A 57,671-nucleotide genomic window follows, 5' to 3' on the forward strand; every position below is an offset into this window, starting at 1 on the left:
CAATAAAATTTGTATTAATAAAAAAGCTGCTATCTTGATAGTTATCTGGACTAAGGTGCTAAATCTTAAAATTATGCACCTAAAAAGAAATTGTTTATTTCATCTAAAAACAGAAAATATAAAAAGGTTAAAACCCATAATGAGAAGAATAAAATTGAAAGGAATATGTAAAATTGGAATGGTTCGTTTTCTGTTCGTTCTTTTCTTTTCGATTCGTTATTAGGCTGAAGCCATTCAGGAGCTGGTTGATTTCTAACAGTTGAGCTGGTTTTGGACTGTATGTTACTTAAACTATTTAGATATTGGGGTTTAGTATTTTCGTTTATATAATTTATAAATTCACGTTTGTTTTCATTGTGAAATAGTTTTATTTCTTCAATTTTTTTATCGGAATGTATGTAACTTATTGCTTCTTTTATTTTCTTCGAAAATTCCGAATATTTATTTTCTACAATAGCAACTTGTTTTTTTGACTCTTCTATTTTTCTGCCATTTTCCTGATGTAGTCTTATGTTTTGTTCAATACTCTCTTTGAGTACCCTGATATTCATTTTTTTGTTTTCTTCAAGTTCAGAAAATTCTTTTTCAAAATCATGAAGTATAATTTGTCGCTGCTTCTTTTTTTCCTCTTTTACAATTTGTATTTCATCATCAAATCCTTTTTCATCTATTGTTTTGTAAAGGCTTTTAGCGATGGTAAAATTGGCAATTTCTTGATGATCAGTAAAAAAGATAGTGTCAAAATTATTCAATAATTCTAATGATTTTTTCAGGTTTTGCTGCAATGAATTTTCATCAATATGAGAATAAACAACCAGATTTGAATTTGATAACCTGAAATTAGAAGGTTCGTCAATGCTTTTAAGATGAAAGCTGAGTTTATCAAAATCTATAGGCATATCAACGGTAAAATCATCAGAATGATTCACCATTATGGTTTTATCAACGATATTTTTGTGGACTAATATTTCATGAAATTCATTGAGTTTGGTAATTGTTAAATTATCTTCTGCAATTTCATTGGTAAACAAGATACTTGCTCCAACAAAGGTTCCTCCTCGGTCAGAATTTTTTTCTTTTGCAAAAGAGTATTTGGAGTACGCAATGGCGTTTAATCCGTTTACTGATTCTTTACGAATAGAGTAAAGAATGCTGTTTTCAAATAGTTTTATTGCATTGGTATTGAGGTCGAAGGTTTTAATTGATTTTGCAACATTTTGGTTTCCTAAATAAAAAGTCTGTCTAAAACCATAAGGGTTTCCAAATGTGCCAAAAGCCAGCAGGTATATATTTTGTGTCATTAGTTTAAAAGCTAAATTTTAATCGTTCCCAGAAAGTTCCTTCATAATCTAACGGATAGCCTACTATGCTTTCGTAAAGCCAGTTCGACAAAACTTCGGCAGGAGCTAAATTTAAAAGTGTGATTCTTTCTCCGTTACCATTATTTTCAATACTGCCAATTGTAAAATAGGTTTTATTCAATTCATAAGAATTTATTCGGGTATTGGTTCTTGGCAGCCTTTCGTTGATAAAGTTCTCCAGTTCATCTTCGTTTGAAACATCTGTTCTGCCTGATTTATCCCATTTAGAAACAACTAAAATCACGTTTATTGATTTCAGGTTTTTCCCTTTTCTTTCAAGTTCATCCAGAAATTCGTTAATTAAAGTATCTTCCAGATGTGCATTGTCATAACTGGTAACAATTATAAAAGTTAACGGAATATTCGCATTCAGATATGCTTCGATACTGCTGTGATAAGTACCGCCTCTGCTGATATCTTTATGATTTTCGCCCGAAGTTTCCAGAAAAGTCAGGTTTATAGGCGGAACTTTTTTAGACTTATTGTTAGGTTCAAAGATTAAATCCAGTCTCGTAACCTGATCTCGAGTAGTTCTATTGGGTAGAATGCCTTGTCGTATGTTTTCAAAAAAATCAGCCAGTAAAACCTGAGCTTCTTTTGTATTGGGAGTACCCAGTTTTGGACGTAAAACGCCGGCTTGCGAACTTAAATAATATAAAATCGAAGAAAGAATAACCGACTTGCCCGATTCTCCTACACCAAAAAAGAAAATAAAATTACTTTCCTTATTTTTAATTTGATTGGTACTGGCATTTGCCAAAGGAACAAAATCTGGTCTTGCATTATTTTGAGCATCATACGAAATAGGTTTTAATGTTTCATTGCTCAGGGTTAAAGGCTTTAAAGTGTTGTTATCTTCAGTCATCTTTTTAGTTTTTAGCAATTAATACTTTCCCGTTTCTTTTACTGCCACTGAATATGCTGGAGCTATTACTGCTGTTTCCGCTGCCGGGAGTGGCTAGTAATACAATGATCACAATAACAAAGTCTAATAGGATACAACCCATTAATACAACAAACTGGTACATTCCAAAATTTTTGACGGCATGTTCAAAGGCAAAACCAATTTTTCCTACATCCTGTGTTTTGGAGATTTCAGGAGTAAATTTAAATTTATCGTCACCTAAAACGGAATGGGCACGATTTCCAAGTTTATTGTATTCCGATAAAGAATCATCGATTAATCCCTGAGATAGGTCATCTTTTTCTTTTTTAGAAAGCAGTAATAAGTCCTGAATCTTTTTGTTCCATTTTAATACCGCATTGTTTATATCTGTTTTTAAAGCTTTTTCTTCTGGCGAAAGGTCAGAAATCATATTGTCAATCTGCAATCCCATTCTTTCTGCCAGATCATCATAATCATTAGCAACCGGAGTCAGGAAATCAACTTTTTGCCCGGTTAATTTTTCGATATCACGTATTAAAGACTGGGCTCTTGTGCCTATTCCTTTATTTCCGGGATCTTTGATCTGCTCCATCATCTGCTTCTTTTTAATTTCGATATCCTGAGCCGTTTCTTTGTTGTATTTGTAACTTAGTTTGGACTGAACATCAGCTTCCAGATTATTAAAACGTTCGTTTATATCCCTTAATTCGGTAGTATAAATGTCGGTTTTCATAAATCTGGTGTATAAGGCATTAAAGTTGGCTATGAAGCAAAAGGAGGCAATAAAAAGATAGATTCCCACCAAATTTGAAGTGGAACGGCCTTCTACTTTTGCAGTTCTGATCATCCAGATTAAAAACAATAATAAGAAAGATAAAACTAAGGCGATTATAAAAGAAGCCGGCCCAAAAATCTGATCTAATCCCAGCCAGGTCTGATAAAAACTTACACTAATTAATAAAATAGCCAGTATAGCCAAAAAAATGTCGGTTACTTGAATTGATTTTCTGCTCATTGTTGGTAAAATTTAAGATTATGTATCTGTTTTTGTTTTTGGTTTCAAAAAATACCTGACCCTTTTCGAACAAATCAGGATATAAATTTGTTATTCAAAACTAAGGGCTTTACGATCAGTGGTTTTACGGAAATCCGTAAAGGAGAAAAATAATTACGGATTTCCGTTTTTTGAGAAAGGAAAGGAAATCTCTCATAAAAAAATGCGTAAAAGCTAATAGTACTTTTACGCATTTTTTTATTAAACCTTATGTGAGGCCAATTTGAGATTGGTAGTGATTAGGTTAAATAAAAAAATCCAGTTTTAACCATTTTGTCACTTTTATTCCTCAGATTTTTAGAGTGAAATTAAGTGAAATTCTTGTAATGATTTCTAATTAAATTTATATTTTTGGTCAAAATGACCATGATATTATAAGCAATATATAATTAACCAATTTTTATAAATATACCAACCAAATAACCACCTAAAAGACCTAACTAACCTTATGAGCAATTCTACCCAGGAAACCACTTTACCAAAAATTTATAGAACTACCGCATTAACTGCCTTTATATACACTGCCTTTATAATTGTCTTTGCCATTTACAAACAATTTTTTTATGTCGACGGAACATGGTTTCATGGTTTTTTAGCAAATGGTTTTGCGATTTTAAGCACTGTGACTTGGTTTGGAATACTACTGGTTTTTAAACTTTTTTTAAATAGAATACTTAAGTACAGCAAGGCCGATTCATTGATTATTGCTTCTTTAGTTTTCTTAGCAATACCAATTTATTCTTTAGGTTCAGTTCTGTACAGTTTTATACAAACATATCTGACATTTGGCGGGGAAGATACTTTTGATTCATTATCTTCTTTTGCTTCGACCTCTATTTCGAGTGCAATATTGCTGATCCTTTCTAACATTGGAATGATTGTGGTTACTGTTTTATTAGGAAACCGTATCAGAACAATTGATGTTATTCAGAAGAAATTTTTCACCATTTTAGGTTTTTCGTTTATAGCACTTGGAGTAGGTTCTGCGCTGCAGGCCGTATCTGTCATCGACAGTGATTTCATTGTGTTTTTACCAAAAGCAGTTACGGCTGCGGTTTTAGGTTATATTTTGAAAGAGACTTCTCAAATGAACTATTCTGAATTATCTTCGACGTTAAAGCCTGAAACAAATGAAAATGTAAATCTTTCTAAAGTCAAAGTTTCCTCACAAAAAGAATCTGAAAAATCGGAGAAAATCAATGTTTTCAAGAAAAAAGAACAAATCAATCCTGGGCCGGAAATAATTCCTAATATTGATATCAACGAGCTGGAAAATAAAGAAATAATACTTTCTTATTTTGATAATCTGTCTACAGATGAATTAAACAGACTTGAGGTTGTTGTGGCTAAAAATTTTACTCAGAATTTGACTGACGACCAGAAAAAGAATCTCGTTATACAACATATCGCAGAGAAAAAACTGTACGACCACAATCGCTATGCACCAAAATAGAATGGTGCATTTGTAAAAGTATGAGAATGAAATAATTGCTAATTATTAATCATTGGGTTCAAATTTTCATCTTTGTTGCGTAAATCTATGCCGCCTTCGTAAACTGATTTAAGATTGGTTAAGTAAAACTGCCAGCCGTGTGAACAGCCAAGCCTAATATATTGTTTAGAAGAATCATCTGTAGGGATATTGTGCTGACGAAGTTCAACCACGGTATAACCGTTTGTTTCGCTTAGTTTTATATCTACCAGACACGTTCCTTCAAAAGTAAATTGTAATTGGTCTTTTCCGTTGGCAGCAATAATTTTTCCTTTCATGGAGTCTTTATACAAATACCAAAGCCAATCGTAAGTTGTGCCCTCCACGGCATTTTTGTCTTTGCTAATTGGTTCCTGATTTGTATCGAAAAAAGATACTTTTTCGAGAAACCATTTTTCTAATTCATCTGCTTTTGTCCAGGCATTATAAATGTCGCTGAGTTTAGCTTTAATTGCTATTTTTTTTGTGAAGGATGTCCAGTCGAAGTTTTCCATGGTTTAATTTTTATTTGATTGTACAATAGGAGCGAGACATTTGTGTAATTTATAGTTTAATTTCCACCAAAACATATTCCAATTATGTTTTAATCCACCTAGTTCCCAATTAACATCAAATTTGTTTTTATCACTTTTAAGATAAGGCGGCTGAGTTATTTTACAATGTAGCATTGGTGGGTTATTAATTACTTTTTTTAAATAATCAGCATCAAGTTGACTTTTAAGAAAATATCTAATGTCAATGATAGTTTGATGTTTTTCAGATTTATAAACATATAGATTTATGTCATAAGTTAAATGATAAATTTCTTTAACGGCTGCCATCGCTTCGTTAAAGCTTTTAAGTATTTTATTTTTGTTAAGTTTATTTTTATTAAGGCGTTGAATAAAAAAGTTTTCTCCTTTTACTTCTGAAATATCTGAAAGAATAAACATTAAATTTTTTGAAATATCATTCCAACAATAATGATTTACCAAATCGAGTAATTGTGTCGTTAGATTTTTTATTTCTTCTTCAATTTTATTTTCCATATTTTAATATACATATTTATATTTAATTTCAGAAAATACATTTCCAGTTACAGCGTCAATTTGTATGGCTGAGCAATTATTACATTTTTTAGAAACATCCCAATAAAATAACTTTCTTTTTCCTCTTTGATAGCCTAAGCTGGTTTTTGAGTAAGTATAGGTATTAAAGAATATCTCTAGATTATCTCCCGAAATACCATATCGTTTCGCAATTTCTAACGCCTGACTTTCTGTAATCTTAATTTCGTTTTTATCTTTTTCTTTGCATGAAGTGAAAGAGAAACAAATTCCGAATAGAAGAACTATTATTGCAGTTAGAAATTTTTTATTCATTTCTTTTTAGTTTTCATGAATTAGTGAGAAAGACTCCAATAGAATTAAATTTGATCAGCTTATTTATTTTTAGGTGATTTAATTTATTACCAAATATAAGGTTTTCTTGGATTTGCATCCATTTCATTTAAAGAGTGAAGACAAAAACTTATCCTTTCATAAAAATGCCGCCAAATAGTGTCTAAATTTTATGAGGCAGTTCATCCTTATGCGGATCAATTTTTTGTATCAAAAATAATAAATAATAATAAGATAATTACTTCAAAAAATATTCATTAAAGGATTAAAATAATTATATTCGTTCTTCAAAAATTAACCATAACCAATTATAAATGAATATGAAACAAGCAAATACTATAGACGAAGTAATTCAGTTTTTGGATGAAATAATAGAAAAATCAAAGATTGACCAAAGCAATATAGGTTTGTTTGCTATCCTGTATCGTGAAGTTACTGTAAGAGTTAAACAAGGTATTCAGGCTGGTTCTTTTCAAAATGGGGAACGAATGGAAAAACTGGATGTCATTTTTGCCAATCGGTATTTAAAAGCTTATTATCAATATCAGGCCAAAGAAAAACCATCCGAATGCTGGGGATTTGCTTTTGAACAAGCTGAAGATTTTTGGCCAATAGTTTTGCAGCATTTACTACTCGGAATTAATGCGCACGTAAACCTTGATTTAGGAATTGCCTCGGCTCAAATTAGTACCGTTGAAGACATCGCAGATTTAAAACATGATTTTGACCAAATAAACGCTATTCTTAGCAGTCTGGTAGCAGGTGTCGAAAAATGTTTAATTAAAATTTGGCCAACGCTAACATGGATATTAAAATACACAGGCAAAATAGATAATTTCTTTATTGATTTCAGTATGGAAGAGGCAAGAAACGGAGCATGGAAATTTGCCAACGAATTTGTAGCGGTTCCAGAAAACGAAAGAGAAGCGTGTACAAAGTTAAGAGACGAAAGGATAACAGAAATTGCCAGATTGGTTTCAAATCCCGGATATTTTGTGAGTGCCGTTTTTAAATTCATTCGCTTATTTGAAAGAGGAACTGTCGCTCAAAAAATAATCGATATGCAGATAATGGAAGAAAAAAATATGGAATGTGTTGTGGCGTAGATAATATTCCTCATCAGGAGTTTTACTTTTCTAATTCAATTTTTAGTTTTTCGATTATTTCCTTTTCAAATTCTCTTTTCATCATGATGTTGCCATATAAGCCTAAATCCTGATTGATTAACTGCCATTGTGTTTCTCTGTTTTTATATACAGCCACAAAACCAACATGTGTATTGTTGTCAAAAGCAGGTCTTGTCCATGCCTCTATTCTTTTACCATCCAGATTAAAATAAATGTCATGCCAATAGTCTGTGGTATCTTTATCTTTTAAGTCAGCATTTTCAAGATGCATTTTTTCCAGTGCATCAAGGATTTCCTTTTCAGGATATTTAAGATAATAGGTTTCTGCATAAGGATATCTTCCTGCTGCATAGAAGTGAAAGGTAGAAAAAAAAGAAATTATCTTATAGGAAAAAAATAAAACTATTGTGATGATTATTACTAGTTTAAATTTAGATTTGGTCATTTTAGAATTTAGTTTGGATTTGTATGGTGTTCAAAAGCTTAATAAAAACCAGCTGAATGCGATGCGCAAATGTCTCTGACTTTGAGCTAATTTCTAACGTGTCATTTAAAAATGGATTCGCCATAAAGTCTCTGACTTTTTTCCAAATATAAATTAAAAAGATGTCACAATTTCTTTAAAGAATTATTGTATTCAACTTTTTTTATTCTCTCAAAAAAGTCAGAGACTTTTGACGCGTTTACAATTTATAAGAAGCAAAAAAAATACGCAAAGTCAGAGACATTTGCGTAGCATTTCATTAGTACTCTTCGGAGAGCGGGATGATTTGCATAAATTAAGTTTGAAATAATATGCGATAGCGTATTATCATATTGCGATAGCGCGGATTTGCAATCCGTGCCCACAAAGATTGGTTTATACTTTTGTAATAAAAACAAAAGCTACATGATTTTGTAGCTTTTAATTTTAATGATTTTTATTGTGTCTTATTGTCGCGGGCACGGATTTCAAATCCGCGCTATCGGGTATTTGTATAATGTCTTAAAAGTATAGAATAGATGGCAAATCTCGTTACTCCAAATGTTTCAGGCTTTGCACCATTTTTACTATAATTTGTTTGAAAACGAAAACTTCAAAGTCTCTGACTTTATATTAAATTACTAACTTTATACAATCGAATTAGTTTTTAGAAAACTTTTTATAAAATCTGTGATGTCGTATGCTCTTTTTGATAATTTGACATTTTTAGTTAAATTATCAAATCTTTCCCAATGATTAACACCATTGGAATTGTTTATTGAAAAGACTTTAATATGATAATGATTTGCATTTAGAAAAGCCATTGTGCTTCCATGATGTTGACCACCGACTTGCTCTGCTAATATTAACATTTCCGGTAAGTGTTGCCATTCTTCAAATCTTTTGCTTAAAGGAATATCAGTTTCTGAAGGAGAGGCTGGTATACAGTAAAAAACTATTCTCAAACTTTTAAAAATTGGATTCAAAAATATTTGTTGCCATCCAGCCTTCATTTGCTTTAAGTTTTTAAAGCCAAATAGTTTAATCAATTCTTTAATTGTGGAAGTTTTCCCTGAATTTTGCGTTCCTTCAATAATAATTGCTAATCTCATTCTTTATATTTCTTAATTTAGGTAGATTTAAAGTTCAATTCTATTCAGAAAGAGGTTTATCTAAATTGTTAATTAATTTCATTAATTGTTTAATATATTTTTCCTTAGAAGAAACAATATTTTTATTTTGATCATTCCCTTTTCTAAAATGTGCATTTAAACCTTTTTCAATAATTTGAATTTGTGCATTTAAAGTCTTTGCTTGGTCAGAATAACTCAATTCTTCAAATGTTTTCTCATCCTTTCCGTGAGTTCCTTTTTTCATAATTTTTTTTGAGTTTATTTGCTTTTTCTTTTTTGTATTCTTTTCAAACATTTTAGAGTCTCCCTACTTTGTATAGCTTTTATGAGGAACACTTTGGAAAGCAGTGAACATAATCGACGTTGTGATCTGTTTTAAAAATTAAAAAACGTTATTATTACCCATTGTCCATAATAATTTATCTGTGATTCTATTTTTACAAATGATATCTAGTTTATCTAAATTACTAAAATCATTATGTATTAATGTTATTAATGGTTTGATATGATCTAAACATTTTTCAAAAATATGTTCGTTATCTTCTTGAAATTGAATAAGGTTTTTGCTGTAAACTGAGTAATTGTTTTCCTTTTGATTTAGCGTCTTTCTTGCTAATCTATCCATTGGGATAATTTCCCACGGATTGTTTAGAAATAAAATTTTTGAGGCCATTGATGTCGTTACCTTTCCACGAGTTAAATTACTTTGTGCCAATCTTTCAGCAAATAAATCTACATCATTTGAATTTTTTGAATTAATCCATACCAATGTTTCTTCAAGCAATTTATCCACACTTCCACTTTTGAAATTTCTAACAACCCTAAATTCAATTAAAAAAGAATAAAAACTTCCAATATCTTTTTTTATGTATTCCGAAGCAACATTTGGATTTAATTTAAAATATTGAAACCTTTTAATATAATTCAAATCAGTTTTGTAATACGCTAGGAAATTTCCAATTGATTGAATTTGTGTAGAAGTCATAATTTATAATTGAACTTTTCAATATGAATAAATATCATATTCTCATTATTGGATTGAAAATATAGCTACTGTAATTTTTTTATTATATGTAAACCTATTTTAGGGTAAATAGAGTAATAATTAACCATTAGGGAAATTATCATTTGTTTTATTGTTGTTTGCTCCATTTTTATTGGCAATTGCAAAACCAGATACTGCAGATAGAATTGGAAGACCAGCTTCAGGAGTTATAGTTTTTGTCAAAAGTAAAATAGCAATTATACCGATAATGAATATGCATATTGCCATTTGACCATAACTATTCCAAAAATTATTTCGCTTTTCAAGTAAGTCTCCTAAATAGTTTGACAATGTATTTAAAAGTCTATTCCAATCATTTCTATTATTGGCTAAACTATAATCAAGACTTTTTAATAATTCACGAAGGTATAGATCTTCAATGCTATATCGTTTATATAATAGTTTACCGAAAAACCAGATTCCAAGGAATATCAAAAGAGTTAAAAATGAAACCAAAATAATACTTCCTGGGATAATGTACTGTTCTTCCATAATTACATTTGTTTAAAGTTTGTACTATATAATTTCCTCTTTTGATGTGTTCAATGATATGAAGATATTAAAAACTAAATATATTTTAAAAACAAATATCGCATAAAATTTAATTTTATCATCAAGTAAAAACACCTGATTTAATCTCCTTTTTTATATTCTTGAATATCTTTAGAATTATCATCAAAGGTTTGAATTATATTAATTTTGTTATTTTTTTCAACAAAAGTTATTTTCTCATCATATTTTGAATCCCTCCATCTTCCATCAAAGTTTGCCCAAAGAATTTTGTTTCCGTCAAATTTTATCTTGTAATCAAATTTCTGATGATCAGATTTTCTGATGTAAGACACAAAATATAATTCGTCCATTTTTCTCACTTTAATTATTTTTGATGGTTGTCCCATAATAGAAGCCATTGTATATCGAGCTATATCTTCATAAGAGAAATTCTTTAAAGTTATTTCTTCCTTTTCTATGATTTCTGGAACTTTAGTCTCTATTGTTAAATTAGTTTCATTTTGCTCTTTGCGATTACAGCTAAAAATTAAAATAAAAAGTGGGAAGTATAAGAGTAATTTCATAAGATGTAATTTTTAATTTTATATAAAATATTTTTTGATAAAAGTAATCTCTTTAAATTCAATGATTTTACGGAAACCCGTAAACAGCTCCTAAAAAACATTATAATTCCATTAAAATTTCTCTCGAAACCACCCTCAAAATTCCCAAAAAATCAACACTAGAATTTTCCACAAAAATTTTGTAATTTTGCAGTCCAATAAAAGGAATTAGAAAATGTTAGATAGACTTCAATATGTAAAGCAGCGTTTTGATGAGATTTCGGATTTGATTATTCAGCCGGATGTTATTGCTGATCAAAAACGTTATGTGCAGCTTAACCAGGAATATAAAAGCATAAAAGCACTGGTTGAAAAGAGAGAAGAATACATTCTTGTTTTAGCAAATATTGACGAAGCAAACGAAATTATTGCTGACGGAAGCGATGCTGATATGACCGAAATGGCCAAAATGCAGCTTGACGAAGCAAAAGAACGCTTGCCGCAGCTAGAGGAGGAAATCAAATTTATGTTGATTCCTAAAGATCCTGAAGATGCTAAAAATGTTATGGTTGAGATTCGCGCCGGAACGGGTGGGGACGAAGCTAGTATTTTTGCAGGGGATTTATTTAGAATGTATACTAAATATTGTGAAGGCATGGGCTGGAGAACTTCGGTTGTAGATATGAACGAAGGAACTTCCGGAGGTTTCAAAGAGGTTATTTTTGAGGTTTCGGGAGAGGATGTTTACGGTACTTTGAAGTTTGAAGCAGGTGTTCACCGTGTACAGCGTGTTCCGCAGACAGAAACGCAAGGTCGTGTGCATACATCGGCAGCAACTGTTATGGTTTTACCGGAAGCAGAAGAGTTTGATGTTCAAATCGATATGAACGATGTTCGTGTAGATTTCTTCTGTTCGTCTGGACCTGGAGGACAATCTGTAAATACAACGAAATCGGCTGTACGTTTAACGCACATTCCAACCGGATTAGTAGCGCAATGTCAGGATCAGAAATCGCAGCATAAAAATAAAGATAAAGCGTTAACGGTTTTACGTTCTCGTTTATATGAAATGGAATTGGCTAAGAAAGAAGCTGAAGATGCTACAAAACGTACTTCTCAGGTTAGTTCTGGTGACCGTTCGGCTAAGATTCGTACCTACAACTATGCGCAAGGCCGTGTAACTGATCACAGAGTTGGTTTAACACTTTACGATTTAGGAAACATCATGAATGGTGATATCCAAAAAATTGTTGCCGAGTTACAATTGGTTAACAATATGGAGAAATTGAAGGAAGCTTCAGAAGTTTACTAATCTAAGTTGCTAAGATTCTAAGATGCTGAGGTTCTAAGTTTTTATTTAGATTGTTGGCTAAGATTCTAAGTTTTTTTAGATTTTAAATTAAAATATATAAAAAAGCCGAACTTATGTTCGGCTTTTTTTATTATCAAAAAAACTTAGCATCTTAGAATCTCAGAACCTTAGCCCCTTTCAAAAAAAAGTATCTTTTTTACGAATCTAGCTTTTTTAATTATAAAGGTTTTCTGAGAAACTTAGAACCTTAGTATCTTAGAGCCTTAGAAACTTCCAAAAAATTTTGTATTATCATTTTTTATTTCATATTTGCGTTACTAATCAACCAATTATAACCAATTTATGAAGAGAACTTTACTATTATTATGCTTCTTTGGAAGCTTTTTTTATGCCCGGAGTCAATCTTATTTCGGATTTCGGGACGACAATTACGCCGGAATTCAGGGAGTTTTATTTAATCCGTCGGTCATTGTAGATTCTAAATACAGAGCCGATGTTACAATTGCTTCGGCAAGTGCAACGGCACAAAATGATTTGTATGGCGTTAATTTTGCCGAAATATTTGACGGCGGTTACGATCTGGATACAGATGCAAAGAAGAAATTTAAATCGAATAACAGAGGGAATTTTAATGCCGATATTCTGGGCCCTTCGTTTATGCTGAATATTAATCCGCAACATAGTATTGGCGTTTTTACACGCGTACGAAGCATCACGAATCTGGTTGATGTAAACGGACAGCTTGTTGATGAGGTGAATAAAGATATCGATGCATCAAACAGCTTTTTAATATCGGGAGGAAATCCTAATGGTGTCAATAATTCGTGGGCAGAGATTGGAGCCAGTTACGGAACAATATTATTAGATCATGATGTACATTTTCTTAAAGCAGGGATTACAATAAAATATTTAATGGCGGGAGTAAACGGTTATATCAACGGAAATAACTTGAGCGTTGCCTTTAATAAAAATGACGCAGATCCGGCTTTGAGTTCCTATACTTCAACAGGAACGCTAAAAACGGCCGCAAGTTACGATTATGAAAACGAAAAAGATCCGGAATTTGATATGACTTCGGCAGGCGTGGGTCTTGATTTGGGTTTTACTTATGAATACCGTACCAATTGCCATACTTGTATAGGAAACAGATACAAGCTTAAAGCCGCAATAGCGGTAACGGATATTGGTAAACTGAATTATAAAAATCTTACCGAAAACACGTATGACCTAACCGGAAATGTTACTCAGGATGACATTGACAATGCAGACGATGTTTTTAAGTTTTTTGATACTTATTATACCAAAATCTCATCGAGAAAAGGAGTCAAGGCAAATTTACCAACAGCATTACACACGAATTTTGACTGGAATATTGACAATAAGTTTTATTTGAATTTAAGCAGTGATTTTAGTTTAGTTGATGCCAAAAAGATCAACGGAACTGCGATTGCTAATTCGGTTACATTTACGCCTCGATATGAAACGAGACAATTCAGTTTTTATGTACCCGTAACATATATGCAATACAGTGGAACACAGATAGGAACTGGTTTTAGGGCCGGCCCGTTATTTATTGGTTCAGGATCTTTGATTTCGAATTTGTTTTCAAACAATTCTAAAGCTGCTAATGTATATGTTGGTTTAAAACTTCCAATTTATCAAAATTACAATTAAAGGTTCTGAGGTTCTGAGATGCTAAGGTTTTTAAAAAGAAAAAGAGATTGTCTCACTTAAGTGAAACAATCTCTTTTTTGGTTGAGGAGGTTTTAAGTATTTAACTTAGAAAAATCTTAGTATCTTAGAACCTTAGCTCCTCAGAACCTTAAAAAATATAATAAAGTATTAACTGTTTAACCGTTTGTTATAGCAGAAACGTATAAACGAGTTAGATACCAAAAAATACTCGTGTGTATTCAAAACATTTATATAGATTAGAGTACATGTATACACCATTTTTTAATACTATGTGGCTTAACTTTTCCATAATGCTTAAAATTTAAGTTTAACAAATTACTCTCTTGATGGTTCATATTGTGATGATTCTTCTTCCGAAGTTTCATGTGAAGATTCGCTCGGTTTCGAAACCAGATTGGTTATAATAAGCTGAACGATTGAGCCTAAAATTCCTTTAAACATCGAATCGCCTTTGCCGACAATAAATCTTTTAGCCAGATATCCAATTCCGATGCTGATGGCAGATTGTGCCAGATGGCTTTTAAAACCAACCGTTTCGTTGATTTCCTCGACCGTGTTTCGAATGAGATTAATAGGTTTTAAATTCTCTTTAATATCCTCGATATGGTCTTTTATGGCGCACCATTCAGTATCCTGACGTTCTTCTAATAATTTAATTCTCTGATTTAATTCATCAATAGTGTAAATAGGCTCCATAATAGTCTTTTTTAGTTATTAATAGTTTTAAATCAGTTTATTTCTCTTTTAAAATACTCGAAATAATCGAGTTACCAATTGGGGTTTTGATCAGCTTGTGATGCGATTTGTGCAGTACAATGGCCACTATTAAATAGAAAAGTGCCATGATAAAAAATCCAAAATAATATTCCCCGAGTTCTTTCCCAATCCATAAACTTAAACCAACATTAAGGAACAAGGTAAAAAATGCAACAACAACACCGACTGCTATCTTAGATGCTAATGATGAAACACCATCGGCGACTGAATTTATTGTTTTGAGTTTTAATAGTTCTAAACTCGTTTTTGTATAATTTTCAGCTTTTTCATATAGATTAAAATCCTGGTTTGTTGTTGCATTTGGTTCCATGATGTTGGTATTTATGGTTTGAAAAAATCACTTTATATTAGTAGTTTGATTTTACAGTTTTAGCTTCATCTTTAACTGTATTGAAATCATCTTTTACCTGGTTGAATTTTGCTTTTCCTTCCTCGATGATGTCTTTACCGTTTGAAGTGATTGTGCTTACAATACCATCAAATTTTGTTTTGATATTATCTCCGTAATCTTTCGATTTATCTTTGATTTTTTTTCTAGTATTTGAACCTTTGTCCGGTGCGAATAATACTCCTAATAATGCTCCTGCGGCTGCAGCTCCTACGATTCCTAAAATTGTGCTAGATGCTTTCATAATATTTGATTTTTAATAGATTAATATATTTATTTAATGTTGATTAATTTTTAAACCTCCCGGCCTTTGATAAGTCTCAGTAAAATGGCAATAATGGCAATTACTAATAAAATATGGATGATACTTCCGAAACTGTATACAAAGAACCCAAGAGCCCACAGAATAACAAGTATTACTGCTACGGTATATAATAAATTTGACATGGCTGCTTATTTAATGAGTTAGTAATTAAATTGTTTTTTAATTTAACTTATACGAAAGGTATAAGGTCAAATTGCTGTTTTTTGCATCTGGAAACGTATAAGTCGTTCCGTCAATAGCAGTTCTTTCTTTTCCAACTGTTGTAAGACCATAGTTATAACGTAATCCGATGCTTATTGGACTAAAATCTACTCCAACACCTGCAGCAATACCCGCATCAAATTTGTTTAAATCGTCTGTGTCTACATCTTCATCAAAATCAAAATCTCCGCTTCCTGTAACTTTAGAACTTACCAGATATGATGCATATCCACCGGCATGTACATTAAAGTTTTTAGTAATGTTAACTCTTACTAAAAGAGGAACTTCGATATAGTTTAATTTGAATTTGGCATTTCCTGATGCAAAAGCATTGTCGTATTCAAATTCAGAACCCTTTGTTGTGAATAAAATCTCTGGTTGAATTGCTACAAAATCTGAAATTGGTAATGTGGCATAAACACCGGCATTAAAACCGTATAGAACATTTTCATCATTAGGTTCGTTTTCACCATCAGATATTAAATTCGACATGTTGAATCCTCCTTTTACACCAAACTCGGTGTTTACATTATTGTCTTGAGCGTGCAGCATTCCAAATGAAGCTGAAATAAAAAGGGTTAAGGCGCATAAAAAATTGGTTTGCATTTTCATAATAAAATAATTTAGTTAGTAATACGGGCTTTTAATAATTTCTTTTTTTTAATTTTTCTCTTTAATAATTCTCTCGGTTTCCCTTAAGAGGTCAAATTGTTCAGGCAAATACTTCAATACTAATTTTAAAATTATTTTATCGTTAGTTTCATTCGAAACGGTTTCTAATAACTTAATCTGCTGTTCCAGGCATTCTTTCATAGAATTTAAATAAACTCTGTTGAAATCTGAAGGATTTGCGGTAATCAATTCATAAGTATCTCCTCTGTGTGTTGCATTAATTTCAGATATAATAATCAGCTTTTTGTTTGCCAATTCTGTTATTTCGTGCAACAGTTGATTTTGATGTCTTTCGATTTGTTTACCTAAAATCACTATTGAATTTTCTGAACTTTTTTGTTGTGCAATTTGACTTTTCGAAATAATTGTTTTTCCAACGTTGGCCGTTTCGATAAAAAAAAAAGCTACTGTTTCTTCTTCCTCATTTTTCGCAAAAGTTTCATTTTTTTTTAGTGTGTTTTCTATCGAATTATTTTTTTTGCATGACGAAACACAAATTATAATTAATAAAAAAAGTACTTTAAAAAATGTCACTTTCAGTACGGGTATTGTTTTCATTATTACTTCTTAAAGTATTACATTACAAAGATGCTAATGAATACAACGTTTTGCTTTACAGCATAAAAAAGAAACGTTATATAATTCCCATAAAGAATTTATATAACGTTTAATATGTTAGTGTTTTAGGGAGTTAACGAAATTTAATCAGGGAGAAATAAGGTAAAAACAGATCCTTTATTTGGTTCACTATGAGCCATAATATATCCTTTATGGTTGTCTGCGATTTTCTTACAAATTGCTAAACCAATTCCGGTTCCGGGATAATCTGTTTTGGAATGCAAACGCTGAAACAAAATAAAGATCGTTTCTTTAAATTGAGGATCAAATCCCATTCCGTTGTCAGTAAAAGTTATTTTATGGAATTTTTTAATATTTTGATCTAGTTCCAGATAATCTTCAGAATTGACCTTTGTGCTCTCTATTGTTATTGAGGGTATAACATTTGGTCTGCTGTATTTTAAAGAATTTCCAATTAAGTTGATAAAAAGCTGTTCAATTTGATACGGAATAACGGCAAGTTTTGGAAGTTTATTAGCCACTATTACAGCACTTTTTTCTTCAATAACTTCTGTTAGTTCAGATTCGGCGTTTTGAAGCAATTCCTCTAAGTTCGTTTTTATAAATTCTTTCTTGGTGGTATTTGTTTTCGAAAATAAAAGTAAGTCATCAATTAATACACGCATTCTTTTTGCCGAAACCTCAATCTTAGCAATATAATCTCTTGCACTTTGTGACATACCCGCTTTATCAGCGTCAGAAACCCGCGAAATAAAAGTCTGTATTTTTCGCAGCGGCTCTTGTAAGTCGTGACTTGCCACATGATTGAAAGAAGCAAGTTCCTTATTGCTTTTTTCAAGTTCTTTATTACGTTCCTGCAATTCAATATTTAGCAAATGTTCATCGGTAATATCAAAATTGATTCCAAGTAAAATTTTACTTCCCTGCTGATCGGTCAATAATTTTCCGGTCGACTTAAAATATCTGATTTCGTGACTAGGAAGTAATACTTTATAATAGACAAACGGAAGCTGTCTGTTTTTTAAAATTCCTTCAATAGAATTCGAAACATTTTCTTTATCATCAGGATGTACAAAGTCTAAAAAAGTTTCTTTTACAGGTGTAAATGAGCCGGGTTCATAACCCAGTAAACGATATTGATTGTCTGAATAATCGATTTTATTCGCATCTAAATCCCATTGCCAGGTACTAAATTTTCCAATGGTTTCAGATTCTGAAATTAATCCGTTTGAAATTAAAAGTCTTTTATTGAAAACTTTTAAGCGCTGGAAATCTTTACTGATTTGTCTGAAAGCTAAAAGGATAAAAAATAGTGCTGTTAAAAATAATGAAATAGAGAAAAGCGGACTTAGCGAAATTTCATCGTCATAAATTTTAAGTCTGTTTTTTAAATACGTTTTCTCGATGTCGTTCATTTCGTCAACTTTAAAACGAATGTTTTCCATCAGGATTCGTCCTCCAAACATATGATTGTCGAGTCTTCGTTTATCATATGTTTTAGGATCGCTGTATTTTAGACAATTTTCAAAAGAAACAAAACGCTGAATAATCAGCTTAAATAATCTTCGAAGATTTTCCTGCTGAACGGGATTATCAGCAGTTAATTTTTTTAATGTAATAAATGAAGTGTTTACCTTATCGCGAGAATAAATATAAGGAGTTAAAAAACGGGCATTTCGGGTAATAATATAACCTCTCTGACCGGTTTCGGCATCCTTAATTGCCGACATTAACCTTTCTAACTGAATGTTTATTTCATAAGTATGCATAACCACCTTACTCGATTCGTTCAAGTCCTGATTATGCTTATAAGCAATAGAAGAAAGAAATAACAGAATGAAAACTGCGATTACAAAAATAACTCTCAAAGAGTTTGAAGAATTAAAATTTGGTATCCATTTCATTGGTATACTTTTATTTTAGTCGCAGCAAGAAATTATCACGATTTAACCCAGAGGTATGATAGTGCCAGTTTACGGTCACGACTTCATTAATTATTTTTTTCAGCGTATTGAAATCGCTTGGTTTTTTAATATAAATATTGGCACCCTGAATAAAAGTGTCTTCTATATCTTCTTCAGAAGACGAAGTAGAATAGATCGCAATAATTATATTTTTAAGATGCTCTGTTTTTTTAATTTCAATCAAACACTCTTTACCTGTTTTTTTTGGCATATTTAAATCCAGAAACAAAATATCCGGCAGTTTGTTATCCTGATCCATTAAATGCTCCATTAACTGCATTCCGTCATGAACAAATTCCACGTTTGTTTGTATTTTGATTTCTTCAAATGCATCCTTAAAAAAAAGACGATCATCCTCGTCATCATCTGCCAGTAAAATATTTAATGCGTTTTTTTGCATTTTAGTATGGTATTTGGTTTTTTATTTTAAATTTTCTCTTCTTTTCTTTATTATTCTTTGAAATGCCGAAGGAGTAATTCCTGTCGTATTTTTAAACTGCGTACTTAAATGCGCAACGCTTGAGTAATTTAACAAAAAAGCAATTTCTGTCAAACTCATTTCATTAATAATAATTAATTGTTTTGCTCTTTCTATTTTTTGTAAAATGATGAAGTTTTCGATAGACGAATAAGTAACTTCCGAAAAAACATTGGATAAATAACCATAGCTATGGTTGAGTTTTTCTGCTAAAAAAACAGAACTTTTATAATTGTTACTGTCTTCCATAAAGACCAGCTCAATTATCGCATCTTTGATTTTTTGTACTAAAACACTTTTCTGATTTTCTACAACTTCAAAACCATGCGGAATTAAATTATTTTTTAAAGTTTCGAGTGCATCAGCATCAAGATTGTCATCAATCTCAATCTCGCCAAATCCTAAACTGGTAAAATTTATATTTTGTTGTTCCAGGTTTTGTTTTAGATAAAGTGAACAGATGGTATTTATGTCGAACTTTATAAATAGCTTCATTTTTATAAAAAATTTGGTTAAAGATAAATAAATTATTTGGGGTTACAGCGTTTAATGTTTTTTTAAAATCTATAAACAGTAATAATAATCAATAAAAGTTTCAAAAAAATACCGCCTAATACATTTAATTACTAGACGGTATTTCCTGATTGAGTCAGAAGGTTTACAAATCTGACAGAATTTGATGAAATTCTTCTTTAGTTTTACCTAATTTTTGCTGAAGTTTTCCATACAATTCGTCTTCTTTTCCTTCAGCATAAATTAAATCATCATCTGTCAACTCAGCATATTTTTGCTTCAGTTTTCCTTTTAACTCATTCCAATTTCCTTTTATTTCTGTAGTATTCATGATCGCGTTTGTTTTGTTATTATTACAATGTAAAGTTGCAGTTTCTCTATGAAATTTGTGTTACAAGAATTTCGATGATCGTTGCATAATTCACATTTTGCCTTTATTTAGGCCTGATAACGACGTAAAACCCATGCCATTTTTTCGTGTTCCTGTAGCAGTCCTGTAACAAAATCAGCAGATCCGGCATCGTTTGTTTCGTTTTCAAAAACCGGAATGTAATCTCTAAATTCTGTAACCAACTGCTCATGATTTTCTAAAAGTTCCTCAAGCATGTGTTTTTGCGAAGCATATTCTTTTGGAGATTCTTTAAGTGTAGAATTTTCGATAAACTCCTTCATTGTACCAATCGTTTTTTCGCCAAGCTGACTGATTCTTTCTGCAACTTCGTCTATTTGTGCTTCTAAAATGCGGTATTGTTCTTCAAACAATTTATGCAGTTCCATAAAACTATTTCCTGAAATATTCCAGTGAAATTTTCTGGTTTTAACATAAAGTGTCATTTCGTTAGATAGAATCGTGGCTAATATAGTTGAACTCTTTTTTAAGTTTGCTGCCGATATTCCGATATGTGGAGTCATAATTGTTGTTTTTTGGATTCAATTCAAAAATAAAGAGGAAGAGCTTGGCGCATCTTACATAATTAGCCAAAGATGTTACATGAATTCAATGTTTTCATAACATATTAATGATTTCAAAATTGTAGTTTTGCCGCCAACTAAAACTAAAACCCCTGAATAATGAAAAAACAGTTACTCATTTTATTTATTTTAATTACTTCCGTATCAGCCAAAGCACAATCTTATATTGGTTATTTTCAAGATAATTACGCAGGTGTACAAAGCGTTCTTTTTAATCCGGCTTCTATAGCCGATTCCCGTTTTAAAACAGATATTAATATATTTTCTGTTAGCGGATCTGTACAAAATGATTTGTACGGAGTTAAAATTTTTGATACTTATAAAGATGGTTATGATTTTGACAGCCAGTCTAAAATGACTCCAAAAAATGCTAATAATGCATTAGCAAATTTTGATATCATGGGACCGTCTTTCATGTTTAATATTGCTCCAAAACATACTATTGCCGTATTCACAAGAGCAAGATCAATTACGAATGCCAACAAAATCAACGGATATCTGGTAGATCAGGTAAAAGATGGTTTAGATGAGGCAAGCGATTTTAATTTTAATTTAGGAAGCCCAAACGGATCTTCTAATGCCTGGGGCGAATTAGGAATCTCTTATGCAGCAGTTTTATACCAAAACAATCAGCATTTCTTAAAAGGAGGTTTAACTGCTAAATATTTACAAGGTGGTGCAAATGCATATGTTCAGGGAAAAAATGTTAGTGTAACTTATGTTGAGAACACAACAAATCCGCACTTAGGGCTATTACAATCAAGTGGAGAAATTACAGTAGGAGGAAGCCAGGATTGGGAAAATAATGAAGATTATGATTTTGACTCTGCTTCACGCGGATTTGGTTTTGATTTTGGATTGGTTTACGAATGGAGACCAGATTACGATCAATACGATTTAAGAAACGCAAAACCTGCGGATAATAACTTCAGAGATTTAAATAAATACAAATTACGTTTCGGTTTATCTGTTACAGATATTGGGGCTATTAACTACAAAAATTCTAAACTGGATACCTATAATGTAAATGGTGTTGTAACACAGCAAATGATTGATGATGCAGACAATTTATATGATTTCTTAAACGATCATTATACTAAAATTTCAACTTCAAAAGGGGTAAAAACAAATCTGCCAACAGCTATTCACGCCGACGCAGACTGGAATATGTATAATAAATTCTATTTGAATCTTAATGGAGACATCAGTATGGTTTCTAACAATAAACTAAATTCATACGGAATTGCTGACAGAGTAACGTTAACGCCTCGCTATGAAAGCAGATGGTTTAGTTTTTATGTACCGGTAACGTATATGGAATATAGCGGTATGCAGGTTGGTACAGGTTTGCGTACAGGAGTTTTCTTTATAGGTTCTGGTTCTATTTTGAGCAATTTAGTATCTAAAGAATCAAAAGGAGCAGATTTTTATGTTGGGATGAAAATTCCGGTTTACGAAAAGCAGTTTAAAGATACCGATGGAGACGGAATTATTGATAAAGAAGATGCCTGCAAAAAAGTAGCCGGCCCTAAAGAAAATAATGGATGCCCTTGGCCAGATACAGATGGTGACAAAGTTTTTGATAAAGACGATGCCTGTCCGGATGTAAAAGGTCCAAAAGAAAATAAAGGATGTCCATGGAAAGATTCTGACGGAGATACTTTATTAGATAATGTAGATGCCTGCCCGGCAGCTGCAGGTCCGGTTGAAAATAAAGGATGCCCTTGGCCAGACACAGATGGAGATGGGGTTTTAGATAAAGACGATGCCTGCCCAGCAGTTGCCGGATTACCAGTAAACAAAGGATGTCCGGATCTTGATGCTGATAAAGACGGTGTTTTAGACAAAGAAGACGATTGTCCTCTTGTAGCCGGGCCAGCAGATAATAAAGGTTGTCCTAAAGTAACTAAAGAAACATTAGCGCAATTAAAAGTTGAAGCAAAATCTATTTTCTTCAATACAGGAAAAGCAACTTTAGACGGTGCTAAAATGGGAGAAACTTCAGGAAGACTTGACGCAATCAAAGAAATTTTAAAGAACTATCCAAATGCTAAATTTGCAATTAACGGACACACAGATAATGTAGGGAATCCAAAAGCAAATCAGAAATTATCTGAAGCAAGAGCAAAAGCCGTAATGGATCTTTTAATTGAAAAAGGAGTAAATCCTGCCAATTTAACTTCTAAAGGTTATGGAGCCTCAAAACCGGTAAAAACAAATAAAACCGCAGCAGGAAGAGCCGAAAACAGAAGAACAGAAATTGTTTACTTAGGTAATTTATAATTGCTGTTGAATATAAAACCAAAAAGCCATTCTTAATTGAGTGGCTTTTTTTATTTTTGCATACTTTCTAAAAAGAATAAAATCTTTGAAAAAGAACTAAAAAAACAATATGACTACACAACAACTACACGAACAAATTCTTCAAAAAAAATCATTTTTATGCGTAGGCTTAGATCCTGATTTGAATAAAATTCCACCGCATTTATTAGAAACAGAAGATCCAATTTTTGAATTTAATAAAGCCATAATCGACGCAACTCATGATTTAACCGTTGGATACAAACCTAATACCGCTTTCTTTGAAGCATACGGAATAAAAGGATGGATGTCTCTGCAAAAAACAATCAATTATATCAACGAAAATTATCCTGATATTTTTACCATTGCCGATGCAAAACGCGGCGATATTGGAAATACATCAAGTATGTATGCTAAAGCTTTTTTTGAAGATTTAAATTTTGACAGTGTAACCGTTGCACCTTATATGGGAAAAGATTCTGTAGAACCTTTCCTGGCTTTCGAAAATAAACATACAATCATGTTAGCTTTAACCTCTAACGAAGGTGCTTTCGATTTTCAGACTTTAAACACAAACGGAACAGAATTATACAAACAAGTTTTAGAAACCTCTAAAACATGGAAAAACAGCCATAACTTAATGTATGTGGTTGGCGCTACAAAAGCAGAATATTTTGCGGATATCAGAAAAATTGTTCCAGACAGCTTTTTATTAGTTCCCGGAATTGGCGCTCAAGGAGGAAGCTTATCTGAAGTATGCAAATACGGAATGAACGATAAAATTGGTTTATTAGTAAACTCGGCAAGAGCTATAATCTATGCTTCAAAAGGAACAGACTTTGCAGAAAAGGCAAGAGAAGAGGCTTTGAAAGTGCAGCAGGAAATGGAAGAGATTATTAATTCTAAGTTTTAAATAACTTTATAAATAAATTAACCGCAAAGTTCGCTAAGGTTTTAGCAAGGTTCGCAAAGAAATAAACTTTGTGCTCTTAGCGTAAATCTTTGCGAACTTTGCGGTTAAAAAGACAATCTAAATAAATGAAACAGTTAACTGATCAAATAGGAACCGTTCATTCTTTTGAGACAGCTCCAAAAAGAATTATTTCTTTGGTCCCTTCTCAAACAGAATTGCTTTATGATTTAGGTTTAGAAGATAAAATTATCGGAATTACGAAGTTTTGTGTGCATCCGTTTCATTTTAAATCAACCAAAAAGATTGTAGGCGGAACGAAGAAAATCCATTTTGAAAAAATAAAATTATTGCAGCCCGATATTATCATTTGTAATAAAGAAGAAAACACAGAAGAAATCGTAAAACAATTACAGGAAATCTGCCCGGTTTGGGTTACGAATATCGTTTCTATAGAAGATAATTTCCAGATGATTTCAGATTTCGGACAATTATTCAACTGTAGAACCGAATCTCAAAAGTGGAATGATAAATTGACTTTCGCCTTGAGCGATTTCAAAAAATATATTCAGGATATTGAAGTAAAAAAAGCGGCTTATTTTATTTGGAAGAATCCGTACATGGTCGCCGGGAAAGATACTTATATAAATGAGTTATTAAAACTGAATCATTTTACAAACATTTATGAAGATAAAGGGCGTTATCCTGAAATCGAACTAAAAAAAATGCGTTTAGAAGGTGATCCGGATCTTGTTTTTCTTTCCTCAGAACCCTATCCTTTTAAAGAAGAAGATGCCTTTGAAATAGGAAGGTTTACTCATCATGCCAAAACCATTTTCGTCGACGGTGAAATGTTCTCATGGCACGGCAGCCGATTATTAAAGGCTTTCTCTTATTTTAAATTACTGCACGAAAGATTGAAGAATTAAAAAAAGAAATCTCAATAATTTAAAACTCCAAATTCCAATTTTCCAGTTTCGTGAAAAAATTGGAATTTGGAATTTTTTTATTGGAATTTAACCAAAAAATAATGCCGGCATCTCAAACACGCCGGCATCATTTAACTAACCAAAACCAAAATAATAAATAACCAGTTTATTACATTACAAATGTCCGACATATATCAATCTTAAGCTGTTAAGGTCTTGTTATTACTTTGTTGGATATAAGTTAATGTCAAAGTTTTAGTTTTGGATAAAAAAACTTGTGCTGGGGTTAAATTATGCTCAAAATAAAGCAACCTGAAACTAAAACTTATATAAAAAAAGAATGCCGGCATCTCGAAGACGCCGGCATCATTTAACTAACCAAAACCAAAATAATAAATAACCAGTTTATTACATTACAAATGTCCGACATATATCAATCTTAAGCTGTTAAGGTTTTGTTATTACTTTGTTGACCATAAGTTAAGATTTGTCAAAACCCGTTTTTGAGCTTTCTGCAGCGTTAAATAATTTTTGATTATTAAAATATAATAACAATCAATTTTGTTTATGAATATCGTAGAGATTAGTTTGTATATTTGATAAAACATTAAAAATCAGCGATATGGAATCAAACAAAAAATTAACAACTGCTACAGGAACTCCAGTTCCAGACAACCAAAATATTCAAACAGCAGGCCCGCGAGGCCCGGTTTTATTACAAGATTTTTGGTTTTTAGAAAAAATGGCACATTTTGATCGAGAGGTAATCCCGGAACGTCGTATGCATGCAAAAGGATCTGGCGCTTACGGAACTTTTACGGTAACTCACGATATTACAAAATACACAAGAGCCGATTTGTTTTCGGAAATTGGTAAAAAAACAGAAATGTTTGCTCGTTTTTCTACTGTTGCAGGAGAAAGAGGTGCTGCTGATGCCGAAAGAGATATTCGTGGTTTTGCTTTGAAATTTTATACGAATGAAGGAAACTGGGATTTGGTTGGAAACAATACTCCGGTATTCTTTTTTAGAGATCCAATGAAATTTCCTGATCTAAACCATGCCGTAAAACGTGACCCAAAAACGAACCTAAGAAGTGCTGATAACAATTGGGATTTTTGGACATTATTGCCAGAAGCTTTACATCAGGTTACAATTGTAATGAGTGATAGAGGAATTCCTAGATCATACAGACAAATGCACGGATTTGGAAGCCATACTTTTAGTTTCATCAATCATCAAAACGAAAGACATTATGTGAAATTTCATTTTGTAACACAGCAAGGAATTGATAACCTTTCTGATGAAGAAGCAGCTCAATTAGTTGGAGGAGACAGAGAAAGCCACCAAAGAGATTTATTTGATGCCATCGAAGAAGGAAACTTCCCAAAATGGAAATTGTTCGTTCAAATCATGACCGAAGAACAAGCTGAAAATTATCGTTTTCATCCTTTTGATTTGACTAAAGTTTGGTTGAAAAAAGATTTTCCATTGATTCCAGTTGGAGAATTCGAATTAAACAAAAACCCTGAAAATTATTTTGCAGAAGTAGAGCAGGCTGCATTTAATCCGGCGCATGTTGTTCCTGGAATTAGTTTCTCACCAGATAAAATGCTGCAAGCTCGTTTATTCTCTTACGGAGATGCGCATAGATACCGTTTAGGAGTAAATAATTTCCAAATTCCGGTAAATTCAGCAAGATGCCCATACAATACTTTCCATAGAGACGGAGCAATGCGTGTTGACGGGAATAACGGATCTAAAAAACATTATGAGCCAAATAGTTTTGGTGAGATGCAAGAACAGCCAGAATTTAAAGAACCACCATTGAAACTTCATGGGGATGCTTGGGCGCATAATTTTAGAGATGACGATAACGATTATTTCACGCAGCCAGGATTATTATTCAACTTATTAACTCCGGAGAAAAAACAATTGTTGTTTAAAAATACTGCAGGGCAAGTAGGAGGTGCTCAAAAGTTTATCCAGATTCGTCACATCAGAAACTGTTACAAAGCCGATCCTGCATACGGAGAAGGTGTTGCAAACGCATTAGGTCTAACAATGAACGAAGTGAATACTTTTGATGATCCTAGACTGGCGATTGTGGTTCGCTAAGTTACATAGGTTCAAAGGAACAAAGGTTCTGAATCTTAATTAGAATTTAAAATTAAACCCGATAGGATTTTTAAATCCTGTCGGGTTTGTTTTTTAATATGAAAAAATATAAAAAATAAACCAGCGGAAACCTGTTTCATTCGTTAAGTCCGTGGGCAAAACCTATGCACAAAACATTTGTGAAACTGGACTGAAGTCCGGCCCTACAATATAATTTGTTCCTTCGGAACTATAAAAGAGCCTTTGGCTCGATCTATATTGTAGGGCCGGACTTCAGTCCGGTTTAATAATTATGTGTAAATGTAAAAAAGTAAACCTTTGTTCCTTTGAACCTCTGAGCCTTTGAACCTAAGAGAAAACAACAGTCTTATTGCTGTAAACCATTGTTTTACGTTCGGCATGCAATTTTATAGCTCTTGCTAAAACAATACGCTCTAAGTCACGCCCTTTCATAATAAAATCTTCAACGGAATGAATATGAGAAACTCTTGCAATATCCTGCTCGATAATTGGGCCTTCGTCTAATTCTTCGGTAACGTAATGACTTGTTGCGCCAATAATTTTTACTCCTCGTTTAAATGCCGAATGATAAGGTTTCGCACCAGGAAATGCCGGTAAAAAGGAATGGTGAATATTGATAATTCTATTTTCGTAAAGCGAAATTAATTTTGGTGTAATGATCTGCATATAGCGCGCCAAAACGATAAAATTAATTTCGTATCTTTTTAAAAGTTCAATTTGTTTCGCTTCACCTTCTTCTTTATTATCTTTCGTAAAAGGCACACAGTGAAACGGAATGTCAAAACGCTCTGCAATTGATCTCAAATCATTATGATTACTTATAATTACCGGAATTTCAACATTTAATTCCCCAGCGCTGTATCTTCCTAAAATATCAAATAAACAGTGATCATATTTAGAAACAAACAATGCCATTTTTGGTTTTTGTTCCTGATTGTACAAATCCCATGACATATTAAAATTAGTTGCAAGTGTTTTGTCAAATTCTCCTTTTAAGCTTTCGATCGTAACTTTCGGATTGGTAAATTCACATTCCAATCGCATAAAAAATACATTTTGCTCTACATCAACATGCTGGTCGATGTAGGTAATATTTCCTTCCACTTGGGCAATAAAAGTAGTTACTGATGCAATGATGTTTTTTTGGTCTTTGCAATGAATCAGAATGGTTATTTTTTGCATTTTTAGTTTATTGGTTTTGGTTAATGGCAAAGTTGTAAAGGTTAAAAGTTACCAGGTGCTCTGTCCCTTTGTAACTTTGAGCCTTTGAACCTTTAGGAAAAAAACTATTTTCCGTCCTGCATTGCAAAAACACTTTTTAATAAAGGAGTTGTTCTTGCACTGATATTATTACGGATATCTTTTTCTTCTACAGCAATCATTTTAAAAACTCCTGCTAGTGCCTGATTTGTTGTATAATCAGTTAAATCAGGATTTACTTTTTTCACTAACGGAATAGTATTGTATTTGTTAATGATTTTTGTCCATACAACATCGGCACCTACTTTTTCAAAAGAACTTTTAATTACCGGATTAAATTTTCCGTATAAAGCTGTAGTTGTACTTCCTTGTAAATAAGTAGTTGCAGCACTATCATTTCCTAGTAAGATATTTTTAGCATCTGTAAACGACATATTTTTAACTGCCGAAACAAATATAGGTGTTGCTTCTTTTACAGCATCTTCGGCTGCGCGGTTTAAAACTTTTATTCCTTCATCAGCCAGCGAGCCAAGACCAATTTTACGCAATGTAGCATCTACTTTTTGTAATTCTGCCGGCATTAAAATTTTTACGGCTTCATTCTTATAAAAACCATCTACTGCGGTTAATTTACTTACTTGTTCAGTAATTCCTTTGTTAAGAGCTTCTTTTAATCCAGAAGCGATATCAACGCCGCCAACTCCCGGAATCTGAGATGATATTTGCGGTAATTGATTTAAAGTCTGCTGTACCTGCGCACATGACGTTAGAGAAAATGTAATGGCTAATAAAAAAATCTTTTTCATTTATTGGGGTTTTATTAAGGTTCAAAAATACTACATATTCAAAAATAAAGCCACAATTTATTTAACGACATGTAACATTTTGTTTTATTATTAACAATTGTAATGTTTTAATTTAATACAAAATCAAATAGTAGAAAAAAACTTAGCGCCTCAGCACCTTAGCCTACTTTAAAAAAAAACTATTTCTGCAACAAATCAATCTCTTCTTTTGTTTTCTCAATATAAACAGACATTTGATCGTATTTCCATTTTCCTCTTTTTGTGGCAACAACAAATAGAGTAGCTTTTCCTTTAGGGCCTTTTATCGGAATTTGTAAATCGCAATTTCCGGTATTGTTGGTTGTGCTTATACTTCCGGAGATCATTCCATCAGTTTCAATTGGGTTTCCTAATTTTTCAATTACTATTTTATTGTGCTGAACGGCTGCGATCGATTCTTTAAAAGCATCAGAATCTTTCATCATTGATGTTACTCCAAAAAATATTCCGCCAATAAATAAAGCAAAAAGTATTATAAGGCTTAAACATCCGGTTGGGACAAACCATTTCCAGTTTCTGTCCCACCAATTTTTTTGAGGTTGATAATCGTCATTCATAGTAATAGAAGGTTAATTTTTTGATTCGTTTAATTTTCTGAAAGATATAATTTTCAGATCAAACGGAAACAAAAAAAATCACCTTATAAAATTTATAAGATGATTTTTTTTGTTTGAGATAAACGAATTACTAAAAAGCATTTTTTATCAGGTGTAGTAGGATTTGCTGATTGTCTTGATAGCTTTTGGTTTACCGTAACAAATTATATAACTAAGTTTTTTAGGGACAAAAAAGGTAGTTTAAACGTATTGCAGGCAATATAAATTTGGATTGTAAACCGGATTGATTTGCTTTAAATCAGCTAATATGTTATGAGTATAATCTTTACCGCCAATTGCTAAATAAAATAAAGATTTTGAAATATAAAAGGGTCGTAACGGAAGTGTGCGCCAGCCAAGTGCTATATTCTTTAAAAAGTGTTTTATGGCATATTTAAATGCTTTTTCTTCTGGACGTATAAAATAAATCGTATAACTTTTGATTTTTGTCATTAAGTTCGGAAACATTACAAATCTTGCTCCTTGTTGAATTAATAGATTTATTTCAAAAAGTGTTAATCCATCGATATTCTCTGTCTTCATGATAAATTGATTTTGCAATTAATATTAGTGGTAGTATTACACTGCAAAGTTGCGACAGAAGTCAAAATATTTTTAGACTTAAAAGTTTTAAAATTAATAAGTTAGGGTATTTTTAAAAAACGAAAAATCGAGAATCCATTTAAGTGAATTCCCGATTTTATTTATTTTATGATTTACTATATAATTAGTTTGAAGCTACTCCATCAACGGGAAATAAGAAATTATTTAACTCTGTATCTTTTTCATAAACATCCTGATAAAAACTTATTTCTCCAGAATCATGAACCCATGAAGTAAAATAAGTAATGTAGATAGGCACTTTATTTGGCAGTTTAAAAGTAGTTTCAGTTTTTCCTTCCATTGCTTTGTTGATTTTTTCTGTTGTCCATTCAGGATAATCTTTAACCATTGCAATGGCTAATTCTTTGGCTTTGCTTACGTTAATACAACCGTGGCTGAAAGTTCTTCTTTCAAAATCGAATAATGATTTTGCAGGAGTATCGTGCATGTAAATATCTTCAGGATTTGGGAAAATAAATTTCACCAATCCAAGAGAATTATTTGGACCCGGTTTTTGTCTTACCTGACCATTCACCATTTCCATATTTTTTTCTGCCAGATAATTAGGATCGGCAGCCATTTTCATTTTCAATTCATTATCAACAATACTTTGAGGAACTGTCCAGTATGGGCTGAAAACAATTTTATCAATATTTCCGTTAAATATGGTTGTTTTAGTTACCGCAGATCCCACAAAAACTTTAGAAGTAAGTTCCGGTTTTCCGTTTTTTACATATACCAGTTCAAAAGAAGGAATATTTACAATAATATATTCTTTGTCTTTCAAAATTTTTGGAGAAATCCAACGACATCTTTCCATATTAACCATCAGGGTGTTAATCTTGTCCTCAAGCGGAATGTTCATTTCCTTAATATGATCTTCAGACAGAATGTAATTTGGTTTAAACCCATTTCTAAGTTTATATTTCATTACACCATCCATTAATTCACGATCATAAAAATTACTTTTAGAGTCATGAGCTAAATCACCCAAAATAAATAATCTCGTTCTAACTTGTCCAATTGTAGGTGTATTGGCGTCAGGGCGAAGATCTTTATATGGTTTTTCGGCAACAATAGGTTTCCAGGCACCAGATTTTTCTATTTCTCTGTATTTTTTAAGAGCATCCTGTAATTTATAATATTGGTTAAAAAGAAGATCGTCATTTTTCTCTAATAATGTAGGTTCGGTCATTAAAGAATCTAACAATGTATCATAAGATATTTCTTTTTTTGGAAGAAGCCATCCTGTTTTTTTTGCGGTTTCAGCATCTAAACCAACATACACACGATTCATATATATAATGTATGCAGCACTCAAAAGCATGTCAGAATCAGCTTTTGATGGTTTATCGTCCGATCTTTTTTTGAAAATTTGATCAATTTCATATTTATAAGGAAGTTCAAAAATTAAACCTTCATCATAAGTATCATTCAATTTGTCATACAAGGTTTTTCCAAATTCATTGATTTTGTCTCCCTCATACCAAATTGGTTCGTAAGATCTTGTTTTATATAATGAGACAACCTCATTTTGATATTTTTTTAAATCAGAATATCTTTTAAAGAAATCAGTCAATACTTCACTGTCAACTTTTGTATCTGAATTGTTATTTAGATAAGATTTATTCAAACTTATGTTTTCTCTAGTACTACTATTATTATGTTTTCCAAAAGATAATATAGTGAAACTAAGAGCTAAAATTATGCTTAGTGGATATGTTGTTTTCATTTTCATTTCAATTTTTACGTTACTACTTAGATTCGAAAGTTTTGGTAAAAATTTGGGGCCTTTTCTACACTGCTAAATTACTTTAGGTTGTTGAGAATGAGTTGCTTTATTACATTTAGATTTTGCAAGATTGCCATGTTGTAGGTTTATATAGTATAAATCAGCTGGTTAGGATATTTGTTACCCTAGTTATTAACGAAATCGATATATTTTTTTAAAACATAAAGGTTTGATCATAAACAAATATTAAAATATTTTGTAAATTGCGTCCATAAAATTATCATATTCATAAAATGGAACAACAAATACCATATATTCCTAAAAATAAAGTAAGAATTGTAACCGCTGCTTCGCTTTTTGACGGCCATGATGCAGCGATTAATATAATGCGTCGTATAATTCAGTCAACCGGAGTTGAAGTAATTCACCTGGGGCATGACAGAAGTGTAGAGGAAGTGGTTAATACAGCCATTCAGGAAGATGCAAATGCAATTGCCATGACATCTTACCAGGGCGGGCACAACGAATACTTTAAATATATGTATGACTTGCTTCATGAAAAGGGAGCGGGCCACATTAAAATTTTTGGCGGCGGCGGCGGAGTAATCCTGCCAAGCGAAATTTCAGAATTGCATGAATATGGAATTACCCGAATTTACGCGCCGGATGACGGCCGTTCTTTAGGGCTTCAGGGAATGATTAATGATTTGGTGCAGCAGTCTGATTTTCCTATTGGAGATAAATTAAACGGAGAAATCGATCATATCGAAAATAAAGTGCCAACGGCAATTGCACGTTTAATTTCGGCAGCAGAGAATTTTCCTGAAATTGCAAAACCAGTTTTTGATAAAATTCACGAAAGCAATACTAATTCTATAATTCCGGTTTTAGGAATTACAGGAACGGGTGGTGCCGGAAAATCTTCTTTGGTAGATGAATTGGTTCGTCGTTTTTTAATTGATTTTCCTGAAAAGACAATCGGATTAATTTCTGTCGATCCTTCGAAAAGAAAAACCGGAGGAGCGCTTTTAGGAGACAGAATCCGTATGAATGCTATTAATAATCCTCGTGTATATATGCGTTCGCTGGCAACTCGTCAGTCGAATTTGGCTTTATCTAAATATGTAGCCGAGGCGATTCAGGTTTTGAAAGCCGCAAAATACGATTTGATTATTCTGGAAACTTCTGGAATTGGACAGTCCGATACCGAGATTATGGATCATTCTGATGTATCCTTATATGTAATGACTCCAGAGTTTGGAGCTGCAACACAATTGGAAAAAATCGACATGCTTGATTTTGCCGATTTAGTAGCTTTAAATAAATTTGATAAAAGAGGTGCACTTGATGCTTTGCGTGATGTAAAAAAACAATACCAGCGTAACCATAATCTTTGGGATAAGAATCCTGATGAAATGCCGGTTTTTGGAACTATTGCTTCTCAGTTTAACGATCCGGGAATGAATACGCTTTACAAAGCGATTATGGATAAAGTGGTCGAAAAAACGAACTCTGAATTGAAATCGACTTTTGAAATCACAAAAGAAATGAGCGAGAAAATCTTCGTGATTCCGCCGCACAGAACACGTTATTTATCTGAAATTGCAGAGAATAACAGATCTTATGATGAAATTGCGCTTTCACAGCAAAAAGTAGCGCAAAAATTATACGGAATTTTCAAAACCATAGAATCGGTTTCTGGGAAAGTTCCTCAAATCAATAAAGCTGGAATTGATGATTCTACTGTTTTACCAAGCGCAGTCGAAGCACATGACGAAAACAGAATCTTTTTAAATCTTTTACTGAATCAGTTTGATAAAGTAAAAATGGATTTAGATCCGTACAATTGGGAAATTATTCTGAATTGGGATGAAAAAGTAGCGAAATATAAAAATCCGGTTTACTCTTTTAAAGTTCGTGATAAAGAAATCAAGATTGCAACACATTCTGAAAGTTTATCACATTTACAAATTCCGAAAATTGCTTTACCTAAATATGAAGGCTGGGGCGATATCCTGCGTTGGAATTTACAGGAAAATGTTCCTGGCGAGTTCCCTTTTGCTTCGGGATTATATCCGTTTAAACGTGAAGGCGAAGATCCGTCGAGAATGTTTGCGGGCGAGGGCGGACCAGAAAGAACCAACAAACGTTTTCATTATGTAAGTGCGGGATTGCCGGCAAAACGACTTTCGACGGCTTTTGACAGCGTTACTTTATACGGAAACGATCCAGATTTACGTCCGGATATTTACGGGAAAATTGGAAATGCAGGAGTTTCAATCTGTTGTTTGGATGATGCCAAAAAACTGTATTCAGGGTTTGATTTGGTCCATGCTTTAACTTCGGTAAGTATGACGATCAACGGGCCGGCGCCAATGTTGTTAGGGTTCTTTATGAATGCGGCGATTGATCAGCAATGTGAATTGTACATTAAAGCCAATGAATTAGAAAAAGAAGTTGAAGCTAAAATCAACAAAATATATAAAGAAAAAGGAACGGAACGCCCTAAATACCAAGGCGATTTACCGGAAGGAAACAACGGTTTAGGATTAATGCTTTTGGGCGTTACCGGAGATCAGGTTTTACCTTTGGATGTTTATAACGAAATAAAAGTAAAAACTTTAGCACAAGTTCGTGGAACGGTTCAGGCCGATATTTTAAAAGAAGATCAGGCGCAGAATACGTGTATTTTCTCAACCGAATTTGCTTTGCGATTAATGGGCGACGTTCAGGAATATTTTATTACTAAAAACGTTCGGAATTTCTATTCGGTTTCGATTTCAGGATATCATATTGCAGAGGCGGGCGCGAACCCAATTACGCAATTGGCTTTTACGCTTTCTAATGGTTTCACTTACGTGGAATATTATTTGAGCCGCGGAATGAACATCAACGATTTTGGACCAAATTTATCGTTCTTCTTCTCAAACGGAGTTGATCCTGAATATTCGGTTATTGGCCGTGTGGCACGTAAAATTTGGGCAAAAGCCATGAAAAACAAATACGGAGCCAACGAAAGAGCACAAATGCTGAAATACCATATTCAGACTTCTGGACGTTCGTTACACGCGCAGGAAATTGATTTTAATGATATCAGAACGACTTTACAGGCTTTATACGCTATTTATGATAACTGTAATTCATTACATACAAATGCTTACGACGAAGCGATTACAACACCAACCGAAGAATCTGTACGTCGTGCCATGGCAATTCAGCTGATTATTAATAAAGAATTAGGTTTAGCGAAAAACGAAAACCCAATACAAGGTTCGTTTATCATCGAAGAATTAACGGATTTAGTTGAAGCGGCAGTTTTACAAGAATTTGACAGAATTACAGAAAGAGGCGGAGTTCTTGGCGCAATGGAAACGATGTACCAAAGATCTAAAATTCAGGAAGAAAGTTTGTATTACGAAACTTTAAAACACAACGGAGATTTCCCAATTGTGGGTGTAAATACATTCCTGAGTTCAAAAGGTTCGCCAACGGTAATTCCGGCAGAAGTAATTCGCGCTACCGAAGAAGAAAAGCAATATCAGATTACGATGCTGGATAATCTGCATCAATTTCACGAAGCAAAAGTTAATGAGCATTTAAATAAACTACAAGAAGCAGCGATTAAAAACGAAAATTTATTCGATCATTTAATGGAAGCTACAAAGGTTTGTTCTTTGGGGCAGATTACTTCGGCGTTGTTTGAAGTTGGTGGGCAGTATAGAAGGAATATGTAATTTTTATTTTTTAATGATATAGAAAAACCTCTCAAGATTTTGGGAGGTTTTTTTATGGCTTTTGTTGAAATATTCGCAAAAATAGTTTTTAAAATTTAAAAACTCAAGATTGATATACAAAACAATATTTTTAAACTTCTGAAATACAGGTATTTATACTTGATTGTATTGTAGTGTTTTTTAATACATTTGAAATTCTAACTAATATTATGATCTAAATATAAATTATTTGGATAAATAAAAAATGGTTGTTTTTCGTGCGAATTGTTGAAATAATATTTAATAAGAAATAAATGGAAATTATCGGAAATAATGAAAAGGGAAAAATAGAAAACAACAATTATCTAAGATATTTCATTATTTTTAATTATGTTGTTTTAGATTTAAAAATTGATTTTATTATTAATGAAATCAAAACGACGGTAATGAGAAAAGGTCCTATAAACTCACTTTTTGTAGGTATACTAAAATTAAATGATACTGAAAATTATCCTTTAATGATGAAATTTAGTGGTAGTAAGTATAAGAGTAATTGGGATAAAATAAATGCAATAATTAGAATTGAGTACCAAGGAAGAATTGTCTTTAATCAAAGTTTAACTGCGAATTATTATTCAGGTGAAACTTTTAATTTTGAAATTGATAATATCCTAAATAACAGAAATTTTTCAACAACAAAAAGTCGTAAAAAAGGAAACAGCCAAGTACAAATAAGAGATTATGGTAGATATGAATCTATTAATTCTTTGGAGCCTATAAAAAATACTAATGAAGATATAAAAAAACAAGTTGAACTTTTCTTTGCGACGAATAGAAATAGAACAGGAAAAGATGAAGTAAATTTATATTTTGGAGACAGATTAGATAAATTACGTTATGGTTCTTGTAAAATAAATATTCCCAAAGATCATATTCAAGGAAACATTGAGAGACCTTCAAAAATTTTATGGTTGTTTAGTTTATCTGAAAATGATGAGAAACATATTGTTTTAAAGAAAATTGAAGAAAAATCAGAAGACAATTTTTACCAATGGTTAAAAAATGATTTACCAAATACGGAAAATAAATCAGCTCTTTTATTTGTGCACGGATATAATAACTCTTTTGCTGAAGCTGCATGGAGAACTGGGCAAATAGCCTATGATACACCATTTAATGGTTTAACAGGTTTCTTTAGTTGGCCTTCTTCAGGAAATACTATTGATTATCTTAAAGATATTGAGAATGCAGATGCTAGCATTCCTGAATTAGAAAAGTTTGTAGAAGATTTTATAATAAAAACAGAGGTTAAAAAAATGCATATAATTGCCCATAGTATGGGAAATAGATTAATCACAAGAGCATTGAATAATCTTGCAAATAAAGCAAGTTTTAAACCTTATATAAAAGTTATAAACCAAATAGTATTAGCTGCACCAGATTTAGATCAAGATGTTTTTAGTAATACAATCTTACCAACTTTTAAGAATATTGGATTTAAAAGAACTCTTTATGCATCAGATAAAGATAAAGCATTAAATTTTTCAAAAACATTGCGTATTGGTAAAATACGATTAGGACAAGGAGGGAAAAATATATTTGTATCAAAAGATATTGATAGTATTGACGCTTCAGATGTTATGTCAGAAGGAAATCATCATAGTTATATTTTTGAAACTAAAGAACTTTTAATGGATATGAATATTCTGTTTGAAGATGGTTGGGAGCCTAAAAAAAGAAGATTAATTAATAAAACCAAAAATGGATTATTTTATTGGCTATTTAGATAATGATTAAAAAGAGTACTTTTTAATTCTAAGTTTAAAAAGTACTCCTCGCTAGCGCGAGTGTCCCGTTAGTGAACGCAGCGAAATGCACGAACGAGACTCTCGCGACAGCAGATGGAGACTTCGGGCAGCACAAAGCTTTGTTGATTTGATTAATTCGTAATCTTCATTTTTCGGAATGAATCACCTCCTAGCGCGAGCGTCCCGCTCGCCAGCAGAAGATTAACATTATTGAGTTTCGAGTGCGATTTCTCCTCCATCGAAATGACAATATTGCGGTATTTTTAATGAAATTCTATAAAAAGTTCCGGAGGAACGAAGCATATTGTAGGGATGGATTTTAATCCATCATGAACAAGATTGGAGTAAAAGTTTTATCCATAAAAAAAGCAGCTCCATCTTATAGAGCTGCTTTCATTTTTTTTGTGGGGCAAAAAAAGTGGTTTAACGACGAAACCCAGGACTTTCGTTTACTGACTCATCTAACTTAACAGTTTTTGCCTTTTTCGCAACAACTTTAATTTCGTGTTTCGCAACTTTGTCGTTTACTTTAACTTCTAACACATAAGTTCCGGCTGGTAAACCTTCTAAACTTATTGTTTTCGAAACCTCTAATTTGTTTGCTGCAGAATCTCCCGCATAAAGTAAATTGTGATTTTCGTCGTAAATAGAAAAAGATGACTTTTCAAAGGTGTCTAAAGTAAAGCTAACTACTTTTCCGTTTCCAGTTTGAATGTTTAAAATGTAATCGCCTTTTCCATCAATAGCGTAAGAAAATAGTGTTGCAAAAAAGAAGGCCGCAACAAGCCCGGTTTTGGTAAATTTTGTCATGTTTTTTTAAAGTTTTATTACTAAATGTGGAACGTCCAAAACTACAAATACAAATTTAATTTTCCGCAAAAAAAACGTGTTTTTTAATACTTAAAATGCTGAATTAAAACTATTTCTGTGTTTTGTCTACGCTATGTACGTAAATACGGGGCTTGCGGTTTCAAAAAAAATGAATTTTTTTAATACTATAAAAACCAGATACATACAATTATTAAGAATAATTTTTCAAAAATTTTCAATTTTTTCAAAAACCGAAAAATTTAACATAAAAAAACAGCTCAATAACCACAATGAGCTGTTTCTAAAACTTACGTTTTTCTAACTTTACTAACTATCTAACCTTAGTTTTATACTTACAAGAAGTATAACTTTTTTAGCGCACTGCTACGCTTGTGCTTTTTTCTGAAACTGTTTTATAAACAGAAGAAACTGCTTTTGCAGATAATACAGTTGTATCGTCTGTAATAGTAATTTCATGTCTCACTTTTTTTACATTATCTTCAGCTTCTAAAAAGTAAGTTCCCTCTGGAAATTCTTCTAAGCTAAAAGTTCTTAATATTCCATCTTTACCTGAAGCAGTTTCAGAATAAATTAGATTTCCGTCTTTGTCATAAATTGCCAGGGTTGCTTTTTGCAATTTGTTGATCGCAAATGTGATAAGCTTTCCGTTAGCTTTTATTACATGAAGATTAAAGTCTTCATTTCCATCAATTGCATATGTACTTCCTGTAAAAAGTACTGCACATACTAAACTCAATTTTAAAATCTTTTTCATAACTGTTAGTTTTAAATTATTAGTTTAATTCTCTGATGTAAAAGTATTACAGAAGTGCTGATTTTTTAACAACCCCATTTTCCGATTTCGATGCTGTATTCTCATTTACGAAACCGTTATAGGTTAAAATTTGAATTATTTTTATCGTTTTTGTTAATTAGGTTGTTATTTTTCAACTATTTTGAAAATATTTGATTTTACGTTTTTCTTACATTTTAGTAATAAACGAAGTCGCAAGGAAGTGAATTTGTAAAGCCGGTTTTACCAAAAAGTAAAGAGCAAAAAAAACAGCTCAATAACCACAAAGAGCTGTTTCTAAAACTTACGTTTTTTAACTTTACTAACTATCTAACCTCATTTTTATACTGTATGCGAGTATAAATTCTTCAGTGTATTTGGGGCACACTATATTTTTTTGCAGCAATCTGCTTAATAAACTGTTGTAAGGGCTTTTGAAGACAAAACTGTAGAATCATTTGTAATAGTGATTTCGTGTCTTGCTTTTTTAAAGTTGTCTTCAATTTCTAAGAAATAAGTTCCGGCTGGAAATTCTTCTAAACTAAAAGTTCTCAAAATTCCGTCTTTACCAGAAGCGTTTTCAGAATAAATTAAATTATTGTTTTTGTCATATATACTAATACTTGCTTTTTGAGTTTGGTTTAAAGCAAAAGTGATTAGTTTTCCGTTAGCTCTTAATACGTGAAGATTAAAAGCATTTTTCCGTCAATTGCATAAGTACTTAATCCTGATAAAAGTACAGCACATACTAAACTCAATTTTAAATTCTTTTTCATGGTATTTGTTTTTGATGTTATTATCTCTAATTCTCTGATGTAAAATTACTTCAGATATATATGTTTTATATCAACTCTATTTTCCGATTTCGATGCTGTATTCTCATTTACGAAACCGTTATAGGTTAAAATTTGAATTATTTTAGGTGTTTTTGTTAATTCAGCTATTATTTTTCAATGTTTTTGCAAAATATCATTTTTAGGATTTTTGTACCTTATATATAGGTATAATACAATATCAACTTTGTGTTCCCGTGGTTGAAACCACGGGCTATATTGAAATTCGGTGTGATTTTAGGAGGTGGCGAATGTGTAGATTTCTTGTATGGATACAATTGGAAACATACCTGGCGGTTTCAATAGACGAGACGTAATTATAATTACAATAAAAAGAATCTACTAAATCTGCAGAATCTGCGTGAAACTAAATTAAGTGCTTTTCAAAAAGTTTAAAACAAAAAAAAACAGCCCAATAACCACAAAGAGCTGTTTTTAAAACTTACGTTTTTAACTTTACTAACTATCTAACCTTAGTTTATACTTATGAGAAGTATAAGTTTTTTAGCGTACTGCTACGCTAGTATTTTTATCAGAAACTGTTTTGTAAACAGATGAAATTGCTTTTGAAGATAAAGTAGCGATTTCGTTATTTACACTAATTTCATATCTAACTTTTTTTGCATTGTCTTCAACTTCTAAGAAATAAGTTCCGTCAGGGAAATCTTGTAAGCTGAAAGTTCTTAAAATTCCGTCTTTACCAGAAGCATTTTCAGAATAGAATAAAGTACCTTCTTTATCGTATATAGCTAATTTTGCTTTCTGAGTTTGGTTAAGACCAAAAGTGATCGTTTTACCGTTTTTCAATACATGAAGATTAAAGTCCTCATTCCCATCAATCGCATAAGTGCTGATTCCTGATAAAAGCACCGCACATACTAAACTTAATTTTATCTTATTCATAGTATTTGTTTTTAAAATTATTACCTCTAATTCTCTGATGTAAAATTACTTCAGCTATGCGAAAATAATATCAACTCTATTTTCCAATTTATATGCTATATTCTCATTTACGAAACCGTTATAGGTTAAAATTTGAATTATTTTAGGTGTTTTAGTTAATTACGCTGTTATTTTTCAAACATTTTGAGATTGTTAATGTTTTTGAAAACTTCTAATATTCTTACAGAAATAATGAATATCTATAAATATGGTCGAATAAATATGATATCTTAAAAAAATCTGGAATAAAAATACGGGTCATTTAAAAAAAGGTCATTTAGTGATAATTTGAAGGTTAGCTTTTTTGTCATTTTGATGAAATATTCTCATTTACGAAACCGTTATAGGTTAAAATTTAAATTATTTTAGGTGTTTTTGTTAAATTTGCTATTATTTTTTAAAGAAATTATCATGAAGACAATTGCCCCAGCTCTTGAAGTGATAACTAACTCATACGGAAGTTCTTTTACCTACAGCAAACACGCCGAAAAGACCAATAGCAAAGCTCATTTATGGCATTATCATCCAGAGATTGAGTTGGTTTATATTAACGGCGGGGCAGGAAAAAGACAAATAGGAAGCCATGTTTCCTATTATACAAATGGTAGTTTGATTTTGATAGGGTCTAATTTGCCGCATTGCGGCTTTACGAATGAACAAACGGGAAACGTAAACGAAACGGTTATTCATATCAAACCTGAATTTTTAGGGAATGACTTTTTTGTTGTACCGGAAATGAAAAAGATTCAAAATGTTTTAAGTCAGTCTAAAGGCGGAATCGCTTTTGGAGGTGAAACTAAAAAACAGATTGGAAAAAAAATAGAAGCGATGGAAGACCAGCTTCCGTTTGAACGTTTGCTGACACTTTTAAGTATTCTGGATGAATTAGATTCGTCTGAAGAATATACAATGCTAAATGCAGACGGTTTTACAATGGAACTGCAAACGCAGGACAGCGATCGTATGAATGTGGTTTTTAATTATGTTAAAGATAATTTTCAGCAGTCTATCGCTATCGACGAAGTTTCGAATTTAGTGAGTATGACAACGCCTTCTTTCTGCAGATATTTTAAAAAGATTTCCAATAAAACTTTTACAGAGTTTGTAAACGAATATAGATTGGTGCATGCCTCTAAACTTTTGGCAGAAAAACCTATAAGTATTAATGAAGTTTGTTACGAAAGCGGTTTTAATAATTTCAGCCACTTTAGCAAATCTTTCAAACAATACACAGGTAAAAGTGCATCGCAATACCGTCACGAACATAAGATTATTATTAGTTAATAGTTTTTTTGAAGGTTAAATTTATTAGCCACGAATTCACGAATTATATTAAATTAAATTCGTGATTCGTGGCTATTTTTTTTACAGATGTAGAGAATCATTTTAATTTGTGTAATCTATAGTTTGTTCAGAAAAAAGGTATATTTACATTCCTTTAATCAAAAAAACTATCAAAATGAAAAACCTTAAAATTTTAGTATTCTTTGTTTTTCTGTGTATTTCGTCAATGACATACGCAGCAAAAGTAGATACTTTACAAATTGTAAGTACCGCCATGAACAAAACCTACAAGGCAGCTGTAGTTTTACCAAATTCGTATGCAAAAAGTAAAACCACGTTTCCGGTAATGTATTTACTGCACGGAGCATACGGGCATTTTAGTGACTGGTTAAAAAATACTCCCAATAAAAAACTGGTTCAGAGTTTATCTGATCAATATAATTTAATCATCGTAATGCCCGAAGGTGAAACGTTTAGTTTTTATCTGGACAGTCCTGTAAATAAAGAAAGCCAATTTGAAACTTTTATTACGCAGGAAGTAGTTCAAAAAGTAGACAAAACATACAGAACAATTAGCAACAGGACAGGAAGAGTTATTACCGGACTTTCTATGGGCGGACACGGCGCTTTATATCTTTCTGCAAGACATCCTGATTTATTTTGTGCAGCCGGAAGTATGAGCGGGGCAGTAGATATGAGTACAATGCTTAACCGTGAATCTTCGGCGCAAGTAGTAAAATTAATGCAGCCTGTTTTTGGAGACAAAAGTGATAATTCGGAGTTGTATGCGCAGCATGCCGTTATGGGAATGCTGGATAAAATAAAAATAAACAAATTGCCTTTAATTATTGACTGCGGAGTAGATGATTTCCTTATTGAGCCCAACAGAGAATTACACCGCCGATTGGTATATAATAAGGTAGAACACGATTATACTGAACGTCCTGGCGCACATACTTGGGAATATTGGGAAAATTCCTTACCTTACCATGTATTATTTTTTAGCAAGATCCTGTTTAAGAATCAGCTTGTTGTAAAAAAATAATAAAAAAATTTATTCCAAAACCTGTTTAACAAAATTTTTGGTTTGGTTTTTGGAATGCTTTTATAAACTTTAAAAAAATATATATTATGAAAAAGATACTTACGTTATTCGCTGTTGTTGGGTTATTTGCCTTTACTGGTTGTGAAGGGCCGGAAGGGCCACAAGGGCCTCCAGGATATGATGCTCCAGTTTCGGAAGTTATTGAAAGAGAAGTGGATTTTACTTCCAATAATGGATATTTGGTAACTGTGCCTTTAACACCAGCAATTTATAAAAATGATGTAGTCTTAGTTTATCATTTGTATGCAATTCAAAGTGGAAATGATGTTTGGAGACTAATGCCACAAACATACTACATGACTGATGGTGGGGCTCTAGATTTTAATTTTGATTATACATTAAATAGAGTTAATATTTTCCTTGGAGCAGATTTTCCATTAAATACACTTTCTCCAGATTGGACTCAAGATCAGATTTTTAGAATTGTAATTGTTCCGGCAGATATTTTTGAAACAGGAAAATCAATTAATAAAGCTGATTATTCAGATTATAATGCTGTAATCAAAAAGTACAAACTTGATGATAGTAATGTTAAAAGAATAAAATTATAATAGACTATAATATATGTAAAAAAAGGAAATCGAAAGATTTCCTTTTTTTATGAATTTTAATTTATTGTTTTATAAATGTTGATTGAGAAGTATATCCTCTAGATGATCCTATTGTGGTTACAAACATATTTATAAAATAAATACCCGGCTGGAGATTTGAAACATCTAGCTTGGTTAAATTTAAGCTAATAGCTGTATTGCTGGCAGGTGTTACTGTGTTACCAGTACTATTAGTAATTGTACTATTAGTAATTGTAACAGTAGCTCTGGTAGTTTCTATGTTTAAAAGTGATGTTGTTGGATTAGGATAGATTTTTATAGATTGATTTTCTCCCGATGGAGCTTCAAAAATTATTTTTACAATATTGCTTAGATAATTTATATTTTTTGTGTAGTCATACACAATTCTTTTGTAGTATTGTGTTTTAGACTCAAAAGCGTTTCTGTACCCATATTTGATTGGGGTATAATTTTGGTTTGTTGCTTCATAGATCGGCGTCCAGTTTACGTTATCTTCAGATATCAGCCATTGATAATATATTCCTAGTGCGGAAGTACCAGTAATTGGACTTGCAAGATTGTCTGAACTAACGGTTTGATCGCAACAGATTGTATTTTTTGTTAAGTCAGTGATTAACGGTACTACGTCAATAATATTACTAGTTGCACATCTTCGATAGTCAGATTTATCGGTTATGTTTTCTAATATTAATCTTCTATATTCCATCGGTAAATTGGATTTCGTTGGGGTATAATTTATCTGTGTTGCTCCAGAAATATCTTTCCATCCATATGTTTGAAAATAACCTGTAATATTATCCCATCTTAATGGGTATTTAATTCTACTCTGCCATTGATAGTTATTTAATGGTTTAGTAATAACTGGGGGCCTAGATGCAGTAGTGTTTTCTGTATGAGTTTCTGTTGCTTGATTCCCTAGTATAGTTCGAGGGTTTTCTCCATTTAGTAAGTATTGATCATTTTGAATAAAATTGTCTATTTTTAGATTATTATGATATGGTAAAAAATCAACAACATAATACCTGAATGTATTTGGAATTGATACTGCTCCATTACTAAAGGTTGTTCTTTCTCTTATAACAACTGGATCATAGAAAGCTGTATTGGTTTTTATTACTTCTCCGGCATCATTAATCCAATCTTGTGAAGCTATGCTATAATACTTAGTAAATTCAGGGAATAGCGGAGTTCCACCGTAAGGGCCAATTTCTTCTTGAGGATTGGGGGAGACAGGTGGCGTAGGAGGTACTCCATTTTTAATTACAGATAAGTTATTACTTTTATAAACTACTCCAGTTTTATATTCGGCATAAATATATCCTGAAGTACTAAAGTTACTTGCTGTTAAAGTTACAACAAAACTTCGAGAAGCTGTTTTTCCCTCGCCAAAAAATAACGCACCACCATTTCCATTAATTACTATGTTGTCATTTAAACCATTTACGGAATGAATGGTAATTGTTCCGCTATTTCCTGGTATTGCTGGCATTTCGACTGTAACACTTAGTGATACACTTGATGAAGCATTTGAACCTAAGTTAATTGGCCCGCCACTAACACTTTGACCATTGACAGCTGTCGGTGTGAGCGTAACTTTTTGCCCAAATGAAGTAAAGGCTAATAAGAAAACAAAAATGGCGTAAATGTAATTTTTTCTCATGATAAAAATTTATGGTTTATAATGAGATAAAAATAGCATTTAAATATGTAAAATCTTATTTTTAAAAGTTAAAATATAGTATTTGTCTTATTTTTAATGATTTAACGAAAATAAATAAAAAAGGAAATCGTAAGATTTCCTTTTTTTATGAATATATATTGAAACACTATTACAAATCAGAATCAGTAAGTTCTTTTTCTTTTCCAAATTTAAGCGAAACCAAAATTCCAACTAAAAGCGAAAGTGCAATAAATCCTAATGAAGCCCATTCTGGAACGTGAATCCATTCATGAAGAAGCATTTTTAAACCTACGAAAGCTAAAATAGCAACTAAGCTATATTCTAAGAAACTGAATTTTGCCAGCATATTTGCCAGGAAGAAATACATAGAACGTAAACCTAAAATGGCAAAAATATTAGAACTAAACACTAAAAAGGGGTCTGATGTAATGGCTAAAATTGCCGGAACGCTGTCTACAGCAAATAAAACGTCCATGACTTCAATTACAATCAAAGCAACAAAAAGCGGCGTTGCAGCCTTTTTTCCTTTTTCGGTTAAAATGAAAAATTTCTCATGCTCCATGTGTGAAGTAATCGGGATAATTTTTCCTAATGTTTTGTATACAAACGAATCCTTAGGATTAAAATCTTCATCTTCTCCTGAAAACAACATTTTTATAGCGGTAAATACTAAGAATACTCCAAAAACATAAGTTGTCCAGCTAAATTTATTAATCAGCATAACACCGAAGAAAATCATTAAACCACGAAAAACAATCGCACCTAAAATTCCCCAGAATAAAACACGGTGCTGGTACTTTTGCGGAATTTTAAAAGAAGCGAAAATAATGGCAATTACAAATATGTTGTCAACGCTTAAAGATAATTCGATTAAATAACCCGTAATAAACTTCATCGAAGCCACAGCGGGTTTTAAGCCGTCGGGATTTGCAATATAATCTGTAGTATAAAGCCAATAGATAACTCCTGAAAACAGAAAGGATAAAGTAACCCAAATTAATGTCCATTTGCTTGCTTCTTTGGTGCTGATAATATGCGGTGTTTTGTTGAATACACCTAAATCTAAAGCAAGAATAAAAACTACAGCCAGTAAAAAGAGAGTCCAGACTATCATGATGTTTTTTTTAAATGAATTACACAAAGGTAAGTTATGAAATTTTACTGAAAAAGTTATTATAAGAAAAGTCTTTTAAATTTAATTTGTGAGATATAAGATGTAAAATCTGTTTAAATCAGCGTTATCTATGTGCTATTACATAAAGCTTTATAATTTTTGCTAGTGTGGCTGCTTCGTTCCTCGCAATGACAAGTTAGGGCATAAAAAAAAGTGCCAACAATTACGATGGCACTTTTAGGATATATTCTAAGCTTTAAATTATAGCGCTGATTTAACAGTTTTGATAATTCTTGCAGCAATTTTGTATGGATCTCCGTTTGAAGCTGGTCTTCTGTCTTCTAACCAACCTTTCCAACCTTTTTGAACAGTCATTAAAGGAATTCTGATAGAACATCCTCTGTCTGAAACTCCATAAGAGAAATCGTGAATAGAAGCAGTTTCGTGTTTACCAGTTAAACGTTGGTCATTGTAAGCTCCGTAAACCGCGATATGCTCAGCAGTAACAGGACGGAAAGCCTCACAAATTCTTTCGTAAGTAGCTTGATCTCCACATGTTCTTAACACCTCGTTAGAGAAGTTAGCGTGCATTCCAGAACCATTCCAGTCAGTATCTCCTAGAGGTTTTGGGTGATATTCAATATAGTAACCATATTTCTCAGTCAAACGATCTAATAAGTAACGAGCAACCCAGATTTCGTCTCCGGCTTTTTTAGCACCTTTAGCGAATAATTGGAATTCCCATTGTCCGCAAGCAACCTCTTGGTTAATACCTTCAAAGTTAATTCCGGCAGCGATACATAAATCAGCATGTTCTTCTACTAATTTTCTTCCGTGAGTGTTTTTTCCACCTACCGAGCAGTAGTACATACCTTGTGGAGCAGGATAACCTCCAACAGGGAAACCTAATGGCAATAAAGTTTTAGTATCCATGATGAAATATTCTTGTTCGAATCCAAACCAGAAATCACCATCATCATCAATAGTAGCTCTACCGTTAGAAGAGTGAGGAGTTCCGTCAGCATACATAACTTCTGTCATTACTAACCAACCGTTGATACGAGTTGGATCAGGGTAAATAGCCACAGGAACTAATAAACAGTCAGAAGATCCACCTTCAGCTTGTTTTGTTGACGAACCATCAAATGACCAATTTCCAAGTTCTTCTAATGTTCCTTTGAAATTTTCGTGTTCTTCAACTTTAGTTTTACTTCTAAGATTTTGAGTTGGTTCGTATCCATCTAACCAAATGTACTCTAACTTAATTTTAGCCATAATAATATAAATTTATTTTTTTTTGTTTTTTCGCTGGGTCAAATATAGATTTATTTTTTTAGTCCTAAAAATTAGGGGGCTATTTTGTTTGGCAGACAACAATTTTTTTGAGAAGCGCAATTTTGATAGGGGTATATTTTAAAAAAAGCAATTTTAAACACATAAAAAAAATAAATTCGTAAAAATAAAGGTAAGTTTTTGAATTTTAGGGTTAAGGAATTATGAAAAAATGTTTATTTAATGAATAATACTGAGCTTTTTTGTTATATTTCTTTACATCATCTTTATTATTCTTTAAAAAAAGCTTCATATGTTGATAAATCGGCGTATAAAATTCTCGATTTTAAGTTTAAAAAAGGGGCTTTTATTGTTTATATTTGTTGCTCATTTTTTTGTGAAAATTATTACGAATTTTTAAAATTATATACATGTCAACATTACGTTTCCAAGCTTTACAAGAAGCTTCTACAAGAAAGCCGGTACACTTTGAAGAAATTGATAAAAAATCGAATCTTTTTGGATCAAATGTGTTTAATGAGAAAGCAATGAAGCAGTTTTTAACTTCGGATGCTTTAAAAGGAGTAAGAGATGCCATTCAACACGGAACGAAAATAGAACGTAAACTGGCAGATTATATCGCCATGGGAATGAAAGAATGGGCATTGGCCAAAGGAGTTACGCATTATACACACTGGTTTCAGCCGCTTACCGGAACTACTGCAGAAAAACATGATGCTTTTTTTGAAACGTCGTATGATGGAAGCGATCCTGTGGAGAAATTTGGCGGCGCACAATTAGTGCAGCAAGAACCAGATGCCTCAAGTTTTCCAAACGGTGGTATCAGAAATACATTCGAAGCAAGAGGATATACGGCCTGGGATCCAACTTCGCCAGCCTTTATATATGGAACAACTTTATGTATCCCGACTGTTTTTATTGCTTATACAGGTGAAGCCCTGGATAATAAAATACCTTTATTAAGAGCATTATCAGCAATTGACGAAGCGGCTACAGAAGTTTGTAAATACTTTGATAAAAATGTAAAAAAAGTAACCGCAACTTTAGGATGGGAACAGGAATATTTTCTTATAGATAAAGCTTTGGCAAATTCACGTCCAGATTTAGTGATGACAGGAAGAACTTTATTGGGGCATACATCTGCAAAAGGACAGCAGTTAGACGACCATTATTTCGGATCCATTCCAACTCGCGCTCTTACTTATATGAGAGATTTAGAGCAGGAATGTATGTTATTAGGAATTCCGGTAAAAACACGTCATAATGAAGTGGCACCAAATCAGTTTGAGCTGGCACCAATTTTTGAAGAAACAAACCTTGCCGTAGACCATAACTCTTTATTAATGGATGTGATGCAGAAAGTTGCAGAGCGTCATGATTTTAAAGTTTTATTTCACGAAAAGCCATTTAAAGGTGTAAACGGTTCAGGAAAACACAACAACTGGTCATTGGCAACAGATACCGGAGTTAACTTATTGAGTCCGAGTAAAACACCAATGAGTAATTTACAGTTTTTGACTTTCTTTATTAATACAATAAAAGCAGTAAATGACAATGAAACTTTACTTCGTGCATCAATCGCAACGGCAAGTAACGATCATAGGTTAGGAGCAAACGAAGCGCCGCCGGCAATTATGTCGGTATTTATTGGAGCACAATTGACAAAAGTTTTATCTGAATTAGAAAGTGTAACAACTGGAAAATTATCTCCGGAAGAAAAAACAGATTTGAAATTAAATGTTGTAGGTAAAATTCCAGATGTATTATTAGACAATACAGACAGAAACAGAACTTCACCTTTTGCCTTTACAGGAAATAAATTTGAGTTTAGAGCAGTAGGTTCAAATTCAAACTGTTCTAATGCAATGACAACTTTGAATGCAATTGTAGCAAAACAATTAAAAGATTTTAAAAATGAAGTAGAAAACCTGATCGAGTCGAAAGACATGAAAAAGGACGATGCTATTTTTAATGTTTTAAGAGAATACATCAAACAATCTAAAAAGATTCTTTTTGAAGGCGACGGTTATAGTGAAGCGTGGGAGAAAGAAGCAGGAAAAAGAGGTTTGAGTAATTTTAAAACAACTCCGGAAGCTATAAAAGCTAAAGTCTCTAAACAAGCTCTGGATTTATTTGCTGAATTGGGAATCTTTAATCACATTGAAGCCGAAGCACGCTACGAAATTGAATTAGAAGAGTACACCAAGAAAATCCAAATTGAAGGAAGAGTTTTAGGAGACATTGCCAGAAATCATGTTATTCCAACTGCAATTCGTTATCAAAATACATTAATTGAAAATGTAAAAGGTTTAAAAGAAATCTTCGGAAAAGAATTTGAAACTATTGCAAAAGAGCAAATCACTTTGATCAAAGAAATTTCTGGTCATATTGAAGGAATCAATTCTAAAGTTTTGGCCATGACCAATGAAAGAAAAAAAGCAAATCAGTTAACTGATGGTCAAAAAATGGCAGAAGCGTATTGCAATACTGTAAAACCATATTTTGAAGACATCCGTAATCACTGTGATAAATTAGAATTATTGGTTGATGACGAAAGCTGGACATTAACTAAATACAGAGAATTATTATTTACGAAATAATTTTTTGCCACGAATTACACGAATTTACACAAATTCTATTTTTCAAAAATCATCCAATAAGGATGATTTTTGTTTTTTAAGAAAAAAAATTAGTGTAATTCACTGCAAAACTTTTTTGAATCCTATACTCGAATACCTAAAGAATTAAAAAAAGGGATTATCTTTGCACCACATCAACACAAACTAATTTTCATGAGTTCAGATTCTAGCAAAAGATATGCACAGAGAGGTGTTTCGGCATCAAAAGAAGACGTACATAACGCTATAAAAAATATTGACAAAGGTTTATTTCCACAGGCATTCTGTAAAATTGTCCCTGATTATTTAACTCAGGACAACGAACATTGTCTTATTATGCATGCCGACGGAGCGGGTACAAAATCATCTTTGGCCTATATGTACTGGAAAGAAACCGGAGATCTTTCGGTTTGGAAAGGAATCGCTCAGGATGCTTTAATCATGAATATTGACGATTTACTATGTGTTGGCGCAACCGATAATATTTTACTTTCTTCAACCATTGGAAGAAATAAAAATTTAATTCCGGCCGATGTTATTTCGGCAATTATCAACGGAACAGAAGAATTAATCAACGAACTAAAATCTTTTGGAGTAACCATTCATTCAACCGGAGGAGAAACTGCCGATGTTGGAGATGTAGTTCGTACAATTATTGTTGACTCAACTGTAACAGCTCGTATGAAACGTGCAGATGTGGTTGACAATGCTAATATTAAGGCTGGAGACGTAATTGTTGGTTTGGCTTCTTTTGGTCAGGCAACTTATGAAAAAGGTTATAACGGAGGAATGGGAAGCAACGGATTAACATCTGCCCGTCACGATGTTTTCGGAAAATATCTGGCTAAAAAATACCCTGAAAGTTACGATGCCGCTGTTCCTGAAGAGTTAATTTATTCTGGTCAGGTTAATTTAACTGATGAGGTTGAAAATAGTCCAATAAATGCAGGTCAATTAGTACTTTCTCCAACGAGAACTTACGCACCAATTATCAAGAAAATTTTAGATAAATACACACCAAACGAGATTCACGGAATGGTGCATTGCAGCGGCGGTGCGCAGACTAAAATTTTACATTTCGTTCAGAATTTACACATTATAAAAGATAATTTATTCCCGGTTCCGCCATTGTTCAAGTTAATTCAGGAACAATCAAAAACCGACTGGAAAGAAATGTATCAGGTTTTCAACTGCGGTCACCGTATGGAAATTTACGTTCCGGAAAATATAGCACAAGATATTATTGAAATTTCAAAATCATTCAATGTTGATGCGCAAATCGTAGGTAGAGTAGAAGCAGCCGATGCTAAAAAACTAACGATCACCAGCGAATATGGAACATTCGAATATTAAATTTTATTCATCATATAAGTAATATAAGTTCATATTAAATTGGACGTGTTAAAAATGTCAGGCTGAGCGAAGTCGAAGCCCCGTTCTAATTGGTAAACAATGGCATTCATTTATATTTTCTTATATCACTTATATGGTTTAAAAACACACACCTCATTATGTACGAACTGCTTTTTTGGAGATATATAGACGAAATTTACCTAAACCATCACGAGGTTTACGAAGCTCTTGTTGAAAAAGAAGAAGTTGACGGTCTTGAAAAACTTCCTGTTGAGGTAATTATCAATCGTATCAACTCTGTTTTCTCAAAATGGGAAAGAGTCGATGAAAACAGCTGGAAAAACAAAGACGGAAAAGGCGCATTTCAAGTTATTACCACTCCGCAAAGCATTAAAATTGATTGTTATGGAACCGAAGGAAAAACCATGAATCAGTTAGTAGATTTGATGCAGGAATTTAAATGCCCGCTTTACGATCCGCAGGTTCCGGAACGTTATGATGAAATGAGTGAATAACTTTGTGAATCTCCACGAATAATACAAATGTCCCTATGGGGCATTTTTTTTTGGATTTGAATTATTTAGATACCAATAAAATACTCCTGAGGAGTATGGCTATAAAAAGATTTTGTTGAATTATATTTGTAATTAATTGACAATATTATTTCTAATGAGAAGTGACTAGGATATTATCTCGTATAGATAACTCGTCGGTAGAAAAAAAATATTGCAATTTAAATATGTCCCATAGGGACATTTGTTATTGAAAAAAAATATCTCAAATATTTAACTAATAGAAATAAACCAATGGATAAAACTTCAAATTTCAGTTTTACAGATAATATAATTTTAGAAGACGATTTAGTTTTACTACGCCCAATTCAGGAATCAGATGTAGAAAATTTACTGGAAATTTCAATCAACGAACCAGAAACATGGAAATATTCTTTAGTTGGTGCAGAAGGAAAAGACAATTTGATCAATTATATTCAATTGGCAATAAAAGAAAGAGAAAAACAAAAAGAATTTCCATTTATTGTTTTTGATAAAAAATCTCAAAAATACGCCGGTTCAACCCGTTTTTATGATATCAATCTTGATTTTAAAACTTTACAATTAGGTTATACTTGGTACGGATCAGCTTTTAGAGGAACCGGACTAAACAAACATTGCAAATTTTTATTACTTCAGTTTGCTTTTGAAACCCTTGGAATGGAGCGAGTAGAATTTCGTGCCGATAATAATAACGAAAGAAGCATTGCTGCAATGAAAAGCATTGGCTGTAAGGTTGAAGGTGTTTTAAGAAGTAACATGCCAACACGCGACGGTAATATTCGTCGTGATTCTATTGTTTTAAGTATCCTAAAAAACGAATGGTTTGAAGAAGTAAAAGAAAACTTAAAGCGTAAGCTTTAAAAAGAGCCGGTAGGCTCGACCCATATTGTAGGGCTGGATTTTAATCCAGTTTAAAGAATGGATAAGAAAAAAAGAGCCGCTAAGGTCAACCCATATTGTAGGGCTGGATTTTAGACGGTTTTAAATTATACGAAATAATCAGCCGTTCCTTAAGAATAGCTCGTAAAATAGACCGATTCATTAAACTGGATTGAAACCCAGCCCTACAATATAAACCGTTCCTTCGGAACTCTTGTTTATTTCGTATAATTTTAAATGAATTTTTTCTACAGAAATTAAATCGATCGCATTTTTTTATGAAGCAACAATTCAATATAATCATTGTAAAGAGCCGTCAGGCTCAATTCATATTGTAGGGCTGGATTTTAATCCAGTCTGTATTAGTTTAAAATTATAAATTATCGTAATTTTCTGAACGAAACAATTATTGAAAATACCTGATGAATATTTTACAAAAACCTGCTTTTATTATTGCATTTGGAACTTTAATGTTTGCTTTTACGGTAAATACAAATGCGCAGAAAAAAGAAAACAACCTTAAAAATTTGATTCAATATGTTGATCCAATGATTGGAACAGCAAAAATGGGACACACCTATCCGGGAGCCACAGTACCTTTCGGAAGCGTGCAATTAAGTCCCGAAACAGACACAATTGCATACAGTTTAAACGGAAAATACAATGGCGAAGTTTATAAATATTGCGCAGGATACCAATACGAAGACAAAACAATTGTAGGTTTCAGTCACACCCATTTTAGCGGAACAGGCCATTCTGATTTAGGAGATTTTCTAATTATGCCAACAACTGGAAAATTGCAATTGAATTCGGGCGTTGCTTCAAAACCTTTACCAGGTTACAGATCTGCATTTTCTCATTCAACAGAAAAAGCAGAACCGGCTTATTACAGCGTTCTTTTGGAAGATCATAATATTAAAGCTGAATTGACTGCAACAACCAGAGTAGGGATGCACCAATATACATTTCCAAAATCAGATGAAGCACACATCATCCTCGATTTAACTTCTGGAATTTACAATTACGATAAAAAGAATGTCTGGACTTTTGTACGTGTAGAAAACGATACTTTAATTACAGGTTATCGCCAGACAAACGGCTGGGCGAGAACCAGAACGGTTTATTTTGCTATGTCTTTTAGTAAACCAGTTAAAAGTTACGGACAAGCCGCACAGGAAAAAAGTGTTTACAGAGGTTTTTGGGGAAGATTTGATCAGACTAAAAACTTCCCTGAAATGGCAGGTCAAAACCTAAAATTGTTCTTTGATTTTGATACAAACGAAGGAGAGAAAATCAAAATTAAAATGGCTTTATCGCCCGTAAGTTCTGCCGGAGCAGTAGAAAACATGAAAAAAGAAATTCCGGATTGGGATTTTGAACGAGTTAAAAAGCAAAGCCAGGAAATTTGGAATAAGGAACTGAATAAAATTCAGATTGAAACCATTCAAAAAGAAGATTTAGTGAACTTTTATACTGCGATGTACCACGCTTTTCTGGGCCCGACAGAATATATGGACCTTGACGGAAATTACAAAGGTTTGGATATGAATGTTCACAAAGCCGGTAACTTTAAAAATTATACAAGTTATTCATTATGGGATACCTATAGAGCTTTACATCCTTTATTTAATATTGTACAGCCTTCCAGGAATTCAGATATGATAAGCTCGATGCTGGCACATTCAGACCAAAGTGTGCATAAAATGCTGCCAATCTGGTCTCATTATGCCAATGAAAACTGGTGTATGATTGGATATCATTCTGTTTCTGTAATTGCCGATGCAATTGTAAAAGGCAATACAAATTTTGATACTGAAAAAGCGCTTCAGGCTTGTGTAAAAACAGCTAAGGTTCCGTATTTCGACGGATTGGAATATTATATGAAAAAAGGATACGTTCCTGAAGATAAAAATGGTTCATCGGTTTCTAAAACTTTAGAATATGCTTATGACGACTGGGCGATTGCGCAGGCGGCTAAAAAATTAGGAAAAACGGATATTTATAATGAATTCATCGAAAGATCTAAGAATTATAAAAATGTTTACGACGAAAAAACGGGCTTTATGCGCCCGAAATTAAACGACGGCACTTTCAAAAAAGAATTTGATCCGTTAGATACACATGGACAAGGTTTTATCGAAGGAAATTCATGGAATTACAGTTTGTATGTTCCGCAGGATCCTGCTGAGATGATTAAAATGATGGGCGGGAATGATAAGTTTAAAGTCCGTTTAGATTCATTATTCAACATGCATTTGCCGGATAAATACTTTGAAAATACCGAAGATATTACAAGAGACGGAATCATAGGGAATTATGTTCATGGAAATGAACCTTCACATCATGTAGTTTATTTATACAACTGGACAGATTCACCTTGGAAATCACAAGATAAGATCAGAATGATTCTTAAAAAAATGTACCGAAATGGTGCAGATGGTTTAGGAGGAAATGATGATTTCGGACAAATGAGTGCCTGGTATATTTTCAGTAGTTTAGGATTTTATCCTGTTGCACCGGGTTCTGACGAATATGCTTTAGGAAGCCCTTTGGTTAAAAAGGCGATTTTCAGTTTAGAAAATGGAAAAAACTTTGAAGTTGAAACCGTAAATCAATCGGATAAAAATGTGTTTGTGGATAAGGTTTTGCTAAATGGAAAGGAAATTTCGAGACCTTTCCTGAAACATGAAGATGTTATTAATGGCGGCAAAATTACTTTTTATATGAGTGCGAAACCGAATAAAAAGAATTATCAAAATCAATAGGGATCACGGATTGTGCTGATAAAACAGATTTACACTGGTTTTATTACGATGTCACCCCGAGCGAAACGAAGGGCTTTTGAAACGAAAATGGGCTTCGACTTCGCTCAGCCTGACAAAAGAACAAAATTAAATTCGAGAAAATTTGTGCAATTCGTGGCAGAACAATAAAAAACTTCACGAAATTTGCACTTAAAATAAAGACAATTAAATATGAAAATAAATTTAAAATCAGGAATTGATAAACTACTTTTCGGAATGAAGCAGAATGACGTTACAGCTGCTTTAGGAAAACCTGATAAAAACTATAAAGACGAAGATGAGAATGTGATTTTTGTATACAATGCTTACAAAATCAGATTGACATTTTATGAGGAAGAAGATTTGAAATTAGGTTATTTGGTAGCTTCAAGCAATGATTTAGAAGTTTTCGGATTCAAATTAATTGGAAGAAAAATTGCCGATGTAAAGAAAGATTTTGCAGCAAAAGGAATTACAAAATACAATCAGGAAACTTTTGACACTTTCGAAAATTACTTCAACGAAGACAATTGGTTTATTCTTCAAACTGAATTTGATGAGGTTGTGAAATTCGAGATTGGCGCCATTATCAATAATAAAGATGAATTTGACTGGAAGTTTCCGGTTAAGAAATAAAATATTAAACACAAAATCATTGCGAGAAACGAAGCAGCCGCACTATAATAAGTTATAATCAAAATAGATACTCGATATGAGATTGCTTCGTTCCTCGCAATGATAGAAAACAAAAAAACCGACAATCACTTGTCGGTTTTTTTATAAGTTTAAAAGAAATTATCCTTTCAGCCATGCATTTTTAAGTTTGTCTTTTGAAGCATCAGTTGCTTTAAAAGTTTCAGTCTCTTCAAATGGTAATTTTACAGTTCCTTTTATAGTTTCTTCTTTACCATCACGTTTTATTTTTACAGTAATTGGATCATTTTCTTTCCAGTTTTCACTTTCACCAATAAGTTCGTAGATGTTTTCTAAAGAATATGCTTTGTTATTTACTGCTAAAATAATATCGCCGCCTTTTAAGTTTAAATTCTTGAAGAAATCGTTTAGCTCAACATCTGGACGAACTGCAATTTCTTTTGTCTGCTTATCAATTTTGATATAAGGCGTTTGTCCTTTTAAGAAAACTGCTCCGGCTTTTTTCTCCGTTGCTTTTGTCACACCAACTTTTGCTAAATAAAAATCGTAAGGAATTGGAGTTGTTCCTGCTACATATTTGTTTAAGAAATCACCAACTTCAGGGTAAGTCAATTGTGTGATTTTAGCAAATAATTCATTATCGTTGAATGGTTTGTTAACACCGTATTCAGTTGATAATTTATGCATTAAATCAAGAATTCCTCTTTCTCCGTTACTTTTTTCTCTAATGATAATATCGATACACATTCCGATTAAAG

54 protein-coding genes and 1 pseudogene (1 of these 55 cut by a window edge) are annotated in these 57,671 nt (G+C 32.5%); 19 read left to right on the forward strand and 36 right to left on the reverse strand.

Features of this window, described 5'->3' with window-relative positions; genetic code table 11:
• Positions 1 to 71: 71 nt before the first annotated feature.
• From ASD98_RS10805 to ASD98_RS10815, 3 genes are read right to left on the reverse strand one after another with little or no spacing between them, the layout of a single operon-like run.
• Positions 72 to 1,301 (reverse strand): hypothetical protein, encoded by a 1,230-nt coding sequence (locus ASD98_RS10805; RefSeq protein WP_056204155.1) that lies wholly within the window; start codon positions 1,299 to 1,301, stop codon positions 72 to 74.
• 4 nt (positions 1,302 to 1,305) lie between these two features.
• Positions 1,306 to 2,226, reverse strand: a complete 921-nt coding sequence (locus ASD98_RS10810; RefSeq protein WP_056204158.1) for a hypothetical protein — start codon at positions 2,224 to 2,226, stop codon at positions 1,306 to 1,308.
• Positions 2,227 to 2,230: 4 nt separating this feature from the next.
• The gene (locus ASD98_RS10815; protein ID WP_056204162.1) at positions 2,231 to 3,262 is read right to left on the reverse strand and encodes a hypothetical protein; all 1,032 of its coding nucleotides are present in this window, start codon (positions 3,260 to 3,262) and stop codon (positions 2,231 to 2,233) included.
• A 487-nt stretch (positions 3,263 to 3,749) separates the two neighbouring features.
• Here ASD98_RS10815 and ASD98_RS10820 point away from each other — a divergent pair, with 487 nt between their 5' ends.
• Positions 3,750 to 4,754: a hypothetical protein gene (locus ASD98_RS10820; protein WP_056204166.1), complete on the forward strand. Its 1,005-nt coding sequence runs from the start codon at positions 3,750 to 3,752 to the stop codon at positions 4,752 to 4,754.
• A gap of 38 nt (positions 4,755 to 4,792) precedes the next feature.
• On the opposite strand, the gene ASD98_RS10825 is transcribed toward ASD98_RS10820, so the two are convergent.
• From ASD98_RS10825 to ASD98_RS10835, 3 genes are read right to left on the reverse strand one after another with little or no spacing between them, the layout of a single operon-like run.
• A complete protein-coding gene (locus ASD98_RS10825; RefSeq protein WP_056204169.1) occupies positions 4,793 to 5,287 on the reverse strand; it encodes an SRPBCC domain-containing protein in 495 nt (164 codons plus the stop codon).
• Positions 5,288 to 5,290: 3 nt separating this feature from the next.
• Positions 5,291 to 5,821 carry a hypothetical protein gene (locus tag ASD98_RS10830; protein WP_056204172.1) on the reverse strand — a complete coding sequence of 177 codons (531 nt, stop codon included), beginning with the start codon at positions 5,819 to 5,821 and terminating at the stop codon, positions 5,291 to 5,293.
• 3 nt (positions 5,822 to 5,824) lie between these two features.
• The gene (locus tag ASD98_RS10835; RefSeq protein ID WP_056204174.1) at positions 5,825 to 6,154 is read right to left on the reverse strand and encodes a hypothetical protein; all 330 of its coding nucleotides are present in this window, start codon (positions 6,152 to 6,154) and stop codon (positions 5,825 to 5,827) included.
• Between the two features lie 332 nt (positions 6,155 to 6,486).
• On the opposite strand from ASD98_RS10835, the gene ASD98_RS10840 reads away from it, so the two are divergent.
• Positions 6,487 to 7,278 (forward strand): DUF5995 family protein, encoded by a 792-nt coding sequence (locus ASD98_RS10840; protein WP_056204176.1) that lies wholly within the window; start codon positions 6,487 to 6,489, stop codon positions 7,276 to 7,278.
• Positions 7,279 to 7,300: 22 nt separating this feature from the next.
• Here ASD98_RS10840 and ASD98_RS10845 read toward each other — a convergent pair whose 3' ends face one another.
• The 6 genes from ASD98_RS10845 to ASD98_RS10870 form a co-directional block, all read right to left on the reverse strand.
• Positions 7,301 to 7,744, reverse strand: coding sequence for a hypothetical protein (locus ASD98_RS10845; RefSeq protein ID WP_056204179.1), 444 nt, complete (start codon positions 7,742 to 7,744; stop codon positions 7,301 to 7,303).
• A gap of 665 nt (positions 7,745 to 8,409) precedes the next feature.
• Positions 8,410 to 8,874, reverse strand: coding sequence for a hypothetical protein (locus tag ASD98_RS10850; protein ID WP_056204182.1), 465 nt, complete (start codon positions 8,872 to 8,874; stop codon positions 8,410 to 8,412).
• Between the two features lie 40 nt (positions 8,875 to 8,914).
• Positions 8,915 to 9,139, reverse strand: coding sequence for a hypothetical protein (locus tag ASD98_RS10855; protein WP_128414820.1), 225 nt, complete (start codon positions 9,137 to 9,139; stop codon positions 8,915 to 8,917).
• A 138-nt stretch (positions 9,140 to 9,277) separates the two neighbouring features.
• A complete protein-coding gene (locus ASD98_RS10860) occupies positions 9,278 to 9,880 on the reverse strand; it encodes a hypothetical protein (RefSeq protein ID WP_056204188.1) in 603 nt (200 codons plus the stop codon).
• A gap of 120 nt (positions 9,881 to 10,000) precedes the next feature.
• On the reverse strand, positions 10,001 to 10,432 hold the full coding sequence (locus ASD98_RS10865) for a hypothetical protein (RefSeq protein WP_056204191.1): 432 nt from the start codon (positions 10,430 to 10,432) through the stop codon (positions 10,001 to 10,003).
• Positions 10,433 to 10,572: 140 nt separating this feature from the next.
• Positions 10,573 to 11,016, reverse strand: coding sequence for a hypothetical protein (locus tag ASD98_RS10870; RefSeq protein ID WP_056204195.1), 444 nt, complete (start codon positions 11,014 to 11,016; stop codon positions 10,573 to 10,575).
• A 214-nt stretch (positions 11,017 to 11,230) separates the two neighbouring features.
• Between ASD98_RS10870 and prfA the strand changes: the two genes are divergently transcribed.
• The gene (gene prfA / locus ASD98_RS10875; RefSeq protein ID WP_056204197.1) at positions 11,231 to 12,307 is read left to right on the forward strand and encodes a peptide chain release factor 1; all 1,077 of its coding nucleotides are present in this window, start codon (positions 11,231 to 11,233) and stop codon (positions 12,305 to 12,307) included.
• Positions 12,308 to 12,649: 342 nt separating this feature from the next.
• The gene (locus ASD98_RS10880; protein WP_056204200.1) at positions 12,650 to 13,981 is read left to right on the forward strand and encodes a DUF5723 family protein; all 1,332 of its coding nucleotides are present in this window, start codon (positions 12,650 to 12,652) and stop codon (positions 13,979 to 13,981) included.
• Between the two features lie 336 nt (positions 13,982 to 14,317).
• Here ASD98_RS10880 and ASD98_RS10885 read toward each other — a convergent pair whose 3' ends face one another.
• The 11 genes from ASD98_RS10885 to ASD98_RS10930 all read right to left on the reverse strand — a co-directional run bounded on the left by ASD98_RS10885 (position 14,318) and on the right by ASD98_RS10930 (position 20,811).
• A complete protein-coding gene (locus ASD98_RS10885) occupies positions 14,318 to 14,698 on the reverse strand; it encodes a hypothetical protein (RefSeq protein WP_056204203.1) in 381 nt (126 codons plus the stop codon).
• Between the two features lie 37 nt (positions 14,699 to 14,735).
• Positions 14,736 to 15,089: a hypothetical protein gene (locus tag ASD98_RS10890; RefSeq protein ID WP_056204206.1), complete on the reverse strand. Its 354-nt coding sequence runs from the start codon at positions 15,087 to 15,089 to the stop codon at positions 14,736 to 14,738.
• A 37-nt stretch (positions 15,090 to 15,126) separates the two neighbouring features.
• Positions 15,127 to 15,411 (reverse strand): YtxH domain-containing protein, encoded by a 285-nt coding sequence (locus ASD98_RS10895; protein WP_053474144.1) that lies wholly within the window; start codon positions 15,409 to 15,411, stop codon positions 15,127 to 15,129.
• A 50-nt stretch (positions 15,412 to 15,461) separates the two neighbouring features.
• Positions 15,462 to 15,614: a lmo0937 family membrane protein gene (locus ASD98_RS23840; protein ID WP_128414821.1), complete on the reverse strand. Its 153-nt coding sequence runs from the start codon at positions 15,612 to 15,614 to the stop codon at positions 15,462 to 15,464.
• A gap of 37 nt (positions 15,615 to 15,651) precedes the next feature.
• Complete coding sequence (locus ASD98_RS10900) at positions 15,652 to 16,305, reverse strand: porin family protein (RefSeq protein ID WP_056204209.1); 654 nt, start codon at positions 16,303 to 16,305, stop codon at positions 15,652 to 15,654.
• 48 nt (positions 16,306 to 16,353) lie between these two features.
• On the reverse strand, positions 16,354 to 16,923 hold the full coding sequence (locus tag ASD98_RS10905) for a DUF4142 domain-containing protein (protein ID WP_056204212.1): 570 nt from the start codon (positions 16,921 to 16,923) through the stop codon (positions 16,354 to 16,356).
• A 143-nt stretch (positions 16,924 to 17,066) separates the two neighbouring features.
• Positions 17,067 to 18,848: a CHASE3 domain-containing protein gene (locus tag ASD98_RS10910; protein WP_056204214.1), complete on the reverse strand. Its 1,782-nt coding sequence runs from the start codon at positions 18,846 to 18,848 to the stop codon at positions 17,067 to 17,069.
• A 10-nt stretch (positions 18,849 to 18,858) separates the two neighbouring features.
• The gene (locus tag ASD98_RS10915; RefSeq protein WP_053474140.1) at positions 18,859 to 19,308 is read right to left on the reverse strand and encodes a response regulator; all 450 of its coding nucleotides are present in this window, start codon (positions 19,306 to 19,308) and stop codon (positions 18,859 to 18,861) included.
• Positions 19,309 to 19,329: 21 nt separating this feature from the next.
• Positions 19,330 to 19,881 carry an AraC family transcriptional regulator gene (locus tag ASD98_RS10920; RefSeq protein WP_056204216.1) on the reverse strand — a complete coding sequence of 184 codons (552 nt, stop codon included), beginning with the start codon at positions 19,879 to 19,881 and terminating at the stop codon, positions 19,330 to 19,332.
• Positions 19,882 to 20,044: 163 nt separating this feature from the next.
• A complete protein-coding gene (locus ASD98_RS10925; RefSeq protein WP_053474138.1) occupies positions 20,045 to 20,230 on the reverse strand; it encodes a CsbD family protein in 186 nt (61 codons plus the stop codon).
• A 107-nt stretch (positions 20,231 to 20,337) separates the two neighbouring features.
• Positions 20,338 to 20,811: a Dps family protein gene (locus ASD98_RS10930; RefSeq protein ID WP_056204218.1), complete on the reverse strand. Its 474-nt coding sequence runs from the start codon at positions 20,809 to 20,811 to the stop codon at positions 20,338 to 20,340.
• Positions 20,812 to 20,970: 159 nt separating this feature from the next.
• Between ASD98_RS10930 and ASD98_RS10935 the strand changes: the two genes are divergently transcribed.
• From ASD98_RS10935 to ASD98_RS10950, 4 genes are all read left to right on the forward strand, one after another.
• On the forward strand, positions 20,971 to 23,154 hold the full coding sequence (locus tag ASD98_RS10935; protein ID WP_056204220.1) for an OmpA family protein: 2,184 nt from the start codon (positions 20,971 to 20,973) through the stop codon (positions 23,152 to 23,154).
• A gap of 109 nt (positions 23,155 to 23,263) precedes the next feature.
• A complete protein-coding gene (gene pyrF, locus ASD98_RS10940) occupies positions 23,264 to 24,085 on the forward strand; it encodes an orotidine-5'-phosphate decarboxylase (RefSeq protein ID WP_056204222.1) in 822 nt (273 codons plus the stop codon).
• Positions 24,086 to 24,210: 125 nt separating this feature from the next.
• Positions 24,211 to 25,011, forward strand: a complete 801-nt coding sequence (locus ASD98_RS10945) for an ABC transporter substrate-binding protein (protein WP_056204225.1) — start codon at positions 24,211 to 24,213, stop codon at positions 25,009 to 25,011.
• A 622-nt stretch (positions 25,012 to 25,633) separates the two neighbouring features.
• On the forward strand, positions 25,634 to 27,127 hold the full coding sequence (locus tag ASD98_RS10950; protein WP_056204226.1) for a catalase: 1,494 nt from the start codon (positions 25,634 to 25,636) through the stop codon (positions 27,125 to 27,127).
• 348 nt (positions 27,128 to 27,475) lie between these two features.
• Here the strand turns inward: ASD98_RS10950 and purU are convergent, their stop codons facing one another.
• From purU to ASD98_RS10975, 5 genes are all read right to left on the reverse strand, one after another.
• Positions 27,476 to 28,330: a formyltetrahydrofolate deformylase gene (gene purU / locus ASD98_RS10955; RefSeq protein ID WP_056204229.1), complete on the reverse strand. Its 855-nt coding sequence runs from the start codon at positions 28,328 to 28,330 to the stop codon at positions 27,476 to 27,478.
• A 104-nt stretch (positions 28,331 to 28,434) separates the two neighbouring features.
• The gene (locus ASD98_RS10960; RefSeq protein ID WP_056204232.1) at positions 28,435 to 29,154 is read right to left on the reverse strand and encodes a DUF4197 domain-containing protein; all 720 of its coding nucleotides are present in this window, start codon (positions 29,152 to 29,154) and stop codon (positions 28,435 to 28,437) included.
• Positions 29,155 to 29,333: 179 nt separating this feature from the next.
• Positions 29,334 to 29,750 carry a cytochrome c oxidase assembly factor Coa1 family protein gene (locus ASD98_RS10965; RefSeq protein WP_056204235.1) on the reverse strand — a complete coding sequence of 139 codons (417 nt, stop codon included), beginning with the start codon at positions 29,748 to 29,750 and terminating at the stop codon, positions 29,334 to 29,336.
• 240 nt (positions 29,751 to 29,990) lie between these two features.
• Positions 29,991 to 30,332, reverse strand: coding sequence for a hypothetical protein (locus ASD98_RS10970; protein ID WP_056204410.1), 342 nt, complete (start codon positions 30,330 to 30,332; stop codon positions 29,991 to 29,993).
• Between the two features lie 184 nt (positions 30,333 to 30,516).
• Positions 30,517 to 32,124: a murein L,D-transpeptidase gene (locus ASD98_RS10975; RefSeq protein ID WP_056204413.1), complete on the reverse strand. Its 1,608-nt coding sequence runs from the start codon at positions 32,122 to 32,124 to the stop codon at positions 30,517 to 30,519.
• A gap of 293 nt (positions 32,125 to 32,417) precedes the next feature.
• Here ASD98_RS10975 and ASD98_RS10980 point away from each other — a divergent pair, with 293 nt between their 5' ends.
• On the forward strand, positions 32,418 to 35,858 hold the full coding sequence (locus tag ASD98_RS10980; protein WP_056204239.1) for a methylmalonyl-CoA mutase family protein: 3,441 nt from the start codon (positions 32,418 to 32,420) through the stop codon (positions 35,856 to 35,858).
• Positions 35,859 to 36,151: 293 nt separating this feature from the next.
• Complete coding sequence (locus ASD98_RS10985) at positions 36,152 to 37,627, forward strand: alpha/beta hydrolase (RefSeq protein WP_056204242.1); 1,476 nt, start codon at positions 36,152 to 36,154, stop codon at positions 37,625 to 37,627.
• A gap of 441 nt (positions 37,628 to 38,068) precedes the next feature.
• Here ASD98_RS10985 and ASD98_RS10990 read toward each other — a convergent pair whose 3' ends face one another.
• The 4 genes and pseudogenes from ASD98_RS10990 to ASD98_RS11010 form a co-directional block, all read right to left on the reverse strand.
• Positions 38,069 to 38,455, reverse strand: a complete 387-nt coding sequence (locus ASD98_RS10990) for a hypothetical protein (protein WP_056204244.1) — start codon at positions 38,453 to 38,455, stop codon at positions 38,069 to 38,071.
• A 373-nt stretch (positions 38,456 to 38,828) separates the two neighbouring features.
• Positions 38,829 to 39,230 (reverse strand): DUF3244 domain-containing protein, encoded by a 402-nt coding sequence (locus tag ASD98_RS11000; protein ID WP_056204251.1) that lies wholly within the window; start codon positions 39,228 to 39,230, stop codon positions 38,829 to 38,831.
• Between the two features lie 429 nt (positions 39,231 to 39,659).
• Positions 39,660 to 40,024, reverse strand: a pseudogene (locus ASD98_RS11005) (DUF3244 domain-containing protein).
• A 561-nt stretch (positions 40,025 to 40,585) separates the two neighbouring features.
• Complete coding sequence (locus tag ASD98_RS11010; protein WP_056204254.1) at positions 40,586 to 40,984, reverse strand: T9SS type A sorting domain-containing protein; 399 nt, start codon at positions 40,982 to 40,984, stop codon at positions 40,586 to 40,588.
• Between the two features lie 450 nt (positions 40,985 to 41,434).
• On the opposite strand from ASD98_RS11010, the gene ASD98_RS11015 reads away from it, so the two are divergent.
• The 3 genes from ASD98_RS11015 to ASD98_RS11025 all read left to right on the forward strand — a co-directional run bounded on the left by ASD98_RS11015 (position 41,435) and on the right by ASD98_RS11025 (position 43,963).
• Complete coding sequence (locus tag ASD98_RS11015) at positions 41,435 to 42,307, forward strand: AraC family transcriptional regulator (RefSeq protein ID WP_056204257.1); 873 nt, start codon at positions 41,435 to 41,437, stop codon at positions 42,305 to 42,307.
• A 175-nt stretch (positions 42,308 to 42,482) separates the two neighbouring features.
• Positions 42,483 to 43,352 (forward strand): alpha/beta hydrolase family protein, encoded by an 870-nt coding sequence (locus tag ASD98_RS11020; RefSeq protein ID WP_056204260.1) that lies wholly within the window; start codon positions 42,483 to 42,485, stop codon positions 43,350 to 43,352.
• Between the two features lie 86 nt (positions 43,353 to 43,438).
• A complete protein-coding gene (locus ASD98_RS11025; RefSeq protein ID WP_056204263.1) occupies positions 43,439 to 43,963 on the forward strand; it encodes a hypothetical protein in 525 nt (174 codons plus the stop codon).
• Between the two features lie 61 nt (positions 43,964 to 44,024).
• On the opposite strand, the gene ASD98_RS11030 is transcribed toward ASD98_RS11025, so the two are convergent.
• The 3 genes from ASD98_RS11030 to ASD98_RS11040 all read right to left on the reverse strand — a co-directional run bounded on the left by ASD98_RS11030 (position 44,025) and on the right by ASD98_RS11040 (position 48,054).
• Complete coding sequence (locus tag ASD98_RS11030; protein WP_056204265.1) at positions 44,025 to 45,644, reverse strand: T9SS type A sorting domain-containing protein; 1,620 nt, start codon at positions 45,642 to 45,644, stop codon at positions 44,025 to 44,027.
• Between the two features lie 169 nt (positions 45,645 to 45,813).
• Entirely contained in the window at positions 45,814 to 46,779 is a 966-nt protein-coding gene (locus ASD98_RS11035; RefSeq protein WP_056204268.1) for a TerC family protein, read from the reverse strand.
• A 261-nt stretch (positions 46,780 to 47,040) separates the two neighbouring features.
• Positions 47,041 to 48,054, reverse strand: coding sequence for a glutamine synthetase beta-grasp domain-containing protein (locus ASD98_RS11040; RefSeq protein ID WP_042563234.1), 1,014 nt, complete (start codon positions 48,052 to 48,054; stop codon positions 47,041 to 47,043).
• Between the two features lie 428 nt (positions 48,055 to 48,482).
• Here ASD98_RS11040 and ASD98_RS11045 point away from each other — a divergent pair, with 428 nt between their 5' ends.
• The 6 genes from ASD98_RS11045 to ASD98_RS11070 all read left to right on the forward strand — a co-directional run bounded on the left by ASD98_RS11045 (position 48,483) and on the right by ASD98_RS11070 (position 56,895).
• Positions 48,483 to 50,672, forward strand: a complete 2,190-nt coding sequence (locus tag ASD98_RS11045; RefSeq protein ID WP_056204270.1) for a glutamine synthetase III — start codon at positions 48,483 to 48,485, stop codon at positions 50,670 to 50,672.
• A gap of 192 nt (positions 50,673 to 50,864) precedes the next feature.
• Entirely contained in the window at positions 50,865 to 52,043 is a 1,179-nt protein-coding gene (locus ASD98_RS11050; RefSeq protein ID WP_056204273.1) for an AIR synthase related protein, read from the forward strand.
• 158 nt (positions 52,044 to 52,201) lie between these two features.
• A complete protein-coding gene (locus ASD98_RS11055) occupies positions 52,202 to 52,558 on the forward strand; it encodes a hypothetical protein (RefSeq protein WP_056204277.1) in 357 nt (118 codons plus the stop codon).
• Positions 52,559 to 52,849: 291 nt separating this feature from the next.
• Positions 52,850 to 53,458 (forward strand): GNAT family N-acetyltransferase, encoded by a 609-nt coding sequence (locus tag ASD98_RS11060; RefSeq protein WP_056204280.1) that lies wholly within the window; start codon positions 52,850 to 52,852, stop codon positions 53,456 to 53,458.
• A gap of 440 nt (positions 53,459 to 53,898) precedes the next feature.
• Positions 53,899 to 56,241: a GH92 family glycosyl hydrolase gene (locus ASD98_RS11065; RefSeq protein ID WP_056204283.1), complete on the forward strand. Its 2,343-nt coding sequence runs from the start codon at positions 53,899 to 53,901 to the stop codon at positions 56,239 to 56,241.
• A 210-nt stretch (positions 56,242 to 56,451) separates the two neighbouring features.
• Positions 56,452 to 56,895 (forward strand): hypothetical protein, encoded by a 444-nt coding sequence (locus tag ASD98_RS11070; protein ID WP_056204286.1) that lies wholly within the window; start codon positions 56,452 to 56,454, stop codon positions 56,893 to 56,895.
• Positions 56,896 to 57,054: 159 nt separating this feature from the next.
• Here ASD98_RS11070 and ASD98_RS11075 read toward each other — a convergent pair whose 3' ends face one another.
• Positions 57,055 to 57,671, reverse strand: the end of a protein-coding gene (locus tag ASD98_RS11075; protein WP_056204289.1) for a peptidase M61. The gene runs 1,240 nt beyond the window's last position; only the last 617 of its 1,857 coding nucleotides appear in the window; the start codon falls outside the window, past its right edge; it ends in the stop codon at positions 57,055 to 57,057.

Origin of the sequence: Flavobacterium sp. Root186 (genome assembly GCF_001428525.1) — a bacterium.
In the GTDB taxonomy this organism is placed as follows: domain Bacteria; phylum Bacteroidota; class Bacteroidia; order Flavobacteriales; family Flavobacteriaceae; genus Flavobacterium.

Bases quoted from the DNA above. Each gene is read 5' to 3' on its own strand.
- ASD98_RS10810 (WP_056204158.1), bottom strand. From the start codon at position 2,226: ATGACTGAAGATAACAACACTTTAAAGCCTTTAACCCTGAGCAATGAA.
- purU (WP_056204229.1), bottom strand. From the start codon at position 28,330: ATGCAAAAAATAACCATTCTGATTCATTGCAAAGACCAAAAAAACATC.
- ASD98_RS10865 (WP_056204191.1), bottom strand. From the start codon at position 10,432: ATGGAAGAACAGTACATTATCCCAGGAAGTATTATTTTGGTTTCATTT.
- ASD98_RS11045 (WP_056204270.1), top strand. From the start codon at position 48,483: ATGTCAACATTACGTTTCCAAGCTTTACAAGAAGCTTCTACAAGAAAG.
- ASD98_RS10835 (WP_056204174.1), bottom strand. From the start codon at position 6,154: ATGAATAAAAAATTTCTAACTGCAATAATAGTTCTTCTATTCGGAATT.
- ASD98_RS10925 (WP_053474138.1), bottom strand. From the start codon at position 20,230: ATGAATACTACAGAAATAAAAGGAAATTGGAATGAGTTAAAAGGAAAA.
- ASD98_RS11030 (WP_056204265.1), bottom strand. From the start codon at position 45,644: ATGAGAAAAAATTACATTTACGCCATTTTTGTTTTCTTATTAGCCTTT.
- ASD98_RS10855 (WP_128414820.1), bottom strand. From the start codon at position 9,139: ATGAAAAAAGGAACTCACGGAAAGGATGAGAAAACATTTGAAGAATTG.
- ASD98_RS10975 (WP_056204413.1), bottom strand. From the start codon at position 32,124: ATGAAAACAACATATCCACTAAGCATAATTTTAGCTCTTAGTTTCACT.
- ASD98_RS11000 (WP_056204251.1), bottom strand. From the start codon at position 39,230: ATGAAAAAGATTTTAAAATTGAGTTTAGTATGTGCAGTACTTTTTACA.
- ASD98_RS11040 (WP_042563234.1), bottom strand. From the start codon at position 48,054: ATGGCTAAAATTAAGTTAGAGTACATTTGGTTAGATGGATACGAACCA.
- ASD98_RS10830 (WP_056204172.1), bottom strand. From the start codon at position 5,821: ATGGAAAATAAAATTGAAGAAGAAATAAAAAATCTAACGACACAATTA.
- ASD98_RS11065 (WP_056204283.1), top strand. From the start codon at position 53,899: ATGAATATTTTACAAAAACCTGCTTTTATTATTGCATTTGGAACTTTA.
- ASD98_RS10880 (WP_056204200.1), top strand. From the start codon at position 12,650: ATGAAGAGAACTTTACTATTATTATGCTTCTTTGGAAGCTTTTTTTAT.
- ASD98_RS11060 (WP_056204280.1), top strand. From the start codon at position 52,850: ATGGATAAAACTTCAAATTTCAGTTTTACAGATAATATAATTTTAGAA.
- ASD98_RS10990 (WP_056204244.1), bottom strand. From the start codon at position 38,455: ATGACAAAATTTACCAAAACCGGGCTTGTTGCGGCCTTCTTTTTTGCA.
- ASD98_RS11070 (WP_056204286.1), top strand. From the start codon at position 56,452: ATGAAAATAAATTTAAAATCAGGAATTGATAAACTACTTTTCGGAATG.
- ASD98_RS10965 (WP_056204235.1), bottom strand. From the start codon at position 29,750: ATGAATGACGATTATCAACCTCAAAAAAATTGGTGGGACAGAAACTGG.
- ASD98_RS10820 (WP_056204166.1), top strand. From the start codon at position 3,750: ATGAGCAATTCTACCCAGGAAACCACTTTACCAAAAATTTATAGAACT.
- ASD98_RS10980 (WP_056204239.1), top strand. From the start codon at position 32,418: ATGGAACAACAAATACCATATATTCCTAAAAATAAAGTAAGAATTGTA.
- ASD98_RS10930 (WP_056204218.1), bottom strand. From the start codon at position 20,811: ATGACTCCACATATCGGAATATCGGCAGCAAACTTAAAAAAGAGTTCA.
- ASD98_RS10805 (WP_056204155.1), bottom strand. From the start codon at position 1,301: ATGACACAAAATATATACCTGCTGGCTTTTGGCACATTTGGAAACCCT.
- ASD98_RS10885 (WP_056204203.1), bottom strand. From the start codon at position 14,698: ATGGAGCCTATTTACACTATTGATGAATTAAATCAGAGAATTAAATTA.
- ASD98_RS23840 (WP_128414821.1), bottom strand. From the start codon at position 15,614: ATGTCAAATTTATTATATACCGTAGCAGTAATACTTGTTATTCTGTGG.
- ASD98_RS10985 (WP_056204242.1), top strand. From the start codon at position 36,152: ATGGAAATTATCGGAAATAATGAAAAGGGAAAAATAGAAAACAACAAT.
- ASD98_RS10910 (WP_056204214.1), bottom strand. From the start codon at position 18,848: ATGAAATGGATACCAAATTTTAATTCTTCAAACTCTTTGAGAGTTATT.
- ASD98_RS10840 (WP_056204176.1), top strand. From the start codon at position 6,487: ATGAATATGAAACAAGCAAATACTATAGACGAAGTAATTCAGTTTTTG.
- ASD98_RS10905 (WP_056204212.1), bottom strand. From the start codon at position 16,923: ATGAAAACAATACCCGTACTGAAAGTGACATTTTTTAAAGTACTTTTT.
- ASD98_RS11025 (WP_056204263.1), top strand. From the start codon at position 43,439: ATGAAAAAGATACTTACGTTATTCGCTGTTGTTGGGTTATTTGCCTTT.
- ASD98_RS10845 (WP_056204179.1), bottom strand. From the start codon at position 7,744: ATGACCAAATCTAAATTTAAACTAGTAATAATCATCACAATAGTTTTA.
- ASD98_RS11050 (WP_056204273.1), top strand. From the start codon at position 50,865: ATGAGTTCAGATTCTAGCAAAAGATATGCACAGAGAGGTGTTTCGGCA.
- ASD98_RS10850 (WP_056204182.1), bottom strand. From the start codon at position 8,874: ATGAGATTAGCAATTATTATTGAAGGAACGCAAAATTCAGGGAAAACT.
- ASD98_RS10825 (WP_056204169.1), bottom strand. From the start codon at position 5,287: ATGGAAAACTTCGACTGGACATCCTTCACAAAAAAAATAGCAATTAAA.
- ASD98_RS10950 (WP_056204226.1), top strand. From the start codon at position 25,634: ATGGAATCAAACAAAAAATTAACAACTGCTACAGGAACTCCAGTTCCA.
- ASD98_RS10920 (WP_056204216.1), bottom strand. From the start codon at position 19,881: ATGAAGCTATTTATAAAGTTCGACATAAATACCATCTGTTCACTTTAT.
- ASD98_RS11055 (WP_056204277.1), top strand. From the start codon at position 52,202: ATGTACGAACTGCTTTTTTGGAGATATATAGACGAAATTTACCTAAAC.
- ASD98_RS10945 (WP_056204225.1), top strand. From the start codon at position 24,211: ATGAAACAGTTAACTGATCAAATAGGAACCGTTCATTCTTTTGAGACA.
- ASD98_RS11020 (WP_056204260.1), top strand. From the start codon at position 42,483: ATGAAAAACCTTAAAATTTTAGTATTCTTTGTTTTTCTGTGTATTTCG.
- ASD98_RS10815 (WP_056204162.1), bottom strand. From the start codon at position 3,262: ATGAGCAGAAAATCAATTCAAGTAACCGACATTTTTTTGGCTATACTG.
- ASD98_RS11035 (WP_056204268.1), bottom strand. From the start codon at position 46,779: ATGATAGTCTGGACTCTCTTTTTACTGGCTGTAGTTTTTATTCTTGCT.
- ASD98_RS10890 (WP_056204206.1), bottom strand. From the start codon at position 15,089: ATGGAACCAAATGCAACAACAAACCAGGATTTTAATCTATATGAAAAA.
- prfA (WP_056204197.1), top strand. From the start codon at position 11,231: ATGTTAGATAGACTTCAATATGTAAAGCAGCGTTTTGATGAGATTTCG.
- ASD98_RS10915 (WP_053474140.1), bottom strand. From the start codon at position 19,308: ATGCAAAAAAACGCATTAAATATTTTACTGGCAGATGATGACGAGGAT.
- ASD98_RS10960 (WP_056204232.1), bottom strand. From the start codon at position 29,154: ATGAAAAAGATTTTTTTATTAGCCATTACATTTTCTCTAACGTCATGT.
- pyrF (WP_056204222.1), top strand. From the start codon at position 23,264: ATGACTACACAACAACTACACGAACAAATTCTTCAAAAAAAATCATTT.
- ASD98_RS11015 (WP_056204257.1), top strand. From the start codon at position 41,435: ATGAAGACAATTGCCCCAGCTCTTGAAGTGATAACTAACTCATACGGA.
- ASD98_RS10870 (WP_056204195.1), bottom strand. From the start codon at position 11,016: ATGAAATTACTCTTATACTTCCCACTTTTTATTTTAATTTTTAGCTGT.
- ASD98_RS10895 (WP_053474144.1), bottom strand. From the start codon at position 15,411: ATGAAAGCATCTAGCACAATTTTAGGAATCGTAGGAGCTGCAGCCGCA.
- ASD98_RS10900 (WP_056204209.1), bottom strand. From the start codon at position 16,305: ATGAAAATGCAAACCAATTTTTTATGCGCCTTAACCCTTTTTATTTCA.
- ASD98_RS10970 (WP_056204410.1), bottom strand. From the start codon at position 30,332: ATGAAGACAGAGAATATCGATGGATTAACACTTTTTGAAATAAATCTA.
- ASD98_RS10935 (WP_056204220.1), top strand. From the start codon at position 20,971: ATGAAAAAACAGTTACTCATTTTATTTATTTTAATTACTTCCGTATCA.
- ASD98_RS11010 (WP_056204254.1), bottom strand. From the start codon at position 40,984: ATGAATAAGATAAAATTAAGTTTAGTATGTGCGGTGCTTTTATCAGGA.
- ASD98_RS10860 (WP_056204188.1), bottom strand. From the start codon at position 9,880: ATGACTTCTACACAAATTCAATCAATTGGAAATTTCCTAGCGTATTAC.